This is a genomic window from Pseudomonas berkeleyensis (assembly GCF_014109765.1).
GTDB classification, from domain to species: Bacteria; Pseudomonadota; Gammaproteobacteria; order Pseudomonadales; family Pseudomonadaceae; genus Aquipseudomonas; species Aquipseudomonas berkeleyensis.
Genome location: NZ_CP059139.1, coordinates 3,836,925 through 3,894,384, shown reverse-complemented (window position 1 = coordinate 3,894,384; position 57,460 = coordinate 3,836,925). Strand labels below are relative to the sequence as shown.

The following is a 57,460-nucleotide window of genomic DNA, read 5'->3' as shown; positions in this document are numbered from 1 at the left end:
GCGCTGGCTGCCTTGCTGCGCGGGTTCTTGATGTTCTGCGCCTCATCGAGAATCAGCAGACGATAACGGTGCTGATTGAGTGCCTTGAGGTCGCGCGGTAGCAGGGCGTAGGTGGTCAGAATCAGATCGTGCGCAGCGATCTCCTCGAACAACACCTTGCGTTTGTTGCCGTGCAGGGCCAGTACGCGCAGCTCCGGGGTGAAGCGTGCGGCTTCATCCTGCCAGTTGGGAATCAGGATGGTGGGCATGACGATCAGCGCTGGCTGTTGCAGGCGCCCGGCCTGTTTTTCGCAAAGGATATGCGCCAGGGTCTGCAGGGTCTTGCCCAGGCCCATGTCGTCGGCGAGCACACCGCCGACGCGCAGCTCGGCCAGGGTCTGCATCCAGTTCAGGCCCTGCAGTTGATAGGCGCGCAGTTCGGCGCGCAAGCCTGGCGGTGCAGCGACTTCCCGGACGGAAAGATGCTGCAGGCGTTCGGCGAAGCCGCGCAGTTCATCACCACCCTGCCAGCTCAGGGCAGGGCCTGTAGCCAGTTCGGCCAGGCGTGCGGCGTCGGCGCGGCCTAGTCGTAGCGGCAGGTGATCTTCGCCGGGGTCGCGAAAGTACAGCTCGCCGAGCGTTGCCAGCAGCGGCTTGAGGCGAGCGAAGGGCAGGGCGATGCGCTTGCCTCCGTGCGGCAGATTGACCAGCAGGCGGTCTTCATCCGAGCGCTGCGCCAGCGCTTCGGGCGCCAACAGCCAGGGCGTGCGGCGGATGGCCTGGAGCAGAATCGGCAGCAGGCTCAGACGCTGGCCTTCCACTTCGATGCCCAGTTCAAGATCGAACCAGTTCTGCTGCGGATCTTCCTCGACCTCGGCATACCAGTCGTCGACCTCGGCCAGGTTGTACTGGAAGTCCGGGCGCATATGGATTTGCCAGCCTTCGGCGCGTAGTTGTGGCAAGCGCTGCTGGACGAAATCCAGCCAGTCGCGTTCGCGCTCCAGTTCGAACGGCTCGCCAGCGTCGGCCGGCAGCGCCTCGCTTTGTCGCAACGCCACCTGCAGGCCGAGGCTTTCCAGGCGTTTGCGCAGCGTGGCCTCTGCCGTGGCATCACGGATGACGCGCAGATTGGTATCGCCATCCAGGCGTTTGACCAGATCCTTGGCGGGCTTGCCGAAGACCCGATGGCCGGCATAGTCGAAGGCCAGCGCGGCGCGGTGTTGGGTCTGCTCCTGCATGCGTCCTTTGCGCGCGTCGAAATGTACGCGTACCTGGCTGCCAAGACTGAGGACGGCAATGGGGGCGATGCCTTCCAGGCGCGTCTCTGCCAGTTCCTTGTTGACCACGATGATGCTCGAGAGATCGTTGCCGTCGCGCTGCTGGGCCTCCAGCGTCAGCAGGGCGGCCACCACATGCTTGCAGTTGAAACCGACAGGACAGTTGCAATGGCCAGTCACGCTCCATTTGCGGCCGTAAGGGTGCAGAGTGATGCGTTGCTGGTAGACCTGCCCGGCCGAGCCGCGGCAGCTGGCGAGCAAGCTGTTGTCCTTGAGGCTGAGCAGTTTGCTGCGTTTTTCTTCTGCGTAGGCGATGCCACGGCGCAGGTCACCGGCGCCAAACTCGGAACGCCAGTCTTCCTGGCGTAACTGGTGAATATCCAGGGGCATCAACGAAGCCCCATCGCGCAGAGAAGTGGACGCATGACTTAGCCGTGGCAATGCAAAGCCGCAGATTTTCGCATAGCTGTGAGGCGATTAGCAGGCGTCGTGGCGAGATTGCCGACGTGCTGTCGTGAGCGTGCCCAGGCGTTCGGCGAGTAGGGCGGGTTGCGCCCGCCCTACAGAAATGCCGCGCGGTACTGCCCAGGCGTCGCGCCGAGTGCCTGGCGGAAGCGGTTGCTGAAATGACTGGAGCTGGCAAAGCCACAGCTCAGCGCGACCTCGCTCAGAGACAAGGACGGCTGGCGTAGCAACTGGCAGGCGCGAGCCAGGCGTCGTGCCAGCACGTAACGGTGCGGCGGCAGGCCGAAGCTGGTCTGGAACATGCGTGCGAAGTGGTATTCCGACAGGGCGCAGAGTGATGCCAGTTGGCTTAGCGGCAGTGGCGTTTCCAGGTGCTGCTCGATGAATTCGCGTACGCGTCTGCGCTGTATCGGCGCCAGCCCCCCTTTCAGGCGCAGACCCTGGCGCAGGCCAACCTGGGTCAGCAAGGCGTGATCGAGCAGGGCATGGGCCAGACTGCTGGTCAGGAGGCGCTCGCCCGGCTCTTGCCAGTCCAGCGCACAGATCTGACGAAAGCGTGCGGCTTGCTCGGCATCTTCGAGAAAGGTCGCTTCTTCCAGTTGCAAGCTACGCGGCTCACGGTCGAGCAGGGCGACCGCGCCCAGAGCAAAGCGCTCTTGCTCGATATAAAGGTGGGCCAGCTGGATTTCGCCATTGATGATCCAGGCGGATTGGTGTTCGGCCGGCAGGATGCACAATCTGTCTGGTGCCCCCTTGTCGCCCGGACGCTCGCGACGAAAGGTGCCAGTGCCACCGCTGAGGTAGCACGACAGAGTGTGATGGCTGGGGGCGAGGTAGTCGCGGGCATCGTGGGCGTTGCTCCAGCGCGCCACGGCCATGCCACTGCCTAGCTCGGCAAGACCGTGCAGCCGCGCGTTGGGCGAGCGGCTCATGCTCTGAAAAACCTGCAGGTGTTCGAATTGCGCCATCGTGTTCTCCCGGATGACGCCAATGCTACGCCTGCACAGCCTGGTTAGCAGGCTGCGCGAGTAAAAAAGCGCAATTTTGCGCAAAAGGCGGGCAATGCGTACACGCCGGTCGAGGTCATCTTGGGATTTCTGCCTCGACCGGAGGCGCTGGGAGAGTTACCCCGCCACCAGCACGCGAATCGCTTCCAGGCGCAGGGCGGCTTTGTCGAACATCGCCAGGCTCTGTTCGCGTTGCTCGCGCAGGGCGTCGATCTCGCTGTCACGTACGCTCGGGTTGACGGCGCGTAGTGCGATAAGGCGCGCCAGTTCTTCGTCCAGTTCGGCGATCAGGCGGCGTTTGGCCTCGGCCACGCGCTCGATATGGCGCGGCATGACTTTGGCTTCAGCGTCGTTGATCTGCTTGGCCAGTACATCGCGCTGGGCCTGGACGAACTTGTTGGCGCTGGCGCGTGGTACGCTTTCCAACTGGTCGTTGAGCGTTTCGAAGCCGACCTTGGCGGCCAGGTCGTTGCCGTTGGCATCGAACAGGCAGCGTAACGCCGCTGGCGGCAGGAAGCGGCCCAGCTGCAATTTACGTGGGCCGACCACTTCGCTGACGTAGAGCAGCTCCAGCAGCACGGTGCCGGGCTTGAGCGCCTTGTTCTTGATCAGCGCGACGGCGGTGTTGCCCATCGAACCGGACAGCACCAGATCCATGCCGCCCTGCACCATGGGGTGTTCCCAGGTGAGGAATTGCATGTCTTCGCGGGCCAGGGCTTGCTCGCGGTCGTAGGTGACGGTCACCGCCTCGTCGTCGCCCAGGGGGAAGCTGGCGTCCAGCATTTTTTCGCTGGGGCGCAGGATCAGGGCGTTGTCGGAATGATCTTCGCTGTCGATGCCGAAGGCGTTGAACAGCTCTTCCATGTAGATCGGCAGGGTGAACTGGTCATCCTGCTCGAGGATGTCTGCGACCAGCGCTTCACCTTCACCGGCACCGCCGGAGTTCAGTTCCAGCAGGCGGTCACGGCCGCTGTGCAGTTCGCCTTCCAGGCGGATGCGCTCGGCGGTGGCTTCGTCCACCAGTTGCTGCCACTGGCCATCGTCGCCGTTTTCCAGCAGCGGCAGCAGGCGTGGGCCGAACTGGTGCTGCAGGGCGTTGCCGGTCGGGCAGGTGGCAAGGAAGGCATTCAGCGCCTGGTGGTACCACTGGAACAGGCGTTCCTGCGGGCTGTTTTCCAGGTACGGCACGTGTAGCTGGATGCGGTGCTTCTGGCCGATCCGGTCGAGACGACCGATGCGTTGTTCGAGCAGATCCGGGTGAGCCGGTAGGTCGAATAGCACCAGGTGATGGGCGAACTGGAAGTTGCGGCCTTCGGAGCCGATTTCCGAGCAGATCAGCACCTGTGCGCCGAATTCTTCGTCGGCGAAGTAGGCCGCCGCGCGGTCGCGCTCGAGGATGCTCATGCCCTCATGGAACACGGTGGCGGGGATGCCGGAACGCACGCGCAGGGCGTCTTCCAGATCCAGTGCGGTTTCGGCGTGGGCGCAGATCACCAGCACCTTGAATTTCTTGAGCATCTTCAGGGTGTCGATCAGCCACTCGACGCGCGGGTCGATGCGCCACCAGCGTTGCTCTTCGTCGACATCGTCCTGCGCCTGGTAGCTGACTTCCGGGTACAGCTCGGCATGTTCGCCGATCGGCAGTTCCAGGTATTCGTCCGGGCTCGGCAGCGGGTAGGGGTGCAGTTCGCGCTCGGGGAAACCTTGCACGGCGGCGCGTGTGTTGCGGAACAGCAGGCGGCCGGTGCCGTGGCGGTCGAGCAGTTCGCGTACCAGGCGGGCGCGGGCTTCGCTGTCGCCAGTATCGATGGCCTCGAGCAGCTTGCGGCCCTCATCGCCGAGGAAGCCGCCGATGGCATCACGCGCCTGGACGCTGAGCTTGTCCTGATCGAGCAGTTCCTGCACGGCTTCGGCGACCGGGCGGTACTGACTGCTTTCGGCGCGGAAGGCTTGTAGATCGTGGAAACGGGCTGGATCGAGCAGGCGCAGGCGAGCGAAGTGGCTGTCCTGGCCCAGCTGTTCCGGGGTGGCGGTGAGCAGCAGTACGCCGGGGATGACCTCGGCCAGTTGCTCGACCAGCGAATACTCGGCGCTAGCCTGTTCCGGGTGCCAGACCAGGTGGTGGGCTTCGTCGACCACCAGCAGATCCCAGCCGGCGGCGAACAGCGCGTCCTGGGCTTTTTCGTCGTCCTTCAGCCACTCCAGGGCGACCAGCGCCAACTGGCAGTCTTCGAAGGGGTTGCTGGCGTCGCTTTCCATGAAACGCTCGGCGTCGAACAGCGCCACGTCGAGGTTGAAGCGCCGGCGCATTTCCACCAGCCACTGGTGCTGCAGGTTTTCCGGCACCAGGATCAGCACACGGCTGGCGCGACCGGAGAGCAGCTGGCGATGGATCACCAGGCCGGCCTCGATGGTCTTGCCCAGGCCCACTTCGTCGGCCAGCAGTACGCGTGGGGCGATGCGGTCGGCTACTTCACGGGCGATGTGCAACTGGTGGGCGATCGGTTGCGCGCGTGCACCGCCGAGGCCCCAGAGGGACGACTGCAGCAGACGGCTGTTGTGTTCCAGGCTGTGGTAGCGCAGGGCGAACCAGGCCAGAGGGTCGATCTGGCCGGCGAACAGGCGGTCGCTGGCCAGGCGGAACTGGATGAAGTTCGACAGCTGGGTTTCCGGCATGGTGACCGGCTGATGCTGACCATTGAGACCGTGGTAGACCAGCAGGCCGTCGACATCCTCGACTTCCTGCACGGTGAGCTTCCAGCCCTCGAAATGGGTGATCTCGTCACCCGGGGCGAAGCGCACACGGGTCAGCGGGGCATTGCGCGTAGCGTACTGGCGGGTTTCGCCGGTGGCCGGGTAGAGCACGGTGAGCAGGCGGCCGTCCTCGGCGAGGATGGTTCCCAAACCCAATTCCGCTTCGCTGTCACTGATCCAGCGTTGCCCCGGTTGATACTGCGCCATGCCTGTCTCCCGTGTGAAAAAGCCGGCTATGGTAACGGATGCCGAGCCGCTGCCAAAGCGGTCGTGGCACTATCGTTGCGTCCGTCAGTCGAAAGTGTAGCGAGCACAGGCTGACAGGCCGTTGAAAAACGTAGGCGAGGCAGTCAGTGCAAGGAAAAAGCAGGCGAAAAAGCGCAGTTTACGTGCTGTAAATGAGCATTTTGAGCTTGCTTTAACGCAGCAATGGCAACGCAGGTAGTTTTTCAGCAGCCTGCTAAAGTCGCGGATGATGGGGCCGACAGCCTTACCAAAGGAGGTGCTGAAACGTGCTACCGCCTATCCCCCATAGCCTGGTGCCGGTCACGGCCACGCAGGACGTGATCAAGCCCAAGCCCGAGATTCCTCCGGTGACCCCGGCCGAGGAGAGCGCCAAGGAAAGTGCGTTGAGCCTGGACAAGCGGCACCCGCAGGAAACCGAGGAGCTGCTGCGCGAGGAGCAACGCCGGCGTCAACGGCGTGGCTATACCCCTGAACAGCTGGCCGAGGCCGAGCCGGAAGAGGTGGAGCAAGCGCTGGGCGATCTTCCGCGACAAGGACTTTGGGTGGACGTGGAAGTCTGAGAAACTCTTTTCATTCTCTTGTGCGTAGATCGTCATGCTGTTCGCCGACCCCTTGCCTACACTCGCCGATGCCGAGCTGGACTATCTGCCCGGTTGGGTCGATGCCGGCCTCGCCGACAATTGGCTGCACGCGCTGGTCGAGCAAACGCCCTGGCAGCAGCCGGAGTTGTTCATTCATGGTCGTTATCACCGCACGCCACGGCTGACAGCCTGGTATGGCGATCCCGCGGCGCGCTATCGCTATTCCGGAAGGATTCACGAGCCCTTGCCCTGGACACCCTTGCTCTACGAGATTCGTCAGCGGGTCGCTCAGGATGTCGGGCAGCCGCTCAATGCCGTGCTGCTCAACTATTACCGCGACGGCCAGGACTCCATGGGCTGGCACAGCGATGCAGAGCCGGAGCTGGGACGTGATCCGTTGATCGCCTCGCTCAACCTGGGCGGCAGCCGGCGCTTCGATCTGCGCCGTGTCGGCAGTACGCGCATCGAACATTCGCTGACGTTGGAACACGCTTCGCTACTGGTCATGCGCGGGCCGACCCAGCATCATTGGCAGCACCAAGTGGCGAAGACACGCCAAGCCTGCGCGCCGCGCCTTAATCTGACCTTTCGCCTGATCCGGTTTCCGCTATGAGCAATGACGACAAGCTGATCGACTTCGCCGCCGAGCGCGACAAGCGCATCCACGATCTCAACGATAAGCGCCTCAATGAGATGCGCGATGTCTTCGAGCAGGTTCTGCCGCTGGGCAAGGCGAAGAAGAAGTCCAAGAACAAACCCAAGAAGCGCTGAAACTCCCGCCGTTTGTTCGTCATGCACGGCTGCCTGGCCGTGCTTCCCGCCTCGTACCCCCTCGATTTCTTGACCTGGGTCAGTATTCCCCCTGACCTGGTCGCGGCTGCTCGTCGGCTATTGATCCAGATCAATTTTCCCGCCGCCAGCGCTGATAACGTGAAGCCATCCCAGACAGACAGGCGCAAAAGGAGACAGCCATGTTCGTCGATACAGTAGTTCTCGCCGGAGTCGGCACCGTGCTTCTGATGGTCGCGTTTTTCGGGGGTGTTGGTTACTTCATCTGGAAGGATGCGCACAAGCGCAAGCAGAGCTGATCCTTCCGGTTCAATGGGCACGCAAGGCAATTCGGGCGACTTCGGTCGCCCTTTTTTTGACCCGCAATCGCTGGCGGCAACCCGCTGGCCGTCACGTTCCGCCGATCTGAACAAATTGATCCTCTGGACAGATATAGTTAGCTAGCTAATAATTGGATTTCGCATGGAGGCGGAACCCTATCGCTGTAGCTATGTTCAGAGCTGAGATTTCTTCAGGTAGTCATCGTGCGTGATTCCTTGCTGGCGTTTCTTGCGCCAAGCTCGCAAGCCGTTCAATTCGCCATCAAGACCCTGCTCGGCGGCGGTCTGGCGCTGTGGTGCGCGTTGCGTTTCGGTTTGGAACAACCGCAGTGGGCGCTGATGACCGCCTTCATCGTCGCCCAGCCGCTGTCCGGAATGGTGGTGCAGAAGGGCCTGGCGCGGCTGCTCGGTACGCTGGTCGGCACCTTCATGGCCGTGGTGATGATGGGCCTGTTCGCTCAGGCGCCGCTGCTGTTCATACTGGCGTTCGCCTTGTGGTTGGCATTGTGTACGGCGTCCTCGACCATGTTGCGCAGCGCCTGGTCGTATTCCTTCGTGCTGGCCGGGTACACCGTGGCGATCATCGCCTTGCCGGCCATCGGCAAGCCGCATGTGGTGTTCGATGAAGCCATCGCCCGCTGCACGGAAATCTGTCTGGGCATCATCTGCGCCACCTTGAGTAGCGCCTTGCTCTGGCCACAGCGCGTCGAGAGGCAGTTGGCGCAGCAGGCGCGCAACGCCTGGCAGGCTGGTGTCGCGGCGTCGCGCCAGGCATTGGCGGGTGAGGCCGATGCGCGGCAGGGCTTGCTGGAAGTGCTGGCGCGGATCGTGGCCGTCGACGCCCAGCGTGAACACGCCTGGTTCGAGGGCGCGCAAGGGCGCCAGCGGGCCGTGGCGTTGCGGGTACTGAGTCGCGATCTGCTCGGTATGTTGCGTCTGGCCCGCGGTGTGGCGCGGCAGTGGCGACAGCTAAGCAGTGCCGAGGCGCAGGCGGTCGCGCCGTGGCTACAGGTGGTGGACGAACGCCTGCAACAGGCACAACCGGCAGGCCTGTTGGCGCTGGTCGAGCAATTGCGCCAGGCCGCGCAGGACGAAGAGTTGAGCAGCGGCCAACAGTTGTGCCTGGAGCGGCTGATGGTGCTGCTGCTGCGCGTCGAGGACGCCAGTCGCGCATTGCTCGCGGTCGAGGAGGGCAGAGCCCCGGCCGATGCGCCGCGCCCCTTGTCCTGGCATTACGACTGGCAGGCCGCGCTGGTGTATGGCTCGCGCAGCGCCCTGACCTTCCTGACCCTGGCGGCGTTCTGGCTGGCCACTGGCTGGACGCACGCCACCGGTGCACTGCTTCTGGCCTGCGTGGTCTGTAGCCTGTTCGCGCGGCTCGAGGCAGCGCCGCAGATCGGCATGATGTTCTTGCGCGGTATCTTCTACGCGCTGCCGGTGGCGTTCTTCGTCGGCCAGATTCTGATGCCGCAGATCGATGGCTTCGTGATGCTCTGCATGGTGCTGGGCGTGCCGCTGTTCTTCGGCGTGTTGGGCATGGCCAAGCCGGCGATGGCCGCCACGTCGACCTCGTTCTGCCTGCATTTCATCGTGCTCTGCCTGCCGGCACCGGGTGTCGGTTACAACGTCGAGTTCTTCCTCAATGAGGCGCCCGGCATGCTGATGGGGGTGGGTTGCGCAGTGATGGCGTTCAAGCTGGTGGTGCTACGCAATCCGGTCTGGCATGGCCGCCGCCTGATGCAGGCGATCCTGGCCGACCTCGGACGGTTGACCCGCCGCGACCTGGGGCGTGCCGAAAACTGGTTCGGCGGGCGTATGGCTGATCGTCTGATCCAGCTGGCGCGGCACTATCCGGCGCGTCCGGATCAGGCGCGCAGCCGCTGGGACGATGGCGTGGCCGGTCTCGACCTGGGCGACGAGTTGCTGCACCTGCGCAAATGTCTGGCAAATGCCGATGCCGGCCTGGCGCGGTCGCAGCGGCGTTTCCTGGAGCGCCTCGACGACGCACTGGAACGTGGCCCCGCGCCAGGGCGGGAAGACGATCTGAACGCAGCGGTGGCCGAATTGCAGGAGGCCCTGCGTGCCTGCACGCCCAGCATCGACAAGCGCCTGGCCGAGGCGGCGCTGTTGCAGCTGCAGAGTGGCTGGCGCCACTGGTGTCATTTGAAGGGAGAAGCCCATGGGCTTACATGAATGGTCGCTGGGCGGCGTGTTGCTGAGCCCGATGGCGGCTTACGCGGTATTGGCGCTGTTGCTGACCGGCGTGTTGCGCCTGGGGCTGCAGCGCGTCGGGCTGTCGCGCTGGATCTGGCACGAAGCCCTGTTCGACTGTGCCTTGTATGTCTGCGTTCTGGCGGCCGTGATGGTCGTCCTGGCGCATTGAGGAGAAGAAAGCATGCGTTCGATCATTCGAGTCGGCATCACCCTGGCCATGGTGGCGGCGGCGATCTTCGCCGGTTCCTGGATCTGGCAGCACTACATGTACTCGCCCTGGACGCGCGACGCCCGCGTGCGTGCCGACGTGGTGACCATCGCCCCGGACGTGTCCGGCTGGGTGGTCGAACTCAAGGTGCGCGACAACCAGCAGGTCAAGGCGGGCGATCTGCTGATGAGCATCGACCGTGATCGCTATCAGGCGGCGGTGGAGAAAGCCAAGGCGGTGGTGGACATTCGCCGCCAGCAATTGAGCCTGCGCGAACATGAGGCATCGCGCCGTTCCCGTCTGGGCGCTCAGGCGATCAGTGCCGAGCTGCTGGAAAACGCGCAGATCAATGCCGAGATGGCGCGCAGCGAATATCGCGAGGCGCAGGCTGACCTGCGTGTGGCCGAGCTGAATCTGGCGCGCAGTGAAGTGCATGCCCCGCGTGATGGGCAGATCACCAATCTGGTGCTGGCGCAGGGCAACTACGTGAATGCCGGGCAGGCGGTGATGGCGCTGGTCGATACCAACTCCTTCTACGTGCAGGCGTATTTTGAGGAGACCAAGCTGCCGCGCATTCAGATCGGCGCGCCGGTGGAGGTCTGGTTGATGGGCGGTGATCAGCAGATCCGTGGCGAGGTGGAAAGCATCAGTCGTGGCATCACCGACCGCAACGCCAGCCCGGACGGGCAATTGCTGGCTGATGTCGAACCGACCTTCAGCTGGGTACGCCTGGCGCAGCGCATTCCGGTGCGCATCAAGCTCGATCAGGTGCCCGAGAGCATGGTGCTGAGCGCTGGGATGACCGCCAGCGTGCGGGTGGTCGCCGACTGACAGGCCTGCTCGGTCGCGGCCGATGTATGAATGCTCTTCAAAGCGCGTGACGTGAGCGCGATAGTGGCCGAAACTGCGCCCCCTGCGTTTTCGTTCATCGTTTCTGGCAGGCCGCGCACCTGCCTTGTCGAGAGGTCATGCCATGTCGTTCAAAGTGTTTGTCGATGGCCAGGAAGGTACCACTGGTCTGCGCTTGTTGGATTACCTTACCGGTCGCCCGGACATCGAGCTGCTGCGTATCGATGAAGCCAAGCGCAAGGACAGCGCCGAGCGCGCCCGTTTTCTCAATGCCGCTGATGTGGCGTTCCTGTGCCTGCCCGATGCCGCCTCGCGTGAGGCCGTCAGCCTGGTGACCAACCCGAACACCTGCATCATCGACGCCAGCACCGCGTTCCGCACCGACACCAGTTGGACCTTCGGTCTGCCGGAGCTGGCTGCCGGCCAGCGTGAAGCCATCCGCAACAGCAAGCGCATCGCCAACCCCGGCTGCCACGCTACCGCCTTCATCCTGCTGGTGCGCCCGCTGGTGGATGCTGGCCTGCTGCCGAGAGACTACCCGCTCAGCGCCTTCTCCCTGACCGGCTACAGCGGTGGTGGCAAGTCGATGATCGCCCAGTACGAAGCTGGCGGTGATGCGCGCCTGAAAAGCCCGCGCCCGTATGCCATGTCGCAGGCGCACAAGCACCTGCCGGAAATGCGCGTGCAGACCGGTATCGCCGCAGCGCCGGTGTTCAGCCCCATCGTTGGTGATTTCCTCAAGGGCTTGTCGGTGACCGTGCCGCTGCACATGGATCGTCTGGCCCCTGGCGCCACTGTCGAAAAGCTGCACGAGGCGCTGGTGCGTCACTATGAGGGTGAGCGTTTCATTCGGGTGATGCCGCTGGACGTTGAAAGCAACCTGGACGAGGGCTTCCTCGACGTGCAGGCGTGCAACGACACCAACCGTGCCGACCTGTTCGTATTCGGCAATGCCGAGCGGGTGACCCTGGTTGCACGCCTGGACAACCTCGGCAAAGGCGCCGCCGGTGCCGCGGTGCAGAGCATGAACGTGCATATCGGTGCGGCCGAGAACACCGGGCTCGATAGCGGTCTGTGATGCTGTTTAGGTGTGCTGCGCACACCTAAACAAAGAGCCGGGCTTAACGCCTAATGCCGATCAGATAAGACGTATTGTTTGGCGCTGATGGCCTTTTGGGGGGGGCGCGGGGCCGCCCAGGTTGTGCGCACCAATGGTGGTGGCGCCGGCATTCCGGTGCGCACGGCGCACCCTACGTAGCCTTATCCTGACGCTTAACTGGCTTAACGCCTGGCTTTTTTTGTTCGCAGGTTGGGACAACGCGAAGCTTGTCCTGCGCTCTAGAGCAGCTTCTGCCGCTTGGTTATCACCATGGTCGAGGCCTGCCAGGGTGGATGAAAAAAGCGTCATCCACCCTACGTCGAACGGCTTCAGCCGCGCTCGATGCTGGCCGGGGTACGGCGCATCAGCACCTTGCCGTGGCGCACCGATACCAGCGCATGGCCCTGGCTGCGCACCATCTCGTAATCGTCCGGCGCCGAGAGGATCAGCAGATTGGCCGGGCGACCCACTTCCAATCCATAACCCTCGCCAAGGGCCAGGGCGCGAGCCGAGTTGTCGGTGATCAGATCCAGGCTGCGCTTGAGGTCTTCGTAGCCGAGCATGTGGCAGATGTGCAGGCCGGCTTCGAGGATGCGCAGGATGTTGCCGTTGCCCAGCGGGTACCAGGGGTCGACGATGGAATCCTGGCCGAAGCAGACGTTCATCCCGGCGCGGTCGATCTCCGCCACGCGGGTCAGGCCGCGGCGTTTCGGGTAGGTGTCGAAGCGCCCTTGCAGGTGGATGCTCTCGGTGGGGCAGGAGATGAAGCTGATGCCGCTCATTTTCAGCAGGCGGAACAGCTTGGAGCAGTAGGCGTTGTCGTAGGAACCCATGGCCGTGGTGTGGCTGGCGGTGACCCGCGCGCCCATGCCGCGCACGCGGGCTTCTTCGGCCAACACCTCGAGAAAACGCGACTGCGGGTCGTCGGTTTCGTCGCAGTGCACGTCCACCAGGCAGCCGCTGCGTTCGGCCAGATCCATGAGGAACTTGATCGACGACACGCCCTGGTCACGGGTGTTCTCGAAGTGCGGGATGCCACCGACCACGTCGGCGCCCAGTTCGATGGCTTGCTCCATCAACGCGCGTCCGTTCGCGTAGGATTCGATGCCCTCCTGCGGGAAGGCGACGATCTGCAGGTCGATCAGATGGCGGGTTTCTTCGCGTACTTCGAGCATGGCCTTGAGGGCAGCGAGGGTAGGGTCGGTGACGTCGACGTGGGTGCGCACGTGCTGGATGCCGTGGTCGACCAGCATGTCGATGGTCTTCTTGGCGCGGGTCTTGGTGTCTTCATGGGTGACCAGCGCCTTGCGCTCGGCCCAGCGTTCGATGCCCTCGAACAGCGTGCCGCTCATGTTCCAGGCCGGCTCGCCGGAGGTCAGCGTGGCGTCGAGGTGGATGTGCGGTTCGACAAAGGGCGGCACCACGAGATTGCCGGCAGCGTCCAGGTCGCCTTCGGCGATGGGATGCAGTGCGTGCTGGGCCTCAATGGTGGCGATGCGCTCGCCGTCCAGGGTGATGCGGTGCAGGCCGTCGCGGCCGCGCAGGCGGGCATTGTGGATGATCATCAGGTTTCCTCTCAGGCAGGCGACGACAGGCGCCGGATCAACAGCGCGACGCTGATGTTCAGGCGGTCGTGCGGGTCTTCGAACGAGCAGCCGGTCAGCGCTTCGATGCGCTGTAGACGGTAGCTCAGGGTATTGCGGTGAACGTTCAGGCGTTGCGCGGCCAGGGCTAGGTTGCCGTTCTCGGCGAACCAGGCTTCCAGCGTCGGCATCAGCACCGGTTGGTGGCGCGAGTCGTCGCCGATCAGCGGGCCGACCACGCGTTCGACGAAACGATCGAGTAGGCTGCGGTCGCGAATCGCGCCGAGCAGCTCCAGCACGCCCAATTCATTGAAACTGCAAAGACCCAGGCGCTCGGGAAAACGTTGCGCCACGGCCAGGGCCTGGCGCGCCTCACCCAAGCCCTGGGCAAAACGTGGGGCATCGCAGCCGGCGCTGCCCAGACCGAGGAACAGCCGTAGCGGGCCGAGTTGCGGGCGCAGCTCGTCGAGTAGTGTGGTCATGGCCTGGCGGTTACGTGTTTCGGCGTGGGTATCGGGGCAGGGCAGCAGGGCGATCCAGTGACGGCCCTGGCTGACCAGCGGCAGCGCGTCGCCCAATTCGCCCAGACTCTGCTCCAGGCGCCTTTGCAGCAGTTGCTGACGGCTCTGTAGCTGGCGTTCGGCGTCTTCGTCGGGCAGATCACCGAACAGTTGCTCGCTGCCCTCGAGGCGCAGCAGCGCCACCTGACGTGGCACGTGCAGTGCCAGGCCGAGGCTGTCGCCACGTTGCAGCAGCACGTCGAGCGACTGGTAATCGCCGTCGAGCACCTGTTCCAGCACATGCTGGCGCGAGCGGCCGAGCTGCTGCGCCTGAACCAGCGAGGTGCCGATGGCCTGGGTGACCACCACCATCTTCAGCGCGTAGGGCTGCTCGATCAGCGGCAGATTCAGGCGCTCAGCTTCGGCGATGACACTGGGCGGGATGGTCTGAATGAACTCGGCGCCGGTGAGGATGACCATACCGGCGACGACGCGCTCATGGCCCTCGCGCACCAGGCGCAGCAGGTTCGCTTCGTCGCGCGGATGGTTGATGCCGGTGACGAAGATCAGCTCGCCGCCCATCACCCAGTCGGCGATGCCTTCGTTCTCGGCCACGTAGGGCCAGCGCACGGCATTGTCGCGCCTGGCCTGGCCGGCACGCAGGCGCATGCTGTCCAGGCCGGGCAGGGCGAGTACGTCGGCGACGGTCAGACTCACGCGCCGGCGACCTGCTGGCGGCCGACCAGAACTTTGTGCAGTTCGAACAGCGCGACGTAGACCACCGCCGCTACAGCGATGCCAACCAGTGGCGCGACCCAGGGCGAAAAGTAGGCGCATAGCGCGCCAGCGAAATAGGCGCCCAGGCCGACCCAGTTGAACGCCGGCAGGTTCGCGTCGAAGAGTTTCGGGTAGCGTCCGCGATGGCCGTAGAAGTAGTCGGCCATGATCACGCCACCGATGGGCGGGATGATCGAACCAAGCAGGATCAGGAAGGGAATCAGCAGCTCGTACATGCCGCCGATGGCCAGCCCGGTACCGATGGCTGCGCCGACGATGGTCATGGTCTTGCGCCGGCCGGTACGCAGCAGATTGCAGCCGGCGGCAGCGAAGTTGTAGATGGTGTTGTCCTGAGTCGTCCACAGGTTGAGGAACAACATCACCACGGCGGCCATGGACAGGCCCTGCAGCACCAGCACTTCGACGATATCCGGTTGCTGGTAGACGATGGCGCCATAAGCGCCGGCGACGATCATCAGGCCGTTGCCGATGAAGAAACCGACCATGCTGGCGATCACCGCGGTACGGCCGTTACGGGCGAAGCGTGTCCAGTTGGTGGCTTGGGTGGCGCCACTGACGAAGGTGCCGAAGACCATGGTGATGGCGGCGCTGAGGGTCATGCTCTGGGTCGGCTCCACGGCCATCAGCGCGGCCAGGCCGCCGATGTCGTCGGTGGCGATCCACAGCGAACAGATCAGCAGGGCGAGCATGGCCGGCACGGAAATGCGCGAGAGGATGTCCAGGCCCTTGTAGCCGACGAAGGCGGTGACGCAGAAACCGAAGCCGAACAGCACCATCAGCGGGATGGTCAGGCCTTGCGGCAGGTCGAGAATCTTCACCAGAACGATGGCGATGGTCGCCGTACCCCAGGCGTACCAGCCGATCTGGGTGAAACCGAGTAGCACGTCGGACAGCTTGCTGCCCGCCTCACCGAAGCAGAAGCGGCCCATCAACACCGAGTTCAGGCCGCTGCGGCAGGCGATCAGGCCGAGCACCGCGGCGTACAGACCGAGCAGCAGATTGCCGATGATCGCTGCCCAGATCAGCGTGGTGAAATCGAAGGCCATGCCGATCTTGCCGCCAGCGAACATGGTGGCGGTGAAGAAGGTGAAGGAGAACAGCATGATCGACGTGGAGAACAGACCCTTGCGGGCGTGGCTGGGGACTTCGCTCAGCGGGAAATCGCTATCGGGGGTAGGGTGGCTCATGGCCCGGCTCCGGTAAGAGGGTGAGGCCTTGGCGATAGCAGGGGGCGTGCCAGAAACAGCGCAGCGGGCGGGTTGGCAAGGTGATCAAAAGGTTTTGTGCAAAACGCACAAAGAAACGCACTTATCCAGTGCCAGGTCGCTCAAGGTTTGTGAGTGTAGAACAAAAGTGGTGCGCGGCGCTGCTGCCGCGCACCAGCTTGCAGCGAATCAGTTGACGGTGACCTGCGGCATCGGCGGCATGGTCACGGTCTGCTCGGCGCTCGGGGCGAGCACTTCGGCTTCGCCGTCGACCACTTGCTTGCCGTCCTGGTTGAACACGCGGGTGGCGATGCGCACGCGGTTCTTCGGCAGCTTTTCCAGCACTTCCAGCTTCACGGTGAGGGTGTCGCCGAGTTTCACCGGGCGGGTGAACTTGAGCTGCTGGCCGAGGTAGATGGTGCCCGGGCCTGGCAGGTTGCAGGCGATGGCGGCGCTGATCAGCGCGCCTGTGAACATGCCGTGGGCAATGCGTTCCTTGAACATCGTCTCGGCGGCGAAGGCGGCGTCCAGATGCACCGGGTTGTTATCGCCGGATACTGCTGCGAACAGCTGCACGTCGCGCTCTCCCACCTGCTTTTCGAAGCTGGCCTGCTGGCCAACGCTGAGTGCGTCGTAAGGGATATTGGTGACCTGACTCATGAGGGCTCCTTGATAGGGTGTCGGCTGTGGTTCAGCGCCTGCTGCAACCACTCGATCAGTTGGGCGGTGACCTCGTCACGATTGCTCTCGTTGAGCAGCTCGTGACGGGCCCCGGGATAAATCTTCAGTTGCACGTCGCGTACGCCGGCCTCGCGCAGGGCGTCAGCCAGAGCCTTCAGGCGCTTGCCTTCACTGATGGGGTCGCTGTCGCCGCCGATCACCAGCAGCGGCAGGTCGGCATCGATCTGCGCCAGATTTTCCACCGGGGTGATCTGCTGCAGGCCTTCGAACAGGTCGCACCACAACTGCGTGGTGCAGACGAAACCGCACAGCGGATCGGTCACGTACTTGTCCACCTCCACTGGGTCACGGCTGAGCCAGTCGAAGGCGGTGCGGTTGGGTTTGAAGGCCTTGTTGAACGAGCCGAAGGAAAGAAAATCGATGACCTTGCTGCGGCCCTTCGGCCCCAGTCGCCAGCGCTCGAAACCGGCGATCAGCCGGGCGGCCTTGTACAGCGCTACCGGCTGGTAGTTGGAGCCGGAAAGTACGGCGCCTTGCAGGCTGCAGCTGTGGCCCATCAGGTAGGCCATGCCGATGTAGCTGCCCATGCTGTGGCCGAGCAGGAAGATCGGCGTATGCGGGTGCTGCTGGCGAATGTGATGGTTGAGCGTGGAGAGGTCACCGACCACCTTGCTCCAGCCATCTTCGTCGGCGTAATGACCAAGAGTGCCGCGTTCGGCGGTGGCGCCATGACCGCGCTGATCCAGCGCGTAGAGTGCGAAGCCTGCCGCTACCAGCGCTTCTGCCAGGCGTGCGTAGCGCAGGCTGTGCTCGGCCATGCCATGAGAGAGCATGACCATGGCCCGCGGTGGTTCGGCGCCGTACCAGTGATTGACGTGCAGCGGCAGGCCGTCGCTGGCATTGAGGGTGAAGCTGTCGTGGCGCATGGCGAATCCTTGTGCCGGAAGTTGGCGGCATTGTGCACCTTGGCCGTCATCAGGCATAGCACCGGCGCTTTTCCTCGAAGCGCAAAGATCGGTTACGAATCACTACATTTATTGCGAAATTCAGCCCATCAATGACGCCTTCGAGCTATTTGCGGCGCAGCTCTAAGCTGCTACTTTCCGGGCAGTCCCTCAGGGCGCCTGCAAGAACTCTCCGCATTGTCAGCGTGGCGTTGCAAGGTGCTCGATGCGGGCCAGATCACTTCAGGGGAAGAGGACAAGAACAATGCAACCTGATTTCTGGAACGACAAACGCCCGGCCGGCGTGCCTAACGATATCGATATGGCCAGCTACAAGTCGGTGATCGAGGTGTTCGAGCGTTCGTGCAAGAAGTTTGCTGACCGCCCGGCCTTCAGCAACCTGGGCGTGACCCTGACCTACGCCGAACTGGATCGCCTGTCCGCGGCCTTCGCCGCTTATCTGCAGAAGCACACCGATCTCAAGCCGGGCGAGCGCATCGCCGTGCAGATGCCCAACGTGTTGCAGTATCCGATCGCCGTGTTCGGCGCCATGCGTGCTGGCCTGATCGTGGTCAACACCAACCCTCTGTACACCGCCCGCGAGATGCGCCACCAGTTCAAGGATGCCGGTGTACGCGCGCTGGTTTATCTGAACATGTTCGGCAAGCTGGTGCAGGAAGTGCTGCCGGACACCGAAATCGATTATCTGATCGAAGCCAAGATGGGCGACCTGCTGCCGAGCCTCAAGGGCTGGTTGGTCAACACCGTGGTGAAGAAGGTCAAGAAGATGGTGCCCGACTACCATCTGCCCCAGGCCATTGCCTTCAAGCAGGTGCTCAAGCAGGGCCATGGTCAGGCGCTGGCGCCGGTCAAGGCCAGCCATGACGACATCGCCGTGCTGCAGTACACCGGTGGCACCACCGGCGTGGCCAAGGGCGCGATGCTCACCCACGGCAACCTGGTGGCCAACATGCTCCAGGTCGATGCCTGTTTGTCGCAGCTCGGCGAAGACGGCACGCCGCTGATGAAGCAGGGCCAGGAGATCATGATCGCGCCGCTGCCGCTGTACCACATCTATGCCTTCACCGCGAATTGCATGTGCATGATGGTCAACGGCAACCACAACGTGCTGATCACCAACCCGCGTGACATCCCCGGCTTCGTCAAGGAACTGGGCAAGTGGAAGTTCTCCGCGTTGCTGGGCCTGAATACCCTGTTCGTCGCGCTGATGGATCACCCGGACTTCAAGAACCTCGACTTCTCCAACCTCAAGGTCACCAACTCCGGGGGTACTGCGCTGGTCAAGGCGACCGCCGAGCGTTGGCAGGCCATGACCGGCTGCACCGTGGTGGAAGGCTACGGCCTGACCGAGACCTCGCCCGTAGCCAGCACCAACCCCTACGGCGACAAGGCGCGCCTGGGTACCGTCGGCATTCCGGTGCCGGGCACGGCGTTCAAGGTGATCGACGACGACGGCAACGAGCTGTCCACGGGCGAGCGTGGCGAGCTGTGCATCAAGGGCCCGCAAGTGATGAAGGGCTACTGGCAGCGCGAGGAAGCCACCGCGGAGGTGCTCGACGCCGAGGGCTGGTTCAAGACCGGCGATATCGCCGTGATCGACCCGGACGGCTTCGTGCGCATCGTCGACCGCAAGAAGGACATGATCATCGTCTCGGGTTTCAACGTGTATCCCAACGAGATCGAAGACGTGGTCATGGCGCATCCGAAAGTCGCCAGCTGCGCGGCCATCGGTGTGCCGGACGAGAAGTCCGGGGAGGCGGTCAAACTGTTCGTGGTGCCGCGTGACGGCGGCGTCACCGCGGAAGAGCTCAAGGCCTACTGCAAGGAAAACTTCACCGGTTACAAGGTGCCCAAGCACATCGTGTTCAAGGACGCCTTGCCGATGACCCCGGTTGGCAAGATCCTGCGTCGCGAGCTGCGCGACATCGCCTGACCCGAAGTCCCCTCTCTCCCAGCGGGGGAGGGGACTTTCCCGCCTCAACTGCCGTCGGGCAGTCCAATTGTTGTGATTTCGTAACCGCCCCGGTGCGTTTCATCGATCATTGCACGGCATTCTCTGCACAACCGAGCTAGGCTCTATGCGCTGTAATATGCGAGCTAGAGGGCTTCGTTCGGCTCTTCAGGCGAATAATATGTCGTGACTATTCGATATTTTTTGGTCACTTTTTCGACTCTGAAGGCCATGTTTGATGCTGGTGAGCCTCTGGCAAAGCTGCTACTCTCGGCGCGCTTCCGGGCCCTGAGCCAGGGTAAAAGCGAGCTAAACACACAACAAACAACCGCCTTCGCGCGGTGAAGATCAGCTGTTGCTTAGGAGTGGGCTTCCATGACCGAAAACTTCTGGAAGGACAAGTATCCCGTTGGGGTCGCTGCCGAAATCAATCCCGACCAGTACCCGAACATCCTCGCGGTACTGAAAGAGTCCTGCCAACGCTTCGCCGACAAGCCTGCTTTCAGCAACCTGGGCAAGACCATCACCTACGGCGAGATCTACAAGCTCTCCGGTGATTTCGCTGCCTACCTGCAGAAACACACCGATCTCAAGCCTGGCGACCGTATCGCCGTGCAACTGCCCAACGTGTTGCAGTACCCCATCGTGGTGTTCGGTGCCATGCGCGCCGGCCTGGTGGTGGTCAACACCAACCCGCTGTACACCGCGCGGGAAATGGAGCACCAGTTCAACGACTCCGGTGCCAAGGCGCTGATCTGCCTGGCCAACATGGCGCACCTGGCCGAGCAGGTCGTACCCAAGACCGGCGTCAAGACCGTGATCGTCACCGAAGTCGGCGACATGCTGCCGACCTTCAAGCGTCTGCTGGTCAATGCCGTGATCAAGCACGTGAAGAAGATGGTGCCGGCCTACAACCTGCCCAAGGCGGTCAAGTTCAACGATGCCCTGGCCAAGGGCCGTGGTCAGTCCTTCAGCGAAGCCAACCCGAGCAATGACGACATCGCCGTGCTGCAGTACACCGGTGGCACCACGGGTGTCGCCAAGGGCGCGATGCTGACCCATCGCAACCTGGTGGCCAACATGCTGCAGGTCAAGGAGCTGATGGGCGCCAACCTCAATGAAGGTTGCGAGGTGCTGATCGCGCCGCTGCCGCTGTACCACATCTACGCCTTCACCTTCCATTGCATGGCGATGATGCTGATTGGTGGCCACAACATCCTGCTGACCAACCCGCGCGATCTGCCGGCGGTGATCAAGGATCTGGCCAAGTACCGCTTCACCGGTTTCGTCGGCCTCAACACCCTGTTCGTTGCCCTGTGCAACAACGAGGACTTCCGCAAGCTGGACTTCTCCAGCCTGAAGCTCACCGTATCCGGCGGCATGGCCCTGCAACTGGCCACCGCCGAGCGCTGGAAGGACGTCACCGGTTGCGCCATCTGCGAAGGCTTCGGCATGACCGAGACCAGCCCGGTGGCTACCGTGAACCCATTCAGTGCCATCCAGCTGGGTACCATCGGCATTCCGGTGCCTTCGACCCTGTGCAAGATCATCAACGACGAGGGTCAGGAGCTGGCCATCGGCGAGATCGGCGAGCTGTGCGTGAAAGGCCCGCAGGTGATGAAGGGCTACTGGCAGCGCCAGGAAGCCACCGATGAAATCCTCGACGCTGACGGTTGGTTGAAGACCGGCGACATCGGCCTGATCCAGGAAGATGGCTACCTGCGTATCGTCGACCGCAAGAAGGACATGATTCTGGTGTCCGGCTTCAACGTCTACCCGAACGAACTGGAAGACGTGCTCGCCACCCTGCCAGGCGTGCTGCAGTGTGCCGCCATCGGTGTGCCGGACGAGAAATCCGGTGAGGCGATCAAGGTGTTCGTGGTGGTCAAACCGGGCGAGAGCGTGACCAAGGAGCAGGTGATGGAACACATGCGCGCCAACCTCACCGGCTACAAGGTGCCCAAGTCCGTCGAGTTCCGCGACGTGCTGCCGACCACCAACGTCGGCAAGATCCTGCGCCGCGAGCTGCGCGACGAAGAGCTGAAGAAGCTGGGCAAGAAGTGATTCGGGCCGGCTGATGAAAACGCCACCTCCGGGTGGCGTTTTCATTGGCGCCACCTTTCCCGTAGGGTGCGCTGTGCGCTGTGCGCACCGCGCTCTTGCTAGGGCGAATCGGTGCGCACGGCGCACCCTACGGCTCAGCTCGCAGGGCGAACCGGGACGCCGGCCGCTCGCAGCGCCAGCGAACAGTCCGCCTGTCCATGTCAGGCCCGGTACCACACCCTACGCTCAGAGCATCAACACACAAACTTGCCAGTCCGGTATCAACCAAGCATTTCCCCCAAAAATGCGATGAACCTTTTTATTGCCTGACTTCCATGTCAACCGCACCTGGCACGCAGCAGGCCGGCCAGCTTCTTCACCGCAGGCTCCAGCTCGTGCGGCGCGTGGGCGGCGAAGCCCATGAGGAAGCCTGCCGTGCGCTGCGGCGTGGCGTGCAGGGCGCTGAGCCCGAGCAGGTCGATGCCGGCCTGGCGTGCGGCTGCCACCAGTTCGTCTTCGTCGATGTCGCGGATGAACGTGCAGGGCATCTGCATGCCGCCACCGGGTACCTGAGTTTCGACGAACTCGCTGAGGTGCTCACGCACCAGGCGCGCCAGCACATCGCGGCGTTCGGCATAGACGGCGCGCATGGTGCGGATGTGCGCGCCGAAGTGACCGCCCTCGATGAAGCGGGCGAGGGTGAGCTGCGGGATCGGTGCGCTGTGCCCGTCGAGCAGGGTGCGGGCGACGGTCATGGGTGCGACCAGTTGTGGCGGCAGCACCATGTAGCCGATGCGCAGGCCGGGAAACAGCGATTTGGTGAAGGTGCCGATGTAGATCGTGCGTTCGTGCGGGTCGAGCCCCTGCACGCAGGCCGTGGGTTTGCCGGCGTAGTGGAATTCGCTGTCGTAGTCGTCTTCGATGATCCAGCCTTGCTGACGCTGCGCCCATTCGATGATGGCCAGGCGGCGATCCAGTGCTAGCGTCGCGCCCGTCGGGAACTGGTGCGACGGGGTGAGGAACACCGCCCTGGCGGATTCGCCCTCGTGGTTCAGTCGCTCCACCTGCATGCCGTGTTCATCCAGCGGCACCGGCACGCACTCGAGGCCGGCCGCCTCGAAGGCTTTGCGTGCGCCGTGGTAGGCCGGGTCTTCGATGAAGATGCGCTCGCCCGCATCGAGCAACACAGTGGCGCACAGGGTCAGCGCCTGCTGCGAGCTGGTGAGGATCAGCACGCGTTCTGCCGTGGCGCTGGCGCCTCGTTCGAGGTTGATGTAGTCGGCGATGGCGCGGCGCAGTGTCTCCACGCCTTGTGGCGGGCTGTGCAGCAGCGCTTGATGGCCATACTCCTTGAGTACCTGGCGCTGCAGGCGCTCCCAGGTCTGCAGGGGAAAGTTGCGCGTCTCCGGCACACCAGGGGCGAATGGGCGTGGCATCAGAAAATCGCGCACACCACCGTTCGCGAACATGGCATCGCCGCGCTGGCTGAGACGTGGCGGTGCCTGGCGCGATGGCGTGTGCCTGGCCCTGCCACGCCCAGGCAGGCGCTGGGTGCGTGGCGAGACGAAGCTGCCGCTACCGACGCGGCGCTCGATGAAACCTTCTGCATGCAACTGGCCGTAGGCCGCTTCGACCGTATCGCGCGATACCTCCAGGGATTTGGCCAGGGCACGTGATGCCGGCAATGGCTTGCCCACATCGAGTACGCCATCGAGGATCAACTGACGAATCGCCCGCTGCACGCGCAAGTGCAGGGGCTGACCGCCATGCGCTGGGTCGCCGATCCAGGCTTTGACGGACTCGAGCTGGGCATGTTTGAACAATTGGTCGGTATCTCTTTGTAAAAATGGCAGGATAAATCAGGCCATTCTAGGCCTATAACGGTGCCTCGCAAGCCTTCTCCCCATTCTTTCAGGAGTCCTTGTCAGGCCATGTCTGCCAATCCTTCGTCTTCGTCCATCCGTTTTGGCGATCTCACCCATCCCGTCGTGGCGGGGCTGATCTCGGTCATCGTCAACTACGGCGGTACCTTCATCCTGGTATTCCAGGCCGCCAAGGTGGCAGGCCTCAGTCCTGAGCTGACGGCTTCCTGGGTGTGGTCGATCTCCATTGGTGTGGGCGTGACGGGCATCCTGCTGAGCTGGATTGCCCGAGCGCCGATCATCACCGCCTGGTCGACGCCGGCCGCGGCATTTCTGGTGACGGCGCTGGCGACCACGCCTTACGCCGAGGCCGTGGGTGCCTACCTGATCTCGGCGGCGGCCTTCGTCCTGCTGGGCTTGTCGGGCTGGTTCGAGCGGGTCATCCGTCTGATTCCGCCAGGCGTGGCGGCTGGCTTGCTGGCGGGCATCCTGCTGCAGTTCGGCATCGGTGCGTTCGCCAGTGTCAGCCTCGACCCGCTGCTGGCTGGGTTGTTGATCATCGTCTACCTGGTGTTCAAGCGTTTCAGCGGCCGTTATGCGGTGGTCGGCATCCTGTTGCTGGGCCTGGCCTTTCTGCTGTTGCAGGCGCGTGTCGACCTGTCGGCAGTGAGCCTGACACTGGCGGCGCCGGTGTTCACCTTGCCGGCGTTTTCGCTCAATGCGCTGCTGAGCGTGGCGTTACCGCTGTTCCTGATTACCCTGACCGGGCAATACATGCCCGGCATGCTGGTGTTGCGCAACGATGGCTTCACCACCAGCGCCAATCCCATCGTCACCATCACCGGGCTCGGTTCCCTGCTGATGGCGCCATTCGGCTCGCATGCCTTCAACCTTGCCGCCATCACTGCGGCCATCTGTACCGGGCGCGAGGCCCATGAAGACCCCTCCAAGCGCTGGATCGCCGGTATCGCCGCCGGCGTGCTGTACATCCTGGTCGGCGTATTCGGCGTCACCCTGGCGGCAGTGTTCATGGCGTTTCCGGCGACCTTCATCAGTACGCTGGCCGGCCTGGCACTGCTTGGTACCATCGGTGGCAGCCTGGCCAGCGCCATGGTCGACGCGAAGACCCGCGAGGCATCGCTGATCACCTTTCTGGCTGCGGCTGCCAACATCAACCTGCTGGGTATCGGTGGTGCGTTCTGGGGGCTGGTGATCGGCTTGCTGGCTTACGCCGTGCTCAATGCCCGCTGGTCGCAACCGGCGGTGCAGCCCACGGCGGCAGAGCTGCCCTTGAACAAGGGGGCGAACTGATGCCGGTATCTGGCGCGACAACGACTCACCACGACAACCATGGGCGTTACCCCGAGGCCGCTTCGGTCGAGGCGTTTCGCCACAACCTGGCCGAGGTGCAGCGGCGCATCGAAGCGGCTTGCCAGCGTGTCGATCGCGACCCGGCCACGGTGCGCCTGCTGCCGGTCAGCAAGACCAAGCCCGAAGCCAGCCTGCGCATGGCCTATGCCGCCGGCTGCCGGATGCTCGGCGAGAACAAGGTGCAGGAGGCGCATGGTAAATGGCAGGCCATGCAGGATCTGGGCGATCTGCAATGGTCGGTCATCGGCCATCTGCAAACCAACAAGGCCAAGCTGGTGGCGCGCTTCGCCACGGAGTTCCAAGCACTGGACAGCCTGCGCCTGGCCGAGGCGCTGGATCGTCGCCTGCAGATCGAGGGGCGTTCGCTGGACGTGTTCGTGCAGGTCAACAGCTCCGGCGAAGCCAGCAAGTACGGCCTGGCTCCGGACGATGTGGCGGCCTTCCTTCAGGCACTGCCGGCCTTCTCCGCATTGCGCGTACGCGGGTTGATGACGCTGGCGCTGTTCTCCAGCGAGGCCGAGCGGGTGCGCCAGTGCTTCATCCGTTTACGCACCCTGCGTGACCAATTGCGTCAGGTCGCACCTGCTGGCGTCGAGCTGGATGCGCTGTCGATGGGCATGTCTGGCGACTTCGAGATCGCCATCGAGGAGGGCGCCACGGTGGTGCGCGTCGGCCAGGCGATCTTCGGCGCCCGCCCGTTGCCGGACAGCCATTACTGGCCAGGCGCTACATCCGATGAACAGCCATGACGCTTTTCCCATTCTTCCACCGTCCCGAATCGAGGTTCGATCCATGCCTGCTGCCCATTCTCATCTGATGCGCGCCTATGCCCGCCAACCGCTGTCCTTCGTTCGCGGCAGCGGGGCGCTGCTGTGGGATGAAGAAGGCGTCGAGTACCTCGATGCCATCGCTGGCGTGGCCGTCACCAGCCTGGGCCATGCTCACCCGGAGATCGCGGCGGTCATCGCCGACCAGGCGGGGATGCTGCTGCATACCTCCAACGTCTTCCGTATCGATTGGCAAGAGCGATTGGGCGAGCGCCTGTGCGCGTTGACCGGGATGCAGCGTGCCTTCTTCTGCAACTCGGGCGCTGAGGCCAACGAGGCGGCCCTCAAGCTGGCGCGCCTGCATGGCCAGCGTCGCGGCGTTGCCCAGCCGAAGATTCTGGTGATGGACAACGGTTTCCATGGGCGCACCCTCGGCACGCTGTCCGCCTCGGGAAACCCGGCCAAGCAGGCCGGTTTCGAGCCGTTGCTGGAGGGCTTCGTGCGTGTGCCCTATGACGATATCGAAGCTGTTCGTCAGGCTGCCGAGCAGCATCCGGACATCGTCGCGGTACTGCTCGAACCGGTGCAGGGCGAGGGCGGTATCCGTGTCGCCAGCCGCACTTACCTGCGCGAGTTGCGTGCCCTGTGCGACCAGCATGGCTGGCTGTTGATGGTCGATGAAATTCAGTCAGGCATGGGGCGCACCGGTGCCTGGTTCTGCCATCAGCATGCAGGTATCACCGCTGACGTGATGACCCTGGCCAAGGCTCTGGGCAACGGTGTGCCGATTGGCGCCTGCCTGGCGCGCGGGGCGGCGGCTGATCTGTTCTCTCCGGGCCTGCATGGCTCCACGTTTGGTGGCAATCCATTGGCCTGCCGGGTGGCTTGCTGCGTGCTCGAGATCATACAGCGCGAGCGCCTGCCTGAGCGCGCCGCTGTACTGGGTGACCGCCTGCTCGGACGCTTGCAGCAGACGCTGGGCGATCACCCCGAGGTCATTGCCATCCGAGGGCAGGGGCTGATGGTCGGCATCGAACTGAACCGCCCGTGCAAGGAACTGGTGGGAAGGGCGCTGGCCGAACAGCGCCTGCTGATCACCGTCACCCGTGACAGCACGATTCGCCTGCTGCCGCCGCTGATCTGCAGCGAAGAGCAGATCGACGACATTGCGCGGCGTGTAGCTCGTCTGCTGGCTTAGGTTTTGGCGGGCTGTTCGCTGGCGCTCCTGAGCTCGCCCTACGAGGTGTTTGGGGCTAGTCGCGTAGGGCGTACCGGGCGGCGATCCGTTCACGAAGCAGTACGCCTTTGGCGCGTTCAACAAACCGCTCAATTTTTTAACCCGCACAGGAAATGACCCCTATGTATGACACCGCCCTGAGTCTGGCCGACTTCGACCCTGAACTGGCCGATGCCGTGCGCCAGGAAGAAGGCCGCCAGGAGGATCACGTCGAGCTGATCGCCTCGGAGAACTACGCCAGCCTGCTGGTGATGGCGATGCAGAACTCGGTGTTCACCAACAAGTACGCCGAAGGCTATCCAGGCAAGCGCTACTACAGCGGTTGCGAGCATGTGGACGTGGCCGAGCGCCTGGCCATCGAGCGGCTCAAGGCGTTGTTCGATTGCGACTACGCCAACGTCCAGCCTCATGCCGGGGCCCAGGCCAATGCGGCGGTATTCCTGGCGTTGACCAATCCAGGCGATACCGTGATGGGCATGAACCTGGCGCAGGGGGGCCACCTGACGCATGGCAACCCGTCTAACTTCTCCGGGCGCCACTATCGCATTGTGCCCTATGGCCTCGACCCCGAGACCGGCCTGATCGACTACGACGAGATGGAGCGCATCGCCCTGGAGACCCGGCCGAAGATGCTGATCGGCGGCTTCTCTGCCTATTCACGCTACAAGGATTGGGCGCGCATGCGTGCCATCGCCGACAAGGTCGGTGCGATCTTCTGGGTGGACATGGCGCATGTCGCCGGCCTGGTGGCCGCCGGTGAATACCCCAGCCCGCTGCCGCATGCCCATGTGGTTACCAGCACTACCCACAAGACCCTGCGCGGCCCGCGCGGCGGCATCATCCTGGCCAAGGGGCAGGGCGAGGATTTCTACAAACGGCTCGATTCGGCGGTATTCCCGGGCATTCAGGGTGGGCCGCTGATGCACGTCATCGCCGCCAAGGCGATAGCCTTCAAGGAGGCGCTGCTGCCCGAGTTCAAGGCATATCAGCGCCAGGTGGTCAGCAACGCCCGGGCCATGGCTGCCGTGCTGCAGCAGCGTGGCTATCGCATCGTCTCGGGTGGCACCGACAACCACCTGATGCTGATCGACCTGTCCGACAAGCCTTACACCGGCAAGGAGGCGGATGCGGCGCTGAGCGATGCGCATATCACCGCCAACAAGAACTCGGTGCCCAACGACCCGCGCTCGCCGTTCGTGACTTCGGGGCTGCGCATCGGTACGCCAGCCGTGACCACGCGAGGCTTCGGCATTGCCGAATGCGGACGCCTGGCTGGATGGCTGTGCGACGTGCTGGATGCGCTCGAGGTAGGTGGCAACGCGCAAATGGAAGTGCGTGACCGGGTGCGCCAGGACGTGACGGAGCTGTGCCGGCGCTTCCCGGTTTATCGCTAGCGGCCAGCGGCCGTAGGGCGTACTCGCGAAGCAGTACGCCTTGGTTTTTGCAGGTGGACTGTTCGCTGGCACTACGAGCGGCCGGCGTTACGCGCCGAGTCCAGCTGTCGTCTAGGCTCTACTCGTTAGAACCGTCAAAGACGACGCCTCATGCCTAACTATCGCCGTGCCTGGTGCCCAGGTGGCACCTACTTCTTCACTCATGCCCTGCGTGTTCGTCACGGCAACGATCTGCTTGTCCGTCATATCGACACCCTGCGCGAAGCCGTGCGCATCGTTCGACGTAGCCATCCGTTCGAGATCCATGGTTGGGTGGTATTGCCCGATCACTTCCACTGCCTCATCGAACTTCCGCCAGGCGACGTGGATTTCGCCGTGCGCTGGCGTTTGATCAAGATGATTTTCTCTCGTGATGTGCCGGCTGATGAGTGGCGTTCAAAGATTCTGTTACGCCGACGTGAGCGGGGTATCTGGCAGCGTCGTTACTGGGAGCATCTTGTCCGTGATGAGGATGACTTCAGGCGTCATCTCGATTACATCCATATCAATCCGCTCAAGCATGGCTTGGTGCAACGAGTGGGCGACTGGCCATATTCCACGTTTTGCCGAGAGGTTGAGCGCGGGCTCTACCCGCCGGACTGGGCGGGAGGGCCGGAGACGGATGAAGGTCTTTATGACGATTGATGCGTGCGGGTGGTCGGTACGCCTTATACGTTAGACGTAGGGTGTACTCGCGAAGCAGTACACCTTGTTGCCTTTATAGGCGGACTGTTCGCTTCGCTCCTGAGTCCGCCCTACATGCCGAGTCCGCCCTACATTTTAGGCAGAGGGCGTGTATGGAAGCGTCCGCTGCCTGGCTTGAACAGCGTTGCCATGCCCATCAGTACCAGGGTGGCGGCGGCCATTGCCAGCCAGCTCAGGCGCAGGTCGGCGGTGTACTGGCGTAGCAGGCCTGCCAGGAATGGCGCGGTGGCGGCGATCAGGTAGCCGCCGCCTTGCACGAAGGCCAGCAGGTCGCCGGTCTGGCGCGGGTCGTCCAGGTGATCCTGGGCCACCACCAGCGACAGTGGAAACAGCGCACCGATGCCGATACCCAGCAAGATGCAGATCGGCACCACCAATTGCAGCGGCGCGAGCATCAGGCCGAGCAGGCCGGTCAGCAGCGCAAGCAATACCACGCCCAGCAACACGCGCCGATCCGGGCAGCGCGGCAGCAGGCTCGATGCCAGCAGGCCGGCGAATACTTCGCATAGCGTCAGCGCAGCCAGCAGCAGACCGCTGGACTGCGCACTCCAGCCCAGCGCGGTGTAGTAGGGCGGCAGCCAGGCCAGTACCAACGTGTAGCCGGCGGTGCCGATGCCGAAGAAGCTCATCAGCAACCAGGCTCTGGGCGAGCGCCAGACATCCAGATGCGGCACGTTGTCTGCTGCAGCCAGGGCTTCAGGCGGTGCTGCGCGGCGCCAGAGTGCGGCAGCGAGCAGGGCGGGCAATGTCCAGCTCGCCAGTGCCCACGACCATCCTATCGACTGCGCCAGCCAGGGCGTCAGCGCCGCACCGAAGGCCGCGCCACCCATGATCGCGCAGCTGTAGAAACCGATCAGCCGGCCGCTGTCTGCGGCGAAGCGCGACTTGATCAGGCCCGGCAAAAGCGCTTGCACGAAGGCGATCCCCGCGCCGGCCAGCAATGCGGTGACGATCAGAATGCTGGAGTCGGGCAGCACGCCGCGCGCCAGGCAGGCGAGGGCGATCAGCAGCACGCCGACGAGAATCCCGTTGCGTTCGCCCAGGCGTTTGCGCAGCAGGCCGGCGGCCAGAGCGCCGAGGCCCATGATGACGACCGGCAGGCTGGTCAGCAGGCTGGCACCGATATGATCCAGGCCGGTGTCGAGCTGGATGCGGTCGAGCAGTGGGCCGATGGCTGCTAGCACCGGGCGCAGGTTCAGCCCGAGCAGAACGATGGCGATCAGCAGCAAGGTCTGGCGCTTCATGCTTGTGCCTCCTGCGCGCCGCGCCAGGCCACCAGCAGTACGCCGACGACGATACACAGCGCTGCCAGCAGCAGGCTCAGGCTGCCCTGTTCACCGAGCAGGCCGATGGCGATGACCGCACCGGTGATCGCCGCCACCGAGCCGATCTGGCTGAGGAACACCGTGCCAGCCAGGTTCTGCAGAACGAAGAACAGCGCGTAGACCGTCGCGAACAGCAGCATCTGCGCCAGCAGCAGGCCGACGGCCATGGCACTGCTCAGCTGGAGGGAAAAGTCGACGCCGACCAGGGCGGTGGGCACCAGCAGCACGGCGCCGCCGAGCAGCATGCCGGGAGCCAGCGATAGTGGCGTGGCACCGCTGGGCCAGTAGCGGGCGCGATAGATATTGCCCAGCGCGAGGAACACCGGCACGCACAGCGCTGCTATCACCCACAGAACCGGACTGCTGCCGCCGTGCAGCTTGCCCAGCGCCAGCAGCAGGCTGCCGGACAGACCGATGCAGATGCCCAGCAGGCGGATGCGGCTGAGCGCCTCCATGCGCAGCGCCAGGGCCAGCAGGTAGGTGAACAAGGGCGGGAAGGCCAGGCACATCGAGGCGAAACCGGCGCCGACATGGCTGATGGAGCTGAACAGCAGGGCGTTCGGCACGGCAATGCTGAGCAGGCCGGAGGCGAGGTAGTAGCGCTGTTGCGGCAGGCTCATGCCAGGTCGCTCGCCACGCCACCAGGCGAACAGCAACAGCAGCAGACCACCACCGAGCAGGCTCCACAGCAGATAGGCCATCGGCTGCCAGCCCGCGTTGCCGGCAAGCTTGACCAGGATGCTGGTCAGCCCCATCAGCGCGCCGACCGTGAACAACAAGGCCAATGCCAGAAGTGGTCGATATTGATTGCCCGACATGCGGGTGCCTCCCTGGTGTGGATACGCTACGATGGAAACATTCTTTTTGAAAAGTATCTTGATGGCAAGATAAATCGAGGGCGACATGCAAGACCGTGCGCAACTGGCTGCCGAGCAATGGCAGCAACAACGGCCCGATCTGGACGGTTTTTCCATGGCCGTGATCGGGCGCCTGGGCGAGCTGAGCCAGTTGATCAGCCGTGATCATCTGCTGCCGTTCTTCGCCGAGCATGGCCTGCAGGCTGGCGAGTTCGACCTGCTCGCGACCCTGCGCAGATCGGGCGAACCCTATGCCCTGATGCCGACCACGTTGTACGAGAGCGCGATGATTTCCTCCGGTGGTATGACCAGTCGCATCGACCGCCTGGAGAAAGCCGGGTTGATCGAGCGCCGCAAGCACCCGAGCGATCGCCGTGGCGTGCTGGTGGCGCTGACGCCGGCTGGTTTCGAACTGATCGACAACATGCTCGCCGCCCATGTGGCCAACCTGCAGCGAGTGCTCTCAGGATTGACCGCCGAGGAGCAGCGCACGTTGCATGAATTGAATGGCAAGCTGCTGGCGGGGCTGGCTCCGCGGGATGGGGCGTGAGCGCGGAACCTTGTGTCGCAGGGTATACGCCGTTCTGGCAGGTGACCGTTGGAGTGCCATGTTCGTGGGAGGGGCTTTAGCCGCGACATGGGCATCCTTACCCGTTGCTGTAGCGCGCCAATGCGGGATGAGAGGCGCGTCATCCCCATACACGCCTGCAAGCCCGTGCAGCGCGCGAATCGCTAAATATGAATTTTTTGTGACAGCTTCATGATGAAAGCTGCCAGAAAGCTTCCACGCCTATGTTCTTGCCCATGGCGGGCGCAGACCTGCCACCGCGTCGTGACCGCCCAGGCGGCCGACCATTACCAACAAGAACAATACGGTACACATCCATGCCTCTGACAGGCCTCGCGTTCCCTCTCTCCGTTCGTCCGTCCAGCAACCCCCGCTGATCGCCCTCGCACCCAGCCGAATCACGTCCGGAGAATCCCATGCTCACATTCCTTGGCTTCGCCATGGTCTCGACTTTCATGTACCTGATCATGAGCAAACGCCTGTCGGCGCTGATTGCCCTGATCATCATCCCCATCCTCTTCGCGCTGATCGGTGGTTTCGCCAACCAGATCGGCCCGATGATGCTCGAAGGCATCAGCAAGCTCGCGCCCACCGGCGTGATGCTGATGTTCGCCATCCTCTACTTCGCCATCATGATCGACTCCGGGCTGTTCGATCCGCCCGTGCGCCTGATCCTCAAACTGGTCAAGGGCGATCCGCTAAAGGTCGCGGTCGGCACCGTGGCCCTGGCGCTGATCGTCTCCCTGGATGGCGACGGCTCGACCACCTACATGATCTGCGTCGGCGCCATGCTGCCGCTGTACAGCCGCCTGAAAATGAGCCCGACCATCATGGCCGGTCTGATCATCATGGCTGGCGGCATCATGAACATGACGCCCTGGGGCGGCCCGACCGCACGTGCCGCCAGTGCCCTGCACGTCGACCCGTCCGATGTCTTCGTGCCGATGATTCCGGGCATGGTCATCGGCGCCATCGCGCTGTTCGGCGTCGCGTATCTCTATGGCCTGCGCGAGCGCAAGCGCCTGGGTGTGCTGCACCTGCCGGACGATCAGCTCACTCAGGAAGAGATCAGCGTGTCGCAGTTTCCCGAGGCGCGCAGGCCGAAGCTGCTGTGGGTCAACGCCATCCTCACCGTTGTGCTGATGACCACTCTGATCGCCGGCCTGCTGCCGATGCCGGTGCTGTTCATGATCGCCTTCAGCATCGCCATGATCATCAACTATCCCTGCCTGCAACAGCAGAAGGAGCGCATCGCGGCGCATGCCGGCAATGTCCTGGCGGTGGTCGGGTTGATCTTCGCGGCGGGTATCTTCACCGGCATCCTTAGCGGTACCGGCATGGTCGAAGCGATGTCCAAGAGCCTGCTGGCGGTCATCCCCGAGGCACTCGGCCCGCACCTGGCGGTGATCACAGCGCTGGTGAGCATGCCGTTCACCTTCTTCATGTCCAACGATGCCTTCTACTACGGCATCCTGCCGGTGCTGAACCAGGCAGCGTCCAGCTACGGCATCAGCGCCGTGGAAATGGCTCGCGCCTCCATCGTCGGCCAGCCGGTGCACCTGCTCAGCCCACTGGTGCCGTCCACCTACCTGCTGATCGGCCTGGCCAAGATCGAGTTCGGCGACCTGCAACGCTTCACCCTCAAATGGGCGGTGATGGTGTGCATGGTGATCCTGGCGGCGGCCCTGTTGCTGGGCGTGTTTCCCTTCATCAGCAGTTGATTGAGCGCTTGAACACGAACGCCCGCCTATGCGGGCGTTCGTGTTTCTGCTGGGTGTGGCGGGGGGCGATTACAGGTGCTGAGCCGCTTATGGTGGGGGCTTAGTTGCTGCGCTGAACCATTCCCAGGATGGTCAGGCGCAGTTCTTCCTTGGCCTGTGCCTCGGTGATGTCGCCCACGACTGCGGCATCCGACAGGGCGTCGGCGGCTCCCAGCATCGCCCACAGGCTGGCTGTCGAAACGCCCTCTGGCCCGGCGAAAGGCGCGAATATCCCGGCGCACTTCTTGATGAAGGCCTCCTGGTACTGACGCTTGACTGCGGCCAGCTCGGGCGAACCGCTGAGTGCAGCCAGCACGTCCTGGATCTCGCGCCCCTGGGTCAGCACGCAATCGACATACGCGCCGGCAATGACACGAGCCTTGTCCTGCACGTTGGACTTGGCGGCTGCGACAGCGGCATCGAAGAGGGCGGTTTGCCGAATGTCGTAGTCTTCGTAGAGGGCGGCCAGCAGGCCATTGCGGGTGCCGAAGTGGTCGTAGACCACCGGCTTGGTGATGCCGGCAGCCTCGGCCAGGCGGCCGAGGGTGAGAGCGTCCGTGCCCTCGTCGCGGATCAGCGTCCACGACGTTTCCAGCAACTGGCGAGTGCGGGCTTCTCGGGGCAGGCGTCGGCGCGAGGGCGTGGAAGTAGGCGAGGTCATGCGCCCGATTGTCCCACTCCGACTCAGGGCTGGGAAGCGAATACGCCAGCACCGATCTTCTGTGCAGTCTCCAGATGAGCCGCTGGGTAACCGGCATCCGAAGCCAGTAGCACGGCGGAGCTGCGCACGCTTGCACCGCAGTAATCGAAAATCCCGTGGTCGATCTGGGTCTTCATCGCGGGAGCGTAGCCGTGTCGAGTGAAGGTGCCTTCATCGGCGCCACCGATGGCAACCAGATGAACCTGCAGGCGTTGCAGTTTCTTCACCACCTTGCCGTTGTCACTGTCCTCATAGGCCCAGCCCTGGGCGAATACACGGTCTATCCAGCCCTTGAGCAAGGCGGGGAACGACCACCAGTAAATCGGGTAGACGATCACCAGGGCGTCGGCACGATCCAGCCGCTGTTGCTCGGCTGCGACATCGGCGGGTGCTGCTGCCTGCTTCGTGAACAACGCCTGATCCGCCTGATTGAAGCGCGGGTCGAAACCTTCCTCGGCCAGGTCGGCCAGCTCGAAGGTGTGGTGCGGGTTGGCACTGGTGATGCCTGCTGCGACGCGCTGAGCAATGGCGTGGGTCAGTGAATTGGGATTGGGGTGGGCGACGACGATCAGGCTGTGCATGGTTGGCTCTCCAGTAGGGACGGTTAGCGGCTCGCTGAGCGAAATAGCGTCGGTGAATCATTACCTACTAAAAGTAACTTACCATTGGTAGGTTGTCGAGCCAGGGCGGAATTGCCTCAAGCAGTGATCTTGTTGTTTGTGTAATAAAAGTCTACTGTAGACTTATATTTTATATTGGCGCAGCTGTGAACTGTTGAACTCACACCGTCTGCTTCGTCGCGCCGTCCTGTTCCAGGCGGGAGCGACAGCGCCGGCGCGCCGCTTTTGAGCAAGGGCCAGAACGGGCAACCGTTTCATCATTTCTGACGTTAGAGGTTCCAGATGCAACTCGACGATACCTACCTGCAGCAGCTCTTCGAGGCGATCAGCCAGGCGCATGTCGCGCTGCGGCCGCAGGTGGCGGTTACTCCGCTGATTCACAGTGCTGCGCTTTCCGCGATCACGGGCTGCGAGGTTCATCTCAAGTGCGAGCACCTGCAGCACACCGGGTCGTTCAAGTTTCGCGGTGCCAGCAACAAGATCCGCCTGCTGCCCGAGGCGCAGCGCCAATCGGGGGTGATCACGGCGTCGTCCGGCAATCACGGGCAGGCGCTCGCGCTGGCTGGCAATACGTTGGGCGTGCCGGTCACTGTCTACACGACCGCCACGGCTTCTCGGGTCAAACTCGACGCCATCCGTGCGCAGGGCGCAGAGGTGGTGAGCCTGGATACGGACCCGCTGAGTGTCGAATTCGAAGCCGCGCGCCAGGCCGAGCTCCAGGGCAAACCGTTCGTGTCGCCCTACAACGATGCCCAGGTCATCGCGGGTCAAGGCACCATCGGTATGGAGCTGCATGAGCAGGCCGAGCAACTGGATGCGGTGTTCGTCGCCGTGGGTGGCGGCGGCATGATTTCTGGCATCGCCACTGCACTCAACTGGCTGAGCCCATCGACGCAGATCATCGGCTGCTGGCCTGCCGTTGCCCCGACGCTGCAGAAGTCGCTGGAGGCCGGGGCGATCATCGACATGGAGGAGGGCGAGACCCTGTCCGATGGCACCGCCGGAGGCGTCGAGCCCGGCAGCATCACCTTCGCGCTGTGCCAGCAGCTTCTAGATCGCACCGTGCTGGTTTCCGAACAGGAGATCAAGGCAGCCATGCGTGATGTGGCCGCCAGCGAGCGTTGGATCATCGAAGGGGCGGCTGGCGTTGCCGTGGCGGCGATGCAGAAACTCGCGCCGGAGTATCGTGGCAAGCGAGTCGCTGTAGTGATTTGCGGGCGCAATATCACCCTCGAGAAATTCCTCGGAGCGGTGGCGTGAGAATCGTCGACAAGCAGCAAATCGTTGCCCACATCGACCTCGCCCTGGCAGTGCAGCGGATCGAAGAAGGTTTCGTCGCGTTCTCCAATGGCAAAGTGCAGGTGCCGCCGGTCCAGATGTTCGCCTTCGCTGCCGCGAACGGCGATTGCTGCGTCAAATCCGCCTTCATCGAGGGCAGTGAAACCTTCACCGTCAAGGTGTCTACCGGGTTCTACGACAACCCCGGCAAAGGGCTGGAGAGCAACGACGGCCTGATGCTGGTGCTGTCGGCCAGCGACGGTCAGCCGCTTGCGCTGTTGCAGGATCAAGGCTGGCTCACCGGCATGCGCACGGCTCTGGCAGGACGTATCGCGGCACGGCTTATGGCGCCGCGTGAGGTGTATGCCATCGGCATTCTCGGCACGGGTATGCAGGCCCGCATGCAACTCGAACAGCTGCGGCCGGTTACCGCGTGCCGTCGGGTCATCGTCTGGGGGCGCAATGACGCCGAGCTGGCCTCTTACAGCGATTTCGCCGCTGAGCTCGGATTCGATGTTCAGGTGACGCGGGAGGCGAAGACGTTGGCGGAGGGCGCCAACCTGATCGTCTGCACCACGCCATCGCGCGCAGCGCTTCTCGACAGCGAGTGGGTCAGGCCAGGTACGCATATCACCGCAATCGGTGCGGATGCGCCCGGCAAGCAGGAACTCGACCCGCTGCTGGTCGCGCGGGCCGATCGCATCATCGTGGACTCAGTCGTGCAATGCCGGCAGTACGGCGAGGTGTCCCATGCCTTGAAGGCAGGGCTGATCGAGGAGGCGCAACTGGGTGAGATCGGCGCATTGCTGGACGGGCGAATTGCCGGGCGCACGAGCGACGATGAAATCACTCTGGTCGATCTGACCGGGGTCGCCGTGCAGGATGCGCAAATCGCGCTCTGCGCGCTCCAGTCTCTGTGATGATGCTGCCTGCTATCAGGCGGCGCGCAGTGCCTTGAGGTATTTGTAGACCGTCGCGCGGCCCATGTTCAGCACATTGGCGACGTAGTCCGCCGCGCTGCGCCCATCGAACGCGCCTTCCTTGAACAGCGCCTCGATCAGTTCCTTCTTGTGCTTCTGGTTCAGCGCACCGAGAGACAGCTGTCTGTCGCGCAGCCAGCTGTGCAGAAAGGTGTTGATCCGCTCCTGCCAGTCATCGCGGAAGAGGGCGTCCGGCTGGGGAATGATGCGGCTCATCTGGAAGAACGCATCGAGCGCTTCACGCGCCTGATCGAGCACCGACAGGTTGAGGTTGATGCACATCAGCGCCTCGGGCTCGCCCTGGTCATTGCGTAGCACGCTGCTGATCGAGCGCACCTTCTGGCCGTTCCAGTTCAGCTTCTCGTAGGGGCCGAGGTTGGACGCCGAGATGATGTCTTGCGCCAGGTCTTCCAGCGCCGACTCGTCACCGAGTTTGCGCTTGGAGGTGTTGTTGGCGATATGCGCGACCGTCTGGCTGGCCAGGTCGTGGATGACGACCTCCGCGTGAGGAAAAAGCAGCGTGGCGATGCTGTCGGCAATGGCTTTGTAATTGTCGAACTTGTTCATTGATCAGCGATTCGATGGCCGTTCCATAGGCATCCGTGGCGGGCACGGATGGCGGGTGCTTGAGCGCATGGCTGCGATCATACCAGCTTGATTGCCGGCCAAGCCTTGCGTGCAGCCGGCTTCACAGGTGTTTGCTGGCGACGCCTGGCAGAAGCTGGCGAGGCAGCGCGCGACTCACATCCGGTGATGCTCCAGTAGAAAATCCACGAACACCCGCACGCGCGCCGGCATGGCCGAGCCACCGACGAACACCGCATGAATCGGCTCACGGTCACCGGGGTTCCAGGCTTGCAGCAGCGGCACCAGATCGCCGCGCTGCAGATCCTCGGCCACGCTGAATTCGCCGATGCGCGCGATGCCGGCGCCGACCCGTGCGAACTGCGCGAGCGCTTCGCCGCTGCTGCATTCGATATTGCCGCAGACCTTCAGAGAGAATTCCTTGCCGTCACGGATGAACGGCCAGTTGGGTTCGGCGCGGCGGAAGTTGAAGCGCAGGCAGTTGTGCTGCAACAGGTCTTCCGGTTGCTGCGGCGTGCCGTGGCGTTGCAGGTAGTCGGGGGAGGCCACCACCACCTGGCCGGTTTCGCCGACCTTGCGGGCGGTCAATGGGCTGTCCGGCAGATGGCCGAAGCGCACGGCTACGTCAGCCTGGCCACCGAGAATGTCGACCACTTCGTCGCCCAGGCTGAGGTCGACGGTGATGTTCGGGTAACGCGCGCTGAATGCGGCTACCAGCGGCACGATAGCCAGCCGCCCGTGACCGAGCGCAGCACTGACGCGCAAGCGACCCCGAGGCACGCCCTGGTCAGCGATGGCTTCTTCGACCTCGGCCATGTCGGCGAGGATGCGCCGGGCGCCGCGCAGGTACGCCTCACCCTCGGCGGTGAAGGTGATCGCGCGGGTGGTGCGCAGCAGCAGGCGGGTGCCGAGGCGCAGCTCGGTACGCGCGATGATCCGGCTGACCGCCGAGGGCGTCAGCCCCAGTGCGCGTGCAGCGGCCGACAGGCTGCCTTCCTCCGCCACGGTGGTGAACACCGCCATGTCGCCTGATCTGCCGCCTATGTCCATTTGTGCTCCGTAAGCAAAGGTGTTTGCCAGAAAAGCCATCTACCGCCGGTAAGGGCTGGATCGTAGCATTCGCGGCATAGATGAGGAGACTTTCCATGCGTATCAATCCACCACTCGTTGCTCTCGCCATTGGCGCCTTCGGCATCGGTGTCACCGAGTTCGCCCCCATGGGCATGTTGCCGGGTATCGCCAGCGATCTCGGCGTTTCCATTCCCGCCGCCGGCCTGCTGGTCAGCGCCTACGCGCTGGGCGTGTTGCTCGGCGCGCCACTGATGACCCTGACCACCGGCAAGATTCCTCGGCGCTATCTGCTGATCGGGCTGATGGCCATCTTCACCCTGGGCAACCTGATGTCGGCCCTGGCGACTGACTACTACAGCCTGCTGATCGCGCGGGTGGTGACCTCGCTCAACCACGGCGCCTTCTTCGGCGTCGGCTCCATCGTCGCTGCCAGCGTGGTCGCACCAGACAAACGCGCGGGGGCGGTGGCGGCCATGTTCATGGGCCTGACCCTGGCGACCATCGGCGGTGTGCCGCTGGCGGCCTGGTTCGGTGAGGTGTTTGGCTGGCGCACGGCGTTCTGGGGCATCACCGGCCTCGGTGTGTTGGCGATGGTCTCGCTGTGGTTCGCGCTGCCCAATGTGCCGCTGCCGGAAAGCGATGGCGTACTGGCCGAAATCCGCGTGCTGGGTCGTGGCCCGGTGTTGGCGGCGCTCGCCCTGACCGTGATCGGTTCCAGCGCGATGTTCACCGTGTTCACCTATATCGCGCCGATCCTCAGCAGTGAGACCCAGGCCTCCACCGCCTTCATCACCGCCATGTTGGTGCTGTACGGCATCGGCCTGACGCTGGGCAACGTATGGGGCGGCAAGGCGGCGGATCGCTCCGTCGACCGTACCCTGATCGTCTCGCTGGGTACTCTGATTCTGGTCTTGCTGGCCTTCACCGTGCTGATGCGCTGGCCGCTACCCGCCGCCGTGGCCATTCTGATCTGGGGTATCGCCAGCTTCGCCATCGTGCCGCCGCTACAGATGCGCGTGATGGAGGCGGCCAAGGCCGCACCCAACCTGGCCTCGGCAGTGAATATCGGTGCCTTCAACCTGGGCAACGCTATCGGCGCGGCACTGGGCGGAGCGGTGATCAAAGCGGGGCTGGGCTACCCGGCGATCTCCCTGGCCGGTGCGGCGATGGCGGGCTTGGGACTGCTGATGGTGCTGGGTTTTGCCTGGCGTTCCAGGTCGGTGGCAGCTGCGGCGATCTAAGAGAGCGGCAATTGGGAAGGGGGCGGATTAATGATCCACCCCTTTCCGATTTACCCCTTCGCAGCAGGACTCAAGCGAAAGCTGACGCCCATGCGGTTGAAAGCGTTCATGGCTGCGATAGCCGCCGTAAGGTCGACCAGGTCTTTCGGGGTGAATGCGGACGATGCTGCGGCATAAGCTGCGTCGGAAACATGCGTCTCACTGACCAAGGTCACTTCTTCCGTCCAGGCCAAAGCGGAGCGTTCCTGGTCAGAAAACAGATGCGCGGCCTCATGCCAGACAGGCACCAGCACGAGTTTTTCTACTGACATACCTCCCTTGATCAGATCCCGTGAATGGATATCGATGCAGTGCGCGCATCCATTGATCTGTGACGCCCGCAAGAACACGAGATGGATGAGTTGAGGCGGCAGGTTTGTTCCGGTGGTGACGAAATGGTGCAGACCTCCCAGTGCTTTAGCTGCACCGGCTGATGCCTCAAACCAGTTAATACGATTCATGGAGCAATACCCTTTGAGGATGTGGAATCAGTAAGGCGTTGCCCCATTAAGACAACTAAGAGGATCAAGGTATTGATCCAATTAAAGGCTTTATGAGTGATCCACTTTTGCGGCATCTCCATCGCATGATGGCAACCGCCGAGGTTGTGCCCAGCCAGGCTTCGGTGTTGGGCGGTACGGTGCTCAAGGCAGGGGCGGGCTATCTGGCGATCTCCCAGGTGGGAGCGGTGATGATTTGGGGCGAGGCCGCTAGAGCGTAGGGCGTACTCGGCTTTAGCATCCTGCGTCGCTCTACCTCCTGCATCCATGCAGTCGTCGCGAAGCAGTACGCCAATGGAATTTCGAGCGATCGCGTGTTGCCAGGTTTGGCATGGATCGGTGGACTGTTCGCTAACGCCACGAGTGGTCGGCGTTCCGATCCGTCCTACGTCTGCCTGATTCGGCGCAGCTGTTACCGCGCCGGGGAGGGAGCGCCCGCCGTTTGGCGGGCGTTTTCGTCAGGGCAGGGCGTAGGCCATTACATAGTCGCCGCGGTCTGGCGACTGGCGGGCTCCGCCTGCGGTGATGACGACGTACTGCTTGCCGGTTTTCGGCGAAACGTAAGTCATCGGGCCGCCCTGGCTGCCGACGGGCAGGCGGGCCTTCCAGATTTCCGCGCCGTTGCTGCTGTCGAAGGCGCGCAGGTAGAAGTCCTGGGTGCCGGCGATGAACACCAAACCACCCTGGGTCGACAGCGTGCCGCCGAGGGTCGGCAGGCCAATCGGGATCGGCAGGTGCATGCGGATGCCCAGCGGGCCGGTGTCCTCGACGGTGCCGACCGGTACTTGCCAAGCAATCTGCTGGGTCTTCATGTCGATGGCGGTCAGGGTGCCGTAGGGCGGCGCCTGGCAGGGGATGCCGGCCACCGACAGGAAGCGGTTCTTGTTCACCGCATACGGGGTTCCCTTGAGCGGCACCGCGCCCATGCCGGTGTTCAGTGCTTCACCGCCGCCAGCGGTCTTGGCGTCTTTCTGCTGCGGCTGCATCTGAATCCACAGGCCCAGGCGCATGTCGTTGACGAAGATGAAGCCGTGCACCGGGTCGGTGGACAGGCTGCCCCAGTTCATGCCGCCCAGCGAACCTGGGAAGCTCAGCGACAGGTCGGTGCCCGGAGCGGTATAGAGGCCGTCGTAGCGCATCTGCTTGAAGTTGATACGGCACAGCATCTGGTCATACGGCGTGGCGCCCCACATGTCCGACTCGGTCAGGGTCTGTGCGCCGATCTGCGGCATGCCCACGGATTTTGGCTGGGTCAGCGAGTACTGCTCGTTGGGGATGCCGGCAGACTTGACCGGGACTTCCTCGACCTTGGTCAGCGGCTTGCCGGTGGCGCGGTCGAGCACGTAGATCTGCCCGGCCTTGGTGCCGATCACCAGCGCGGGAACGCTCTGGCCGTCGTCCTTGGTGAAGTCGATCAGGCTTGGCTGCATCGGCAGGTCGAAGTCCCAGAGGTCGTTGTGCACGGTCTGGTAGACCCACTTCTCGGCGCCAGTGCTGGCGTCGACGGCCAGCACCGAGGCGCCGTACTTGTGGTTCAGCTCGGTGCGCTCGGCCCCGTAGAGGTCGGTGGAGGAGCTGCCCATGGGCAGGAACACCGTGTTCATCGCCGCATCGTAGGACATCGGCGCCCAGCTATTGGGGGTGCTGCGTACATAGGTGCTGCCGTCGGCCGGTGCCTGTTTGTCCTCCGGGTTACCCGGGTCGAAGGCCCAGCGCATGGCGCCGGTGATGACGTCGAAACCGCGGATCACGCCGCCGGGCATATCGGTCTGCACGTTGTCCGCTACGCGCCCGCCGACCACCACGGTGGTGCCGGCCATCAGCGGCGCCGAGGAGAGCTGGTAGTAGGAATCCGGCACGTCACCGAGGCCTGCCTTGAGGTCGACCTGGCCGTTGTCGCCAAAACCCTGGCAGAACTCGCCGGTGTCGGCATCGACTGCGATCAGGCGGGCATCGATGGTGTTGGTCAGCAGGCGACGCTGGCAGTTGGCACCGGCCGGCACGCTGACGGCGATCACCGGTGAGCTGTCCGGCTGGCTCGGCTGGGCCACTGGTTGGCTGGCGTCGAAGTAGGCCAGGCCACGGCAGCGCTGCCAGACCTTGGACTGCGCCTTGATCTCGTTCTTCCAGAGTTCCTTGCCGGTATCGGCATCCAGCGCGATCAGGTTGTTGTGCGGGGTGCAGATGAACACCTTGTCGCCGATCTGCAGCGGCGTGAGTTGGTCTTCGGCACCGTTGCCGTCGCTCTGGGCGACATCGCCAGTGCGGTAGGTCCAGGCGACCTGCAGTTGGTCGACGTTGCCACGGTTGATCTGATCCAGCGCGGCGAAGCGGCTGCCACCCTCGGTATTGCCGTAGTGCGCCCAGTCCTTTTGCGCGTGGGCTGGGTCAACCGGAGTCAGGCCTGGGCCGTTGCCGGTGGCCGGCACGCTGGGGTGGGGAACGAACATGTTGCCCACTGCCCAGGCCAGAGCAATCGCCATCACCCCGGCCACGCCATAGGCGCCGCGCCCGGCGTTACCACCGGCAGCACGCACCAGCGTCGGGTAGACCAGCGCCACCACCAGGCCGATCACGCTGAACATGAACAGGCGCGAGAACATCGGCCAGAAGCTGCGATCCGTGTCGAGGACGGCCCACACGGCGGTGCCGACGAGGAAGGCGGCGAACAGCCAGGCGCCGACCTGTTTGCGCAGGGCAATCAGCAGACCAGAGAGGGTCATGGCCAGGCCGCCGATGAGGAAGTACGCGCTGCCGCCCAGGCCGATCAGACGAACGCCACCAGCGGCCAGGGCGAGGCCGAGCAGGGCGATGACGGCGCCGAGACCGATCAGGATGAACCTGCTGAGGCCAGAGGCCTGCGGTTGTTTCTTCATGGCAAGTATCTCGCTGTTTGAGTCGCCCCATTATAATCTTAGCTTGCTAATCAATTAGCCGGTTCGCGGGAAAGTTATGTTCGATTATTGGACGCTCGCATGGCCTGCCAGCCAGCAGCACCATGACTGCGTTCGAGCGCAATCCCCTGCCTGGTTCTATCAGCGTAGTCTGCTGCTGCTCCTGTCGCTGGCCCGGTCGCCCTGCGGATGCGAGCGATGGATCTAAACAGCGTTTTCGCTCAAATCATTCACTATCGTCTCTTTCACCCGCTGTATGGCGAGGTCGGGTTGTGGCGTGGTTCGCCAGCCCAGCTCGATCGGATAGCGAGGCAGTGTCAGTGGGCAGGGAAGTGCGACCAGCCCTGTTACCCGGGCAATGGTGTCAGCCGCATGGCTGGGGATGGTGGCCACGGCAGCGGTACCGGGTAACAGGTACGGCAAGGCGGCAAAGTGTGTGGTCGAGACACTGACTTTTCGCGTCAGCCCCATGGCTGCCAGTGCCTCATCGACGATGCCGATAAACCCGCCCGACGAAACCAGGATGTGCTCCCGGGCCACGAATTCGTCGATGTTCAGAGCCGTCTGTTCCGGCTGCAGGCTAGCGGCATCCACCAGGCAGCTATAGCCACCTTCGGTAAGTACCTCTCGGCTGAGCATTCGCGCATTGAACCCGCCAGCGGTAATGGCTAGGTCGATACTGCGGTCGAGCAGGGCATCAGCGACGATCTGGCTGTGTGTCTGCCGGAATATCAGGCGCAAGCCTGGTGCCCGCACTTGAACGGAATCGATCAACTGACGCCCATAGGCGATTTCGAAGTCATCCGATAAACCCAGGGTGACGGCGCGGCCGCTGAAGTCGCTGGCCGTAGGTGCCAGCAAGGCCAGGCTCTGCCGACATTTGGCCAGCGCTTCGCCGATCACCGGGCGTAGCTGGTTCGCCCGCAGCGTCGGTGCCAGACCGCGTCCGGTGCGCATGAACAGCGCATCCCCATAAACGTCCCGAAGGCGGCGCAGCGACGCGCTCACCGCCGACTGGCTGACGCCCAGGCGCAGGGCGGCCCGGCTGGCGCTGGATTCCTCGTATAGCGCTTCGAACACCTTCAGCAGGTTCAGGTCGACATCGACGATATTCATCTGATTCATATCAGTTAGAAGTGAATGGATATTTATTTATAGTTTGTCCGGGCCTGAGAATGTGCGAAACCCCTATCGCACATCGAGGAGCGTCTCCCAATGTCCAAGTCCATCGTCGCTGCGCTACAAATCGGCTCGCTACCGGGCGGCAAGGCCGACACGCTCGACCAGATTCTGTCTTACGAGACGGCCATCCGCGAAGCCGGCGCCAAGCTGGTCGTCATGCCAGAGGCTTTGCTGGGGGGGTATCCCAAGGGCGAAGGTTTTGGTACCCAGCTCGGTTACCGTCTGCCGGAAGGGCGTGAGGCCTTTGCCCGGTACTACGACAACGCAATCGACGTACCAGGGGCGGAAACCGACGCACTGGCAGCGCTGTCCGAGCGTACCGGCGCTGATCTGGTGGTCGGCGTCATCGAACGTAGCGGCCACAGCCTTTACTGCAGTGCGCTGTTTTTCACGCCCCAAGCAGGCTTGGCCGCCAAGCACCGCAAGCTGATGCCCACCGGTACCGAACGGCTGATCTGGGCCAAGGGCGATGGCTCGACCCTGCCCGTGGTGGAAGGGGAGGCTGGGCGGCTGGGCGCGGCCATCTGCTGGGAAAACTACATGCCGTTGCTGCGTACCGCGATGTATGCCAAAGGCCTCGACATCTGGTGCGCTCCCACCGTGGATGAGCGGGAAATGTGGTTCGCCACGATGCGCCACATCGCCTGCGAAGGGCGCAGCTTCGTGGTCAGTGCCTGCCAGGTGCAGGACTCCCCAGCGGCGCTGGGCATCAAGGTCGAGGGCTGGGCTGATGACCGCCCGTTGATCAACGGCGGCAGCGTGATCGTCGGCCCACTGGGGGACGTGCTGGCTGGCCCGATGACTGGCGGGCGTGGCCTGCTGGTCGCCGAAATCGACACGGCCGACCTGGTGCGGGCGCGCTACGATTTCGATGTGACTGGCCATTACGCTCGCCCCGATGTGTTCGAACTGGTTGTCGACGAACGCGCCAAACCCGGTGTCAGGTTCATCCAATAACGCGACAGTTGATGGCTGGCGCGGCAACTGCTGCACGTTGCCACGCGCTATACCCAAGGATGGGCCGCATCGATGGCTCCCACGCTCCTGCGTGGGAGCAAACCCGTGACGCTCTGCGTCACAGCGCAGCACGTAACTGCCCGTGATGGACGCTGGAGCGTCGAAGGCTGCATGCCCACGCAGGGCGTGGGAACGATCAACAGGCCAAACTGAGCAAACGCGGCTAGGCATCGGCACAGCGCCATTGCCTACGCTAGTGCTCACCGTATTCCTGGAGTTTCTGCAGCGTGTCTGTTCGATCACCTTCCTCTGCTTACATACAGCGTTTCGATGCTGTGCTCGCCTATATCGATGCCAACCTCGATGGCGATTTGTCGGTCAAGGCGCTGAGTCAGGTGGCCAGCTTTTCGCCCTTTCACTTCCATCGGCAGTTCGGCGCATTCGTTGGCGTACCGGTTTCACGCTATGTGCAACTGATGCGACTGCGGCGCGCTGCGCATGGTCTGGTGGCCCGGGCCGAACTCTCGGTATTGAACGCCGCACTCCAGGCAGGTTTTGAAAGCCCTGAAGCGTTCAGTCGGGCGTTCAGACGAGCGTTTGGCATGTCGCCCCGTGAATTCAGAAAGGCACCCAATTGGCATGTGTGGAATACGGTATTTGCCATCCCTCACTTTTCAAGGACTGTCGCCATGCACGTACAAATCGTCGATTTTTCCCCTGTGCGAGTCGCCGCATTGGAACACTGTGGCCCACCCGAGCTGGTGGACAAGAGCGTCAACACCTTCATCCAATGGCGCATGCAAAGCGGGCAATCACCGATTGCATCGAGCCGATCCTTTGGCATTCCATACGGCAATCCCGATACCACGCCAGCGCACGAGTTTCGCTTCGCCATTTGCGGCGAGATTCGACAGGCCGTGGCCGCGAACGAACTCAACATTCGCGAGCTGACCATACCGGGCGGGCGTTATGCCGTGGTTCGGCATGCGGGCTCCCCGGATCATATCGGTGAAACGATCTACCCGATTTACCGCGATTGGCTGCCGAGCAGCGGCGAAGAACTGCGCGACCAGCCGTTGTTCTTTGAATACCTGAGTGTTTATCCCGAGACGCCCAAGGATCACTGGCAAACGGATATCTATGTACCGTTGCGTTAGTGGCAACGAGGGCTGCCGGTGCTCCCGAGCTGAATGCTTGAGCTGGCGTCTCCCTTCAGCTGCACGTTGTCGATGGCTCCCACGCTCCGGTGTGGGAGCCATCAAAGAGGACGGTAACTGGAAGGAGACAGGTTGAAAAAATCTGTCTCCTTCTCCGGTTGTGCGTAACCCCGGCGTACTACGTCACTGCGCTTTGCGCATGAGAAACACCTTCACGCCTGGTGCGTCGGGGAGCGGCTGGGTTACCGGGATCACCAACACCTCGGCTTTGAATCCCGCACAAGGGCTCGGCATGTGCATTGGGCAGCGCTTGGCCTGATCCATACCAGAGTCAAATCTTAACCAGCGCCCTATGTGCAAAGTCTTGCGCACCGTCTCGTGGCTGCTCAGCTTTGTGAACGGTGCCCACAAAAAATACATTGCCAAGGAAGAGGCGAGGGCATGCCCTCGCCTCTGTCGTCACAAGCGCAATTCCGTCCGTAAGGCCTGATGCCCTCCGCCCAGCGGCGAGCACAAGCGCTGGTGGATGCGGCTGAGAAAGCCCAGTTCGAAGGCATGGCGCTGAGCACCCGGCGGGTACAGCTGGCGTTCCAGCAGCAGATTGGCCCATAGCCAGCCGCTGTTGGCGTCGTCCAGCCAGGCCTGCGCGGTTTGCACGCCGTGGCCGAAGCTCGCCTGACAATCTGCGTTCCAGCCGAAGTTGGCAGGCGGTTGCCCGTCATGGGCGGGCAGATGGGTGAGGTGCCTTTGCAGTTCAATCATGGGCTGCCCTCCCGGATGCCTGAGCGATGGCTCGGCGGTAGAGCACGATCAACTCGCTCAGCAGCGCACTGGTGCTATTGGCCAACTCCGGCTCCGGCATTCGCCGCAACAGCTTGGCCAGCAACGCTGCCCGATACTCGGCTGCTGCCTGCAACGGACACTCGTCCGCGACAAAGCTCTGCAACGGATTACGTGGTGAAGGGAAGGGGATAACGACGGATTCAGACTTGGTCATGCAGCACCTCCAAAGCGGAAGTCGGCACAACAGCCAGCAGCCCAGGGCGGAGCCCTTGGGTAAAAGGGGGATAGTGCATTTTCCTTATGCTCCTTGGACAGATTAAGGAGCCGCTTCCCAGCCTTCTCACGAGCTATGGAGGCGGACCGTGCAAGGGTGAGAAACCGGCGTCCAAGGGAACCGGCCAGGCCGAGGCCTGCCTCACACGGCCCGCCATAGAAATGCGGTAACCGGGCACAAAAAAAGCGCCGGCTACACTGCTATGGCGCTTCCGCGCCTTGGACGAAATTCGGGTTCTCACGCCCGGTCACGGGATTGACCGTGACGGGCGGACTGTAGCGCGGGCAAGTAGAGAGGACAAGGTGTGGGGGGGACTATTGGTTAGACGCGGTCATCGAGCGCTTCCAGACAGGGGCGAGTCACCGGTCGTCGGTGACTAGTTTGCCGTAGCTGTGGCATCGTCTAGTCGGTATACGTAAGACTCTAATGATATATGGCCGAAAATTTATAGCCAGAACAGATATCAGATGATCGAGAGCAATAAACGATGATTCGTTTTTACAGATAATTGTGTAAATGCCCAGTACTTTGATGTTGAAACTTGATGTTGAATAAGATGATGGCTGCATATTTTTTATGAGCGGCACGAGCATCACAAGGGATAATGTATGAGCATAGATATGTACCGGCGCCAAGTAATTCAGATTCGTTCGGGTATTGCTAAATTGATGGAGCAGAAGGCACGAGAAGTGCAAAAGGCAGCAGACGCGGGTAAGAGATCGCTTGCCGCACAAACTGCAGCGAGCAAAGCTAGTTCTACATCAACACTTCAAACCAAGCTGCGCGAAGCCAGTCGGTACGCTGATGACCAAGCTAGGCACGAGCGTGAGGTTGCAAAACTAGAAAAAAAAATTGCGGACGAACAGAAAAAGCTCGTAGGTGCTCAAGGGCGGCTGGATAGCGAGGAGACAAAAGCACTCAAGAAAAGGAATGACGAGCAGAAGCGTCAGCAGGATGCTCAACAGAGGCAGTTTCGTGCAGTGGAGTCTAGCTTGACGCACCATGAATCGCTTCATCGAGAAACCATTGCGCGTGTAGATCGGCTGAGCGCTTTACCCGAGCAAATTGTGGTTGCGTTCTTCGCTACTGATCCTGCGACAGCTTCTGATCGCAGGCTCCTTCTGGATGAGGAGGTTAGAGAGATACAGCAGAAGATCAGGCTTTCAGACCATCGTGATGCGGTCAAGCTGGAGTCGCGTTGGGCGTTACGATCTGGTGACATATTGCAGTACATGAACGAGTTGGAGCCTACTATCGTTCACTTTAGCGGGCACGGTACTAACCAGGACGAATTGGTTCTGCAGAATCGCAACGGTGATGCAGCTTTTGTTTCTCTTGCAAGTATTGTTGGTACTTTTGAGCTCTATGATTCGGTTCGGCTAGTTTTCTTTAATACCTGCCATTCATACAACCAAGCAGCCGCATGCACGCAATATGTGGATGCCGCGATTGGAATGAATCAGGAAATTGGCGACACAGCAGCACGTGTATTTTCTGCGCAATTCTATTCAGCAATTGGCTTCGGGAAGTCGATTCCCAACGCTTTTAAGCAAGCTAAGAATGCTTTGATGCTTGAGGGTATACCTGAAGAGTCAACTCCAGAACTTCACTTGCGAAAGGGTGTTGAGGAGGCTGACTTAGTGCTAGTTAAGCCCAAGTATTGACGGTTAGTGTCTAGTGCTAGGCATTGGTGGCGCGCTTGGGCCTCCACATGCGAGTTCCTCGGGAAACTCGGCGCTATGCTTGCGTAGCAGTATCGTAGAGCGTACTCGCGAAGCAGTGCGCCTTTTTTCTGGCTGGTGGACTGTTCGCTGGCGCTCCTGAGTCCACCCTACGCGCTGCCCGCCCCACGCCGTAATCTGCGACAATCCCGCCTTTGCCCTGATTGCCCCGATCCAGATGACTGACCTCGCCACGCTGCAGAAGAACCTCGACCACGTCATGATCGCCGAGCGCCATCGCTTGCGCCGGCAATTGCATGAGCTGCAGAAGCACCCCGACGAGGCCAAGCTGGCGCAGTGGCTGGAGCGTTTTCAGGCGTCCAGCGACAAGGTGGCGGCGCGGCGTAGCAGCATCCCCACCATGCGCTACGACGATGCGCTGCCGATTGCAGCCAAGCGCGACGAGATCAAGGCGGCGCTGGAGAAGAGCCAGGTGGTGGTGATCGCCGGTGAGACCGGCTCGGGCAAGACCACGCAGTTGCCGAAGATCTGCCTGGAGATTGGCCGTGGCGTGCATGGGCTGATCGGTCACACCCAGCCGCGTCGCTTGGCAGCGCGCAGTGTGGCCACAAGGGTAGCCGAGGAGATCGGCACACCGCTGGGTGAGCTGGTCGGCTATCAGGTGCGCTTCGAGGATCAGAGCAAGGACGGTACGCTGATCAAGCTGATGACCGACGGCATCCTGCTCGCCGAGACCCAGCACGACCGCTTTCTGGAAAAGTACGACACCATCATCGTCGACGAGGCGCACGAACGTAGCCTCAACATCGACTTCCTGCTCGGCTACCTGAAGACCCTGCTGCCGCGTCGCCCGGATCTGAAGCTGATCATCACGTCGGCGACCATCGATCTGGAGCGGTTCAGTAAGCACTTCAATGACGCGCCGATCATCGAGGTTTCCGGTCGCACCTACCCGGTGGAAACCTGGTACCGCCCGCTGGCGGCGGAGGTGGACGAGGAGGGCGAGCGTCTGCTCGATGACCTGTCCATCGACCAGGGCATTCTCGCCGCGCTGGACGAGATCGCCGAGCACGAGCGCAGTGTGGGCAAGCGCCCTGGCGACGTGCTGGTGTTCCTGCCCGGCGAGCGTGAGATTCGCGAGGCGGCCGAGGTGCTGCGCAAGGCTAACCTGCGTTTTACCGAGGTGCTGCCGCTGTATGCGCGGCTGACGCCAGCCGAGCAGCAGAAGATTTTCGCACCCATGGCCGGGCGCAAGATCGTGCTGGCCACCAACGTCGCGGAAACCTCGCTGACCGTGCCGGGCATCCGCTACGTGATCGACAGCGGTACCGCGCGCATCAGCCGCTACAGCTACCGCGCCAAGGTGCAGCGCCTGCCCATCGAGCCGGTGTCGCAGGCCAGCGCCAACCAGCGCAAGGGCCGTTGCGGCCGGGTCGAGCCGGGTATCTGCATTCGTCTGTACAGCGAGGAGGATTTTCTCGGTCGGCCGACGTTCACCGACCCGGAGATTCTGCGTACCAACCTCGCGGCGGTGATCCTGCAGATGCTGCACCTGCGCTTGGGCAGCATCGAAGACTTCCCCTTTATCGAGCCGCCAGACGGCAAGGCCATCAGCGATGGCTTCAACCTGTTGCAGGAGCTGTCGGCGGTCAACCGCGAAAGCCAGCTCACGCCCATCGGCCGGCAACTGGCGCGCCTGCCCATCGACCCGCGCCTGGGGCGTATGGTGCTGGAAGGCGCCAAGCAGGGCAGTCTGGAGGAAATCCTTATCGTCGCCGCCGCGCTGTCGGTGCAAGACCCGCGCGAGCGACCGATGGATCGCCAGCAGGCTGCTGACCAGGCCCATGCGCAGTGGAAGGATGTGGATTCGGACTTCGCCGCGCTGATCAACCTGTGGCGCGGTTTCGAGGAAAAACGCCAGGAGCTGGGCAGCAACCCGCTGCGCACCTGGTGCAAGAAGAACTTCCTCAACTACATGCGCCTGCGCGAATGGCGCGATGCGCATCGGCAACTGGTGTTGATCGCCCGTGATCTGCAGTTGATGGGCAAAGGCAGCCAGAACCGCTCGGAAGCGCAGGGCGAGCAAACGGCGAACACGCCGCAGCCGACCAAGGACACCCGCGTCAACGCCATTGCCCGCCAGCAGGCCGAGGCCAGCGAAGCCGCGGTGCGGGCGAAGAATTACGCCGCCGTGCACAAGGCGATTCTCGCCGGCCTGCTCAGCCAGATCGGCCAGAAGACCGAGGAGGGCGACTACCTCGGCGCGCGCCAGCGGCGCTTCTGGATTCACCCGTCCAGCGTGATCGGGCGCAAGAAGCCCAACTGGATCATGGCCGCCGAGCTGGTGGAAACCACCAAGCTGTTCGCCCGTATGGTGGCGAAGATCGAGCCGGACTGGATCGAGCCGCTGGCAGCGCATCTGGTGAAGAAGAACCATCTGGAACCGCACTGGGAGAAGAAGCGTGGCCAGGTGGTGGCGTTCGAGCAGGTCACCCTGTACGGCATGATCATCGTCGGTCGCCGTCCGGTGCATTACGGCCCCATCGACCCGCCGGTGGCGCGCGAGATGTTCATTCGCGAGGGCCTGGTGCGCGGCGAGATCAACAGCCGCGTGCGCTGCCTGACCGCCAACCGCCAGTTGCTCGAACGTCTCGACGAGCTGGAGGCCAAGTCGCGTCGCCGCGATATTCTCGCCGACGAGGAAACCCTGTTCGGCTACTACGATGCGCGTATCCCGCAGGACATCTACCAGGCCGCCAGTTTCGAGAGCTGGTACAAGAAAGGCAGCACCGCCGACCCGCAGCTGTTGATCATGCGTGAGGAAGACGCCCTGGCCCGCGATGCCAAGGAAGTCACCGCCGCGCAGTACCCGGACACCTTGCGCATCGGCGAGCTGCAACTGCCGCTGAGCTATCACTTCGAGCCCAACCACCCGCGTGACGGCGTGACCCTGCGCGTGCCGGCGCCGCTGCTGCCGCAACTGCCGCCCGAGCGCCTGGAATGGCTGGTGCCGGGCCTGCTGGAGGCCAAGTGCGTGGCGCTGGTGCGCGGCCTGCCCAAGGCGTTGCGCAAGAACTTCGTGCCGGTGCCGGACTTCGTCGGTGCGGCGCTGGACAAGCTGGTGTTCGGCCAGGGTTCGTTGCCGCAGGCGCTGGGGCATGAACTGCTGCGCATGACTGGTGCGCGAGTGCCCGATGAGGCTTGGCAGGAGTCCGCCGCCGGGCTGGAAAACCACCTGAAGATGAACATCGAGGTGGTTGATGCCCAGGGCAAGTTCCTTGGCGAGGGCCGCGACCTGGCCGAGCTGACCGCGCGCTTCGCCGAAGCCAGCCAGGCTGCGCTGGCCATCCCACAGCAGGACAAGACGCCGAAAACGGTGGAGGCCAAGGCCTTCGCCCAGGTGGCGGAGAAGACTCAGCAGAAGATCGCCGGGCTGTCGATGACGGTCTACCCGGCGCTGGTGGAGGAAGCGGGCGTGGTCAAGGAAGGGCGCTTCCCGACCCAGGCCGAGGCCGACTTCCAGCACCGTCGTGCGCTGCAACGCCTGCTGCTGCAACAGCTGGCCGAACAGGCGAAGTTCCTGCGCGGCAAGCTGCCGGGGCTGACCGAGCTGGGCCTGCTGTATCGCGATATCGGCCGCGTCGAGGCGCTGGTCGAGGATATCCTGCTGGCCAGCCTGGATGCCTGCATCCTCGACGGCGAAGCGACGCTGCCGCGCGACGGTGCGGCCCTGGCGCAACTGGCCGAGCGCAAGCGCGGTGACTGGACGGCGCATGCCGAGCGTATTGCCCGCCAGGTGTTGGAGCTTCTCAAGCTGCACCATGGCTTGCAGAAGCGCTTCAAGGGCAAGATCGACCTTGCCCAGGCGATGGCGCTCAACGATATCAAGCAGCAGCTCGCGGGCCTGGTGTATGCCGGCTTCGTGCGCGAGACGCCGGGCGAGTGGCTCAAGGAAATTCCGCGTTATCTGAAGGCCATCGAGCAGCGCCTGGACAAGGTCGGCGCGCAGGTGCAGCGTGACCGCGTATGGACGGGCGAACTGGCTGGCTACTGGGAGCAGTACAAGGCTCGCGCTGCCAAGCATGCCCAGGAAGGCAAGCGTGATCCGGAGCTGACGCTGTACCGCTGGATGCTGGAGGAATACCGCGTGTCGCTGTTCGCCCAGCAACTGGGCACTAAGATGGCGGTGTCGGACAAGCGCCTGAGCAAGCAGTGGACGCTGGTTGAAAGTTGATGATCGGCGCTCGCCCCGGCGGTGGGGCGAGCTATCCACTGATGAATGCGGAAATAGAGAAATATGAGCGTGAATGATGAAAGCGTCGGGCTGGGGCGCCGTGGCTGCCTGGGCCTGTTTCTGGCTGGTTTGGCGTTCGTGGTGCTGATATTCGCCGGCCTCATCTACATCATGACCCGCCCCCAGGATGGCGAGATCGAGGCGGCCGAGCGTGCGGCCATCGAAGCCTGCTGGAAAAGCGCGCAGGCCACCGAACGTAGCTTTACCGAGGAAAGTTGCCAGGAAATGGAGAAGCAGTTCCTGCGCAAGTTCGGCCATCAGCCATGAACCTGCTGGAGCGTTTGAGCTTCAAGCATCTGGTGGTGGGCTTCTGCGTGTTGGCGCTGGGTGCCGTGGTGCTGATCTGGTGGCTCAGCGGTGCGGCTTATCTGCGGCCCTATGCCGAGCAGATGGTGATCTTCGGTCAGGGCGAGTTGAAGCTGCCGCCTGAGCTGGCTGGCCCCGGCCCCATTCGCGTGGTGCACTTCTGGGATCCTGACTGCCCCTGCAACGCCGAGACCGACGCGCACCTGCGCTATCTGATCGGCCTGCATCGCAATGCCGACGTGGCGTTCTTCAGTGTGCAGAAGCCGGGCAGCACGGGCGAGATCGCGCCCTTCCTGCGCGGGCGGATGCAGCCCTTGCCGGGGATCGAGGGCATGGAGGCGCTGCCGGCCAGCCCGGCCCTGGCGATCTGGGATCACGACGGCAATCTGGCCTATGCCGGGCCTTACAGCGAAGGGCTGGTGTGCAACTCCAGCAACAGCTTCGTCGAGCCGGTACTCGATGCGTTGACCCAGGGGCGTAAGGTGTCTCTGGCCAGTGGGTTGGCGGTGGGGTGTTACTGCGCTTGGAAGTAGGGGCGTAATCCGGTTGTGGGATTTGGAGCAGGGCAGGGTTGACTGTGCCTGTGGGAGGGGCTTTAGCCGCGATGCTTGTCGCTGCTAAAGCCGAATGCCGCTCAGCCGCTCCCACGGGCCCTTGCCGGCCGCCATTGCGTAGCCGGATGTAATCCGGGGGCATGCATCGAATCTGTATGCGTGTTTGGTATAGCTATCGCGGCTGAAGCCGCTCCTACAGACATTCACCTACTCCGTAGGAGCGGCTTCAGCCGCGATGCTTTTGGGCCGCAGCCAATGATCCCGGACTGCATCCGGGCTACGCAGTCAGTCGTTCCCATCCGCTACCTGAACGCCGCGTGCACCTCGGCCTTTCGCTTGGCTCAAGCGCCTCTCGCTCGCAGTCGAAATATCGAGTGGCCATTAATGTCAAGGCCAATCGTGCAATCAGCTAGCGGCATCTTTCCTTGCAATGATTCCTGTCAATTTGCTGACAAACAGCTCTAAAACGGGCCTGTGATCATTTGTCGCACCCCTGCGGTTCTTTGCTGGCTTCTTGCCGGAAAGTGTTTCAAATCTTTGCGTAAATGTTTCTAAACATGTCGATAAGGTGCTGTAAGTTCGCTCATAAGTAGGCCGCTAATGAATTGTATGAGGCCCTTTTAGCCTTCAACATCGGCGATTCCCACGGATTTACCGCTTCGCTTGCACGGATGCTCAAGCTCTGAGTTCCCGCTGCCGGCCTTCGCTCGATGGGCCGCACGGCAACTGAAGCCGCATGTGGGACATCACTCAGTTGAAGGTCGTGACATGAAAGAAGAGAAATACCATCGTTGTGTGCGCTGGTTGCTGATGGCGATTGCCTGCTCAGCGCTCGGTGGATGTGACTGGGCGCTGTTCAACTCGAAAGGGCAGATCGGCGCCGAGCAGGGCAATCTGATCCTGATCTCCATCGGACTCATGCTGATCGTGGTGGTACCCGTGATCATCATGACCTTCCTGTTTGGCTGGCGTTACCGCGAGTCGAACGAGAAGGCCACCTACATGCCCGAGTGGGCACACTCGCACAAGATCGAACTGGTCGTCTGGGGTGTTCCCCTGATCATCGTCGCCGTTCTGGCGGTCATCATCTGGCAAACCTCGCATTCGCTCGACCCCTATCGCCCGATCGAATCGGACAAGCCGGCGCTGAACATCGAGGTGGTCTCGCTCGACTGGAAATGGCTGTTCATCTACCCGGATCAGGGCGTGGCCGTGGTCAATGAACTGGTGATTCCAGAGAAGACGCCGGTGACCTTCCACATCACCTCCGACACGGTGATGAACGCGCTGTCGATCCCGCAGCTCGGCGGGATGATCTACGCCATGGGCGGCCAGCGCACCCAGCTCAATCTGATTGCCAACGAGCAGGGCGAGTTCTTCGGCCAGTCCGGCAATTTCAGCGGCGAAGGTTTCTCGGCCATGCGCTTCACCACTCACTCGGTCAGCGACGAAGCGTTCGCGCAGTGGGTCGACAAGGTCAAGCAATCGCCCGAGGTCATGGACTTCGCCACCTTCAAGCAGGTGGGCGAGCCTGGCGAGATGGTCAACCACCGCTATCCGATCTACCCGATCCGCTACTTCGGCCAGACCGAACCGAACCTGTTCAACAAGGTGATCGGGCAGTACGTGACCCTGAAAGATTCCCACAGCACAGCCATGCACGAAGCAGCGGAGGTGCAGGAGTGAATATGTTTGGAAAACTGACTCTGGACGCGATTCCGTACCACGAGCCAATCATCATGATCACCCTGGCCATCGTGGCGCTTGGTGGTCTGGGGATTTTCGCGGCGGTGACCTACTTCAAGAAGTGGGGCTACCTGTGGCGCGAGTGGCTCACCTCGGTGGATCACAAGAAAATCGGCGTTATGTACATCCTCGTCGCACTGGTCATGCTGGTGCGTGGTTTCGCTGACGCGATCATGATGCGTACTCACCTGGCGATGGCCCATGGTGACGGGCAGGGCTACCTGCCGCCGGAACACTACGACCAGATCTTCACCGCGCACGGCATCATCATGCTGATCTTCGTGGCGATGCCCTTGGTCACCGGCCTGATGAACATCGTCGTGCCGCTGCAGATCGGCGCGCGTGACGTGGCCTTCCCCTACCTGAACTCGCTGAGCTTCTGGCTGTTCGTCGGCGGCGCGCTGCTGATCAACCTGTCGCTGGGCCTGGGCGAATTCGCCAAGACCGGCTGGGTGGCTTATCCGCCGTTATCAGGGATTCAGTACAGTCCCGGCGTGGGGATGGATTACTACATATGGAGCATGCAGTTATCGGGCTTGGGGACGACGCTGACGGGGGTCAACTTCATCGCCACCATCCTCAAGATGCGCGCGCCGGGCATGAGCCTGATGAAGATGCCGATCTTCACCTGGACCATCCTGATCACCTGCATCCTGATCTGCGGCGCCTTCCCTCCGCTGACCGCGACCCTGGCGATGCTGTCGCTCGACCGCTACCTGGATTTCCACTTCTTCACCAATGAACTGGGCGGCAACCCGATGATGTATGCCAACCTGTTCTGGGTCTGGGGTCACCCGGAGGTGTACATCCTGATCCTGCCGGCGTTCGGCGTGTTCTCCGAGGTGGTGGCGACCTTCTCGCGCAAGACCCTGTTCGGCTATGCCTCGATGGTCTGGGCGACCGCTGCCATCGGCATCCTGTCGTTCGTGGTGTGGTTGCACCACTTCTTCACCATGGGCTCGGGTGCCAGTGTCAACGCGTTCTTCGGCATCATGACCTCGATCATCGCCATCCCCACCGGGGTGAAGATCTTCACCTGGCTGTTCACCATCTTCCGTGGCCGTCTGCAACTGAACGCCATGACCTGGATGACCCTGGGCTTTCTGGTGACCTTCTCCATCGGCGGTATGACCGGTGTGCTGATGGCGGTGCCGGCGGCGGACTTCGTGCTGCACAACAGCCTGTTCCTGATCGCTCACTTCCACAACGTGATCATCG

At 62.9% G+C, this 57,460-nt stretch carries 48 protein-coding genes (2 of these 48 only partly in view); 28 read left to right on the top strand and 20 right to left on the bottom strand.

All coding sequences use genetic code 11. From position 1 onward, the window contains the following. The 3 genes from HS968_RS18010 to rapA form a co-directional block, all read right to left on the bottom strand. A protein-coding gene (locus tag HS968_RS18010) for a DEAD/DEAH box helicase (RefSeq protein ID WP_182367832.1) crosses the window boundary here: on the bottom strand, positions 1-1,646 show its 5' portion. The gene continues 985 nt to the left of window position 1, outside the view; only the first 1,646 of its 2,631 coding nucleotides appear in the window; its start codon is at positions 1,644-1,646; its stop codon lies off the left edge, out of view. Between the two features lie 170 nt (positions 1,647-1,816). Further along, positions 1,817-2,689, bottom strand: a complete 873-nt coding sequence (locus HS968_RS18005; protein ID WP_119692995.1) for an AraC family transcriptional regulator — start codon at positions 2,687-2,689, stop codon at positions 1,817-1,819. A 156-nt stretch (positions 2,690-2,845) separates the two neighbouring features. Next, on the bottom strand, positions 2,846-5,689 hold the full coding sequence (gene rapA, locus HS968_RS18000) for an RNA polymerase-associated protein RapA (protein WP_182367830.1): 2,844 nt from the start codon (positions 5,687-5,689) through the stop codon (positions 2,846-2,848). Between the two features lie 305 nt (positions 5,690-5,994). Between rapA and HS968_RS17995 the strand changes: the two genes are divergently transcribed. The 8 genes from HS968_RS17995 (at position 5,995) to argC (ending at position 11,767) form a co-directional block, all read left to right on the top strand. Further along, positions 5,995-6,288, top strand: coding sequence for a hypothetical protein (locus tag HS968_RS17995; protein ID WP_017361615.1), 294 nt, complete (start codon positions 5,995-5,997; stop codon positions 6,286-6,288). Between the two features lie 34 nt (positions 6,289-6,322). Next, positions 6,323-6,922, top strand: a complete 600-nt coding sequence (locus HS968_RS17990) for an alpha-ketoglutarate-dependent dioxygenase AlkB family protein (RefSeq protein ID WP_182367827.1) — start codon at positions 6,323-6,325, stop codon at positions 6,920-6,922. Beyond that, positions 6,919-7,080 (top strand): hypothetical protein, encoded by a 162-nt coding sequence (locus HS968_RS17985; protein ID WP_179622167.1) that lies wholly within the window; start codon positions 6,919-6,921, stop codon positions 7,078-7,080. Before HS968_RS17990 ends, HS968_RS17985 begins: the two co-directional genes overlap by 4 nt. A 200-nt stretch (positions 7,081-7,280) precedes the next feature. Next, a complete protein-coding gene (ccoM, locus tag HS968_RS26570) occupies positions 7,281-7,397 on the top strand; it encodes a cytochrome c oxidase subunit CcoM (protein ID WP_017361612.1) in 117 nt (38 codons plus the stop codon). 225 nt (positions 7,398-7,622) lie between these two features. Beyond that, the gene (locus HS968_RS17980; protein WP_182367824.1) at positions 7,623-9,611 is read left to right on the top strand and encodes an FUSC family protein; all 1,989 of its coding nucleotides are present in this window, start codon (positions 7,623-7,625) and stop codon (positions 9,609-9,611) included. Next, positions 9,598-9,801: a DUF1656 domain-containing protein gene (locus HS968_RS17975; protein WP_106736526.1), complete on the top strand. Its 204-nt coding sequence runs from the start codon at positions 9,598-9,600 to the stop codon at positions 9,799-9,801. The genes HS968_RS17980 and HS968_RS17975 overlap by 14 nt, the downstream gene beginning before the upstream one ends. A 12-nt stretch (positions 9,802-9,813) precedes the next feature. Beyond that, positions 9,814-10,671, top strand: coding sequence for an efflux RND transporter periplasmic adaptor subunit (locus HS968_RS17970; protein WP_182367822.1), 858 nt, complete (start codon positions 9,814-9,816; stop codon positions 10,669-10,671). A gap of 142 nt (positions 10,672-10,813) precedes the next feature. Further along, a complete protein-coding gene (gene argC, locus HS968_RS17965; protein ID WP_182367819.1) occupies positions 10,814-11,767 on the top strand; it encodes an N-acetyl-gamma-glutamyl-phosphate reductase in 954 nt (317 codons plus the stop codon). A gap of 350 nt (positions 11,768-12,117) precedes the next feature. Here the strand turns inward: argC and codA are convergent, their stop codons facing one another. The 5 genes from codA to HS968_RS17940 all read right to left on the bottom strand — a co-directional run bounded on the left by codA (position 12,118) and on the right by HS968_RS17940 (position 17,481). Beyond that, positions 12,118-13,353, bottom strand: coding sequence for a cytosine deaminase (gene codA / locus HS968_RS17960; protein ID WP_182367816.1), 1,236 nt, complete (start codon positions 13,351-13,353; stop codon positions 12,118-12,120). Between the two features lie 11 nt (positions 13,354-13,364). Next, a complete protein-coding gene (locus tag HS968_RS17955) occupies positions 13,365-14,588 on the bottom strand; it encodes a PucR family transcriptional regulator (RefSeq protein WP_182367813.1) in 1,224 nt (407 codons plus the stop codon). Beyond that, positions 14,585-15,856: a cytosine permease gene (gene codB, locus HS968_RS17950; RefSeq protein WP_182367810.1), complete on the bottom strand. Its 1,272-nt coding sequence runs from the start codon at positions 15,854-15,856 to the stop codon at positions 14,585-14,587. The genes HS968_RS17955 and codB overlap by 4 nt, the downstream gene beginning before the upstream one ends. A gap of 207 nt (positions 15,857-16,063) precedes the next feature. Next, complete coding sequence (locus HS968_RS17945) at positions 16,064-16,534, bottom strand: MaoC family dehydratase (protein ID WP_179622161.1); 471 nt, start codon at positions 16,532-16,534, stop codon at positions 16,064-16,066. After that, complete coding sequence (locus tag HS968_RS17940) at positions 16,531-17,481, bottom strand: alpha/beta hydrolase (RefSeq protein WP_182367807.1); 951 nt, start codon at positions 17,479-17,481, stop codon at positions 16,531-16,533. The genes HS968_RS17945 and HS968_RS17940 overlap by 4 nt, the downstream gene beginning before the upstream one ends. 283 nt (positions 17,482-17,764) lie before the next feature. Here HS968_RS17940 and fadD2 point away from each other — a divergent pair, with 283 nt between their 5' ends. Further along, the gene (fadD2, locus tag HS968_RS17935) at positions 17,765-19,453 is read left to right on the top strand and encodes a long-chain-fatty-acid--CoA ligase FadD2 (protein WP_119692984.1); all 1,689 of its coding nucleotides are present in this window, start codon (positions 17,765-17,767) and stop codon (positions 19,451-19,453) included. A gap of 393 nt (positions 19,454-19,846) precedes the next feature. Next, positions 19,847-21,535: a long-chain-fatty-acid--CoA ligase FadD1 gene (gene fadD1 / locus HS968_RS17930; RefSeq protein ID WP_182367804.1), complete on the top strand. Its 1,689-nt coding sequence runs from the start codon at positions 19,847-19,849 to the stop codon at positions 21,533-21,535. Between the two features lie 317 nt (positions 21,536-21,852). On the opposite strand, the gene pdxR is transcribed toward fadD1, so the two are convergent. Further along, entirely contained in the window at positions 21,853-23,337 is a 1,485-nt protein-coding gene (pdxR, locus tag HS968_RS17925; protein ID WP_182367801.1) for a MocR-like pyridoxine biosynthesis transcription factor PdxR, read from the bottom strand. Positions 23,338-23,445: 108 nt separating this feature from the next. Between pdxR and HS968_RS17920 the strand changes: the two genes are divergently transcribed. The 5 genes from HS968_RS17920 to HS968_RS17900 all read left to right on the top strand — a co-directional run bounded on the left by HS968_RS17920 (position 23,446) and on the right by HS968_RS17900 (position 28,829). Further along, positions 23,446-24,687 carry a benzoate/H(+) symporter BenE family transporter gene (locus tag HS968_RS17920; RefSeq protein WP_182367798.1) on the top strand — a complete coding sequence of 414 codons (1,242 nt, stop codon included), beginning with the start codon at positions 23,446-23,448 and terminating at the stop codon, positions 24,685-24,687. Beyond that, the gene (locus HS968_RS17915; protein WP_182367795.1) at positions 24,687-25,496 is read left to right on the top strand and encodes a YggS family pyridoxal phosphate-dependent enzyme; all 810 of its coding nucleotides are present in this window, start codon (positions 24,687-24,689) and stop codon (positions 25,494-25,496) included. The genes HS968_RS17920 and HS968_RS17915 overlap by 1 nt, the downstream gene beginning before the upstream one ends. Positions 25,497-25,539: 43 nt before the next feature. Continuing rightward, positions 25,540-26,712: an aspartate aminotransferase family protein gene (locus HS968_RS17910; protein WP_182367793.1), complete on the top strand. Its 1,173-nt coding sequence runs from the start codon at positions 25,540-25,542 to the stop codon at positions 26,710-26,712. Positions 26,713-26,873: 161 nt separating this feature from the next. Further along, complete coding sequence (gene glyA / locus HS968_RS17905; protein ID WP_182367790.1) at positions 26,874-28,145, top strand: serine hydroxymethyltransferase; 1,272 nt, start codon at positions 26,874-26,876, stop codon at positions 28,143-28,145. A gap of 150 nt (positions 28,146-28,295) precedes the next feature. After that, complete coding sequence (locus HS968_RS17900; RefSeq protein ID WP_182367787.1) at positions 28,296-28,829, top strand: REP-associated tyrosine transposase; 534 nt, start codon at positions 28,296-28,298, stop codon at positions 28,827-28,829. A gap of 128 nt (positions 28,830-28,957) precedes the next feature. On the opposite strand, the gene HS968_RS17895 is transcribed toward HS968_RS17900, so the two are convergent. Then, positions 28,958-30,133: a cyanate transporter gene (locus HS968_RS17895; RefSeq protein ID WP_182367783.1), complete on the bottom strand. Its 1,176-nt coding sequence runs from the start codon at positions 30,131-30,133 to the stop codon at positions 28,958-28,960. After that, a complete protein-coding gene (locus tag HS968_RS17890) occupies positions 30,130-31,032 on the bottom strand; it encodes a DMT family transporter (protein ID WP_182367781.1) in 903 nt (300 codons plus the stop codon). Before HS968_RS17890 ends, HS968_RS17895 begins: the two co-directional genes overlap by 4 nt. An 85-nt stretch (positions 31,033-31,117) precedes the next feature. Between HS968_RS17890 and HS968_RS17885 the strand changes: the two genes are divergently transcribed. Next, entirely contained in the window at positions 31,118-31,621 is a 504-nt protein-coding gene (locus HS968_RS17885; protein WP_106736510.1) for a MarR family winged helix-turn-helix transcriptional regulator, read from the top strand. A gap of 434 nt (positions 31,622-32,055) precedes the next feature. After that, positions 32,056-33,360: a CitMHS family transporter gene (locus HS968_RS17880; RefSeq protein ID WP_182367778.1), complete on the top strand. Its 1,305-nt coding sequence runs from the start codon at positions 32,056-32,058 to the stop codon at positions 33,358-33,360. Positions 33,361-33,460: 100 nt separating this feature from the next. Here the strand turns inward: HS968_RS17880 and HS968_RS17875 are convergent, their stop codons facing one another. Continuing rightward, positions 33,461-34,060, bottom strand: coding sequence for a TetR/AcrR family transcriptional regulator (locus tag HS968_RS17875; RefSeq protein WP_182367776.1), 600 nt, complete (start codon positions 34,058-34,060; stop codon positions 33,461-33,463). Positions 34,061-34,083: 23 nt separating this feature from the next. Then, positions 34,084-34,680, bottom strand: coding sequence for an NAD(P)H-dependent oxidoreductase (locus tag HS968_RS17870; RefSeq protein ID WP_182367773.1), 597 nt, complete (start codon positions 34,678-34,680; stop codon positions 34,084-34,086). Positions 34,681-35,001: 321 nt separating this feature from the next. On the opposite strand from HS968_RS17870, the gene HS968_RS17865 reads away from it, so the two are divergent. Both HS968_RS17865 and HS968_RS17860 read left to right on the top strand, forming a co-directional pair. After that, positions 35,002-35,979: a threonine/serine dehydratase gene (locus HS968_RS17865; RefSeq protein WP_182367770.1), complete on the top strand. Its 978-nt coding sequence runs from the start codon at positions 35,002-35,004 to the stop codon at positions 35,977-35,979. Continuing rightward, entirely contained in the window at positions 35,976-36,917 is a 942-nt protein-coding gene (locus tag HS968_RS17860) for an ornithine cyclodeaminase family protein (RefSeq protein WP_182367767.1), read from the top strand. The genes HS968_RS17865 and HS968_RS17860 overlap by 4 nt, the downstream gene beginning before the upstream one ends. 15 nt (positions 36,918-36,932) lie before the next feature. Here the strand turns inward: HS968_RS17860 and HS968_RS17855 are convergent, their stop codons facing one another. Both HS968_RS17855 and HS968_RS17850 read right to left on the bottom strand, forming a co-directional pair. Beyond that, entirely contained in the window at positions 36,933-37,544 is a 612-nt protein-coding gene (locus tag HS968_RS17855) for a helix-turn-helix transcriptional regulator (protein ID WP_106736504.1), read from the bottom strand. A 174-nt stretch (positions 37,545-37,718) separates the two neighbouring features. Next, positions 37,719-38,612: a LysR substrate-binding domain-containing protein gene (locus HS968_RS17850; protein ID WP_179622145.1), complete on the bottom strand. Its 894-nt coding sequence runs from the start codon at positions 38,610-38,612 to the stop codon at positions 37,719-37,721. 95 nt (positions 38,613-38,707) lie between these two features. Between HS968_RS17850 and HS968_RS17845 the strand changes: the two genes are divergently transcribed. Further along, on the top strand, positions 38,708-39,874 hold the full coding sequence (locus HS968_RS17845) for an MFS transporter (RefSeq protein ID WP_119692973.1): 1,167 nt from the start codon (positions 38,708-38,710) through the stop codon (positions 39,872-39,874). Between the two features lie 50 nt (positions 39,875-39,924). Here HS968_RS17845 and HS968_RS17840 read toward each other — a convergent pair whose 3' ends face one another. The 3 genes from HS968_RS17840 to HS968_RS17830 all read right to left on the bottom strand — a co-directional run bounded on the left by HS968_RS17840 (position 39,925) and on the right by HS968_RS17830 (position 44,432). Beyond that, on the bottom strand, positions 39,925-40,374 hold the full coding sequence (locus HS968_RS17840; RefSeq protein ID WP_119692972.1) for a carboxymuconolactone decarboxylase family protein: 450 nt from the start codon (positions 40,372-40,374) through the stop codon (positions 39,925-39,927). 497 nt (positions 40,375-40,871) lie between these two features. After that, a complete protein-coding gene (locus HS968_RS17835; protein ID WP_182367765.1) occupies positions 40,872-43,289 on the bottom strand; it encodes a glucose/quinate/shikimate family membrane-bound PQQ-dependent dehydrogenase in 2,418 nt (805 codons plus the stop codon). A 222-nt stretch (positions 43,290-43,511) separates the two neighbouring features. After that, a complete protein-coding gene (locus HS968_RS17830) occupies positions 43,512-44,432 on the bottom strand; it encodes a LysR family transcriptional regulator (RefSeq protein ID WP_182367762.1) in 921 nt (306 codons plus the stop codon). Between the two features lie 90 nt (positions 44,433-44,522). Between HS968_RS17830 and HS968_RS17825 the strand changes: the two genes are divergently transcribed. Together HS968_RS17825 and HS968_RS17820 are read left to right on the top strand one after the other, a co-directional pair. Beyond that, entirely contained in the window at positions 44,523-45,446 is a 924-nt protein-coding gene (locus HS968_RS17825) for a carbon-nitrogen hydrolase family protein (RefSeq protein ID WP_182367759.1), read from the top strand. Between the two features lie 287 nt (positions 45,447-45,733). Continuing rightward, positions 45,734-46,603: an AraC family transcriptional regulator gene (locus HS968_RS17820; protein WP_182367757.1), complete on the top strand. Its 870-nt coding sequence runs from the start codon at positions 45,734-45,736 to the stop codon at positions 46,601-46,603. Between the two features lie 459 nt (positions 46,604-47,062). Here HS968_RS17820 and HS968_RS17815 read toward each other — a convergent pair whose 3' ends face one another. Next, positions 47,063-47,365, bottom strand: a complete 303-nt coding sequence (locus tag HS968_RS17815) for a LasR-specific antiactivator QslA (protein ID WP_119692964.1) — start codon at positions 47,363-47,365, stop codon at positions 47,063-47,065. Then, positions 47,358-47,600 (bottom strand): hypothetical protein, encoded by a 243-nt coding sequence (locus HS968_RS17810; protein WP_106739622.1) that lies wholly within the window; start codon positions 47,598-47,600, stop codon positions 47,358-47,360. Before HS968_RS17810 ends, HS968_RS17815 begins: the two co-directional genes overlap by 8 nt. A 668-nt stretch (positions 47,601-48,268) precedes the next feature. Here HS968_RS17810 and HS968_RS17805 point away from each other — a divergent pair. The 6 genes from HS968_RS17805 to cyoB all read left to right on the top strand — a co-directional run. Then, positions 48,269-49,324, top strand: a complete 1,056-nt coding sequence (locus HS968_RS17805) for a CHAT domain-containing protein (RefSeq protein WP_182367754.1) — start codon at positions 48,269-48,271, stop codon at positions 49,322-49,324. Positions 49,325-49,559: 235 nt separating this feature from the next. Beyond that, positions 49,560-53,576: an ATP-dependent RNA helicase HrpA gene (gene hrpA / locus HS968_RS17800; protein ID WP_182367751.1), complete on the top strand. Its 4,017-nt coding sequence runs from the start codon at positions 49,560-49,562 to the stop codon at positions 53,574-53,576. A gap of 63 nt (positions 53,577-53,639) precedes the next feature. Beyond that, positions 53,640-53,903 (top strand): hypothetical protein, encoded by a 264-nt coding sequence (locus tag HS968_RS17795; RefSeq protein WP_182367747.1) that lies wholly within the window; start codon positions 53,640-53,642, stop codon positions 53,901-53,903. Continuing rightward, positions 53,900-54,475, top strand: coding sequence for a DUF6436 domain-containing protein (locus tag HS968_RS17790; protein WP_182367744.1), 576 nt, complete (start codon positions 53,900-53,902; stop codon positions 54,473-54,475). The genes HS968_RS17795 and HS968_RS17790 overlap by 4 nt, the downstream gene beginning before the upstream one ends. A gap of 789 nt (positions 54,476-55,264) precedes the next feature. After that, on the top strand, positions 55,265-56,182 hold the full coding sequence (gene cyoA / locus HS968_RS17785; protein ID WP_182367741.1) for a ubiquinol oxidase subunit II: 918 nt from the start codon (positions 55,265-55,267) through the stop codon (positions 56,180-56,182). Between the two features lie 2 nt (positions 56,183-56,184). Next, positions 56,185-57,460: the 5' portion of a cytochrome o ubiquinol oxidase subunit I gene (cyoB, locus tag HS968_RS17780; protein WP_182367739.1), read on the top strand. Its footprint extends 713 nt past the window's final position; 1,276 of the gene's 1,989 nt are visible here — the first part of the coding sequence; it begins with the start codon at positions 56,185-56,187; its stop codon lies beyond the right edge, outside the window.

Bases quoted from the DNA above. Each gene is read 5' to 3' on its own strand.
- HS968_RS18005 (WP_119692995.1), bottom strand. From the start codon at position 2,689: ATGGCGCAATTCGAACACCTGCAGGTTTTTCAGAGCATGAGCCGCTCG.
- rapA (WP_182367830.1), bottom strand. From the start codon at position 5,689: ATGGCGCAGTATCAACCGGGGCAACGCTGGATCAGTGACAGCGAAGCG.
- HS968_RS17990 (WP_182367827.1), top strand. From the start codon at position 6,323: ATGCTGTTCGCCGACCCCTTGCCTACACTCGCCGATGCCGAGCTGGAC.
- HS968_RS17985 (WP_179622167.1), top strand. From the start codon at position 6,919: ATGAGCAATGACGACAAGCTGATCGACTTCGCCGCCGAGCGCGACAAG.
- ccoM (WP_017361612.1), top strand. From the start codon at position 7,281: ATGTTCGTCGATACAGTAGTTCTCGCCGGAGTCGGCACCGTGCTTCTG.
- HS968_RS17975 (WP_106736526.1), top strand. From the start codon at position 9,598: ATGGGCTTACATGAATGGTCGCTGGGCGGCGTGTTGCTGAGCCCGATG.
- HS968_RS17970 (WP_182367822.1), top strand. From the start codon at position 9,814: ATGCGTTCGATCATTCGAGTCGGCATCACCCTGGCCATGGTGGCGGCG.
- argC (WP_182367819.1), top strand. From the start codon at position 10,814: ATGTCGTTCAAAGTGTTTGTCGATGGCCAGGAAGGTACCACTGGTCTG.
- codA (WP_182367816.1), bottom strand. From the start codon at position 13,353: ATGATCATCCACAATGCCCGCCTGCGCGGCCGCGACGGCCTGCACCGC.
- codB (WP_182367810.1), bottom strand. From the start codon at position 15,856: ATGAGCCACCCTACCCCCGATAGCGATTTCCCGCTGAGCGAAGTCCCC.
- HS968_RS17945 (WP_179622161.1), bottom strand. From the start codon at position 16,534: ATGAGTCAGGTCACCAATATCCCTTACGACGCACTCAGCGTTGGCCAG.
- HS968_RS17940 (WP_182367807.1), bottom strand. From the start codon at position 17,481: ATGCGCCACGACAGCTTCACCCTCAATGCCAGCGACGGCCTGCCGCTG.
- fadD2 (WP_119692984.1), top strand. From the start codon at position 17,765: ATGCAACCTGATTTCTGGAACGACAAACGCCCGGCCGGCGTGCCTAAC.
- fadD1 (WP_182367804.1), top strand. From the start codon at position 19,847: ATGACCGAAAACTTCTGGAAGGACAAGTATCCCGTTGGGGTCGCTGCC.
- HS968_RS17920 (WP_182367798.1), top strand. From the start codon at position 23,446: ATGTCTGCCAATCCTTCGTCTTCGTCCATCCGTTTTGGCGATCTCACC.
- HS968_RS17915 (WP_182367795.1), top strand. From the start codon at position 24,687: ATGCCGGTATCTGGCGCGACAACGACTCACCACGACAACCATGGGCGT.
- HS968_RS17910 (WP_182367793.1), top strand. From the start codon at position 25,540: ATGCCTGCTGCCCATTCTCATCTGATGCGCGCCTATGCCCGCCAACCG.
- glyA (WP_182367790.1), top strand. From the start codon at position 26,874: ATGTATGACACCGCCCTGAGTCTGGCCGACTTCGACCCTGAACTGGCC.
- HS968_RS17900 (WP_182367787.1), top strand. From the start codon at position 28,296: ATGCCTAACTATCGCCGTGCCTGGTGCCCAGGTGGCACCTACTTCTTC.
- HS968_RS17895 (WP_182367783.1), bottom strand. From the start codon at position 30,133: ATGAAGCGCCAGACCTTGCTGCTGATCGCCATCGTTCTGCTCGGGCTG.
- HS968_RS17890 (WP_182367781.1), bottom strand. From the start codon at position 31,032: ATGTCGGGCAATCAATATCGACCACTTCTGGCATTGGCCTTGTTGTTC.
- HS968_RS17885 (WP_106736510.1), top strand. From the start codon at position 31,118: ATGCAAGACCGTGCGCAACTGGCTGCCGAGCAATGGCAGCAACAACGG.
- HS968_RS17880 (WP_182367778.1), top strand. From the start codon at position 32,056: ATGCTCACATTCCTTGGCTTCGCCATGGTCTCGACTTTCATGTACCTG.
- HS968_RS17875 (WP_182367776.1), bottom strand. From the start codon at position 34,060: ATGACCTCGCCTACTTCCACGCCCTCGCGCCGACGCCTGCCCCGAGAA.
- HS968_RS17870 (WP_182367773.1), bottom strand. From the start codon at position 34,680: ATGCACAGCCTGATCGTCGTCGCCCACCCCAATCCCAATTCACTGACC.
- HS968_RS17865 (WP_182367770.1), top strand. From the start codon at position 35,002: ATGCAACTCGACGATACCTACCTGCAGCAGCTCTTCGAGGCGATCAGC.
- HS968_RS17855 (WP_106736504.1), bottom strand. From the start codon at position 37,544: ATGAACAAGTTCGACAATTACAAAGCCATTGCCGACAGCATCGCCACG.
- HS968_RS17850 (WP_179622145.1), bottom strand. From the start codon at position 38,612: ATGGACATAGGCGGCAGATCAGGCGACATGGCGGTGTTCACCACCGTG.
- HS968_RS17845 (WP_119692973.1), top strand. From the start codon at position 38,708: ATGCGTATCAATCCACCACTCGTTGCTCTCGCCATTGGCGCCTTCGGC.
- HS968_RS17840 (WP_119692972.1), bottom strand. From the start codon at position 40,374: ATGAATCGTATTAACTGGTTTGAGGCATCAGCCGGTGCAGCTAAAGCA.
- HS968_RS17835 (WP_182367765.1), bottom strand. From the start codon at position 43,289: ATGAAGAAACAACCGCAGGCCTCTGGCCTCAGCAGGTTCATCCTGATC.
- HS968_RS17830 (WP_182367762.1), bottom strand. From the start codon at position 44,432: ATGAATCAGATGAATATCGTCGATGTCGACCTGAACCTGCTGAAGGTG.
- HS968_RS17825 (WP_182367759.1), top strand. From the start codon at position 44,523: ATGTCCAAGTCCATCGTCGCTGCGCTACAAATCGGCTCGCTACCGGGC.
- HS968_RS17815 (WP_119692964.1), bottom strand. From the start codon at position 47,365: ATGATTGAACTGCAAAGGCACCTCACCCATCTGCCCGCCCATGACGGG.
- HS968_RS17810 (WP_106739622.1), bottom strand. From the start codon at position 47,600: ATGACCAAGTCTGAATCCGTCGTTATCCCCTTCCCTTCACCACGTAAT.
- HS968_RS17805 (WP_182367754.1), top strand. From the start codon at position 48,269: ATGAGCATAGATATGTACCGGCGCCAAGTAATTCAGATTCGTTCGGGT.
- hrpA (WP_182367751.1), top strand. From the start codon at position 49,560: ATGACTGACCTCGCCACGCTGCAGAAGAACCTCGACCACGTCATGATC.
- HS968_RS17795 (WP_182367747.1), top strand. From the start codon at position 53,640: ATGAGCGTGAATGATGAAAGCGTCGGGCTGGGGCGCCGTGGCTGCCTG.
- HS968_RS17790 (WP_182367744.1), top strand. From the start codon at position 53,900: ATGAACCTGCTGGAGCGTTTGAGCTTCAAGCATCTGGTGGTGGGCTTC.
- cyoA (WP_182367741.1), top strand. From the start codon at position 55,265: ATGAAAGAAGAGAAATACCATCGTTGTGTGCGCTGGTTGCTGATGGCG.